The 47,926-nt window shown below is 63.8% G+C and carries 57 protein-coding genes and 1 pseudogene (1 of these 58 cut by a window edge); 32 read left to right on the top strand and 26 right to left on the bottom strand.

Going from position 1 to position 47,926, the window contains the following annotated elements; genetic code table 11:
* On the bottom strand, positions 1-509 hold a 509-nt coding region (locus IVB12_RS07520), incomplete at its 3' end, for a transposase (RefSeq protein ID WP_247297289.1).
* 855 nt (positions 510-1,364) lie between these two features.
* On the opposite strand from IVB12_RS07520, the gene IVB12_RS07515 reads away from it, so the two are divergent.
* A complete protein-coding gene (locus IVB12_RS07515) occupies positions 1,365-1,658 on the top strand; it encodes a hypothetical protein (protein ID WP_247297287.1) in 294 nt (97 codons plus the stop codon).
* 620 nt (positions 1,659-2,278) lie between these two features.
* On the opposite strand, the gene IVB12_RS07510 is transcribed toward IVB12_RS07515, so the two are convergent.
* Together IVB12_RS07510 and IVB12_RS07505 are read right to left on the bottom strand one after the other, a co-directional pair.
* Positions 2,279-2,968: a hypothetical protein gene (locus tag IVB12_RS07510; protein ID WP_247297285.1), complete on the bottom strand. Its 690-nt coding sequence runs from the start codon at positions 2,966-2,968 to the stop codon at positions 2,279-2,281.
* A gap of 644 nt (positions 2,969-3,612) precedes the next feature.
* Positions 3,613-4,209 (bottom strand): phasin family protein, encoded by a 597-nt coding sequence (locus tag IVB12_RS07505; protein WP_247297280.1) that lies wholly within the window; start codon positions 4,207-4,209, stop codon positions 3,613-3,615.
* A gap of 239 nt (positions 4,210-4,448) precedes the next feature.
* Between IVB12_RS07505 and IVB12_RS07500 the strand changes: the two genes are divergently transcribed.
* Positions 4,449-5,390, top strand: coding sequence for an alpha/beta hydrolase (locus IVB12_RS07500; protein ID WP_247297279.1), 942 nt, complete (start codon positions 4,449-4,451; stop codon positions 5,388-5,390).
* A 171-nt stretch (positions 5,391-5,561) separates the two neighbouring features.
* On the opposite strand, the gene IVB12_RS07495 is transcribed toward IVB12_RS07500, so the two are convergent.
* Complete coding sequence (locus tag IVB12_RS07495; RefSeq protein ID WP_247297278.1) at positions 5,562-6,080, bottom strand: DUF992 domain-containing protein; 519 nt, start codon at positions 6,078-6,080, stop codon at positions 5,562-5,564.
* Positions 6,081-6,460: 380 nt separating this feature from the next.
* Between IVB12_RS07495 and IVB12_RS07490 the strand changes: the two genes are divergently transcribed.
* Complete coding sequence (locus IVB12_RS07490) at positions 6,461-8,083, top strand: ABC-F family ATP-binding cassette domain-containing protein (protein ID WP_247297277.1); 1,623 nt, start codon at positions 6,461-6,463, stop codon at positions 8,081-8,083.
* Here IVB12_RS07490 and IVB12_RS07485 read toward each other — a convergent pair.
* A pseudogene (locus tag IVB12_RS07485) lies at positions 8,080-9,061 on the bottom strand (glycerophosphodiester phosphodiesterase family protein). The gene IVB12_RS07490 and the pseudogene IVB12_RS07485 sit on opposite strands and share 4 nt — an antisense overlap.
* Positions 9,062-9,203: 142 nt before the next feature.
* On the opposite strand from IVB12_RS07485, the gene IVB12_RS07480 reads away from it, so the two are divergent.
* Positions 9,204-10,079, top strand: coding sequence for an MBL fold metallo-hydrolase (locus IVB12_RS07480; protein WP_247297276.1), 876 nt, complete (start codon positions 9,204-9,206; stop codon positions 10,077-10,079).
* A gap of 42 nt (positions 10,080-10,121) precedes the next feature.
* Here IVB12_RS07480 and IVB12_RS07475 read toward each other — a convergent pair whose 3' ends face one another.
* Entirely contained in the window at positions 10,122-10,370 is a 249-nt protein-coding gene (locus IVB12_RS07475; RefSeq protein WP_247277308.1) for a hypothetical protein, read from the bottom strand.
* Between the two features lie 200 nt (positions 10,371-10,570).
* Here IVB12_RS07475 and IVB12_RS07470 point away from each other — a divergent pair, with 200 nt between their 5' ends.
* Positions 10,571-11,035, top strand: coding sequence for a cupin domain-containing protein (locus tag IVB12_RS07470; protein ID WP_247297274.1), 465 nt, complete (start codon positions 10,571-10,573; stop codon positions 11,033-11,035).
* Positions 11,036-11,040: 5 nt separating this feature from the next.
* Here IVB12_RS07470 and IVB12_RS07465 read toward each other — a convergent pair whose 3' ends face one another.
* Entirely contained in the window at positions 11,041-12,003 is a 963-nt protein-coding gene (locus tag IVB12_RS07465; protein WP_247297268.1) for an alpha/beta hydrolase, read from the bottom strand.
* Between IVB12_RS07465 and IVB12_RS07460 the strand changes: the two genes are divergently transcribed.
* From IVB12_RS07460 to IVB12_RS07450, 3 genes are all read left to right on the top strand, one after another.
* Positions 12,002-12,244, top strand: a complete 243-nt coding sequence (locus IVB12_RS07460) for a hypothetical protein (protein ID WP_247297266.1) — start codon at positions 12,002-12,004, stop codon at positions 12,242-12,244. The two genes, IVB12_RS07465 and IVB12_RS07460, sit on opposite strands and share 2 nt — an antisense overlap.
* Positions 12,245-12,422: 178 nt before the next feature.
* Positions 12,423-12,581, top strand: a complete 159-nt coding sequence (locus IVB12_RS07455; protein WP_247297264.1) for a hypothetical protein — start codon at positions 12,423-12,425, stop codon at positions 12,579-12,581.
* Positions 12,582-12,688: 107 nt separating this feature from the next.
* Positions 12,689-13,279 (top strand): NAD(P)H-dependent oxidoreductase, encoded by a 591-nt coding sequence (locus IVB12_RS07450; protein ID WP_247297262.1) that lies wholly within the window; start codon positions 12,689-12,691, stop codon positions 13,277-13,279.
* 6 nt (positions 13,280-13,285) lie between these two features.
* On the opposite strand, the gene IVB12_RS07445 is transcribed toward IVB12_RS07450, so the two are convergent.
* Entirely contained in the window at positions 13,286-15,367 is a 2,082-nt protein-coding gene (locus tag IVB12_RS07445) for a methyl-accepting chemotaxis protein (RefSeq protein WP_247297260.1), read from the bottom strand.
* A gap of 93 nt (positions 15,368-15,460) precedes the next feature.
* Entirely contained in the window at positions 15,461-15,904 is a 444-nt protein-coding gene (locus tag IVB12_RS07440; RefSeq protein WP_247297258.1) for a DUF1810 domain-containing protein, read from the bottom strand.
* Positions 15,905-16,116: 212 nt separating this feature from the next.
* Between IVB12_RS07440 and IVB12_RS07435 the strand changes: the two genes are divergently transcribed.
* From IVB12_RS07435 to IVB12_RS07425, 3 genes are all read left to right on the top strand, one after another.
* Complete coding sequence (locus tag IVB12_RS07435) at positions 16,117-17,070, top strand: DUF2778 domain-containing protein (RefSeq protein ID WP_247297300.1); 954 nt, start codon at positions 16,117-16,119, stop codon at positions 17,068-17,070.
* Between the two features lie 66 nt (positions 17,071-17,136).
* On the top strand, positions 17,137-17,394 hold the full coding sequence (locus IVB12_RS07430; protein ID WP_247277300.1) for a hypothetical protein: 258 nt from the start codon (positions 17,137-17,139) through the stop codon (positions 17,392-17,394).
* 105 nt (positions 17,395-17,499) lie between these two features.
* Positions 17,500-18,591, top strand: coding sequence for a substrate-binding domain-containing protein (locus tag IVB12_RS07425; protein WP_247297256.1), 1,092 nt, complete (start codon positions 17,500-17,502; stop codon positions 18,589-18,591).
* A 59-nt stretch (positions 18,592-18,650) separates the two neighbouring features.
* Here the strand turns inward: IVB12_RS07425 and IVB12_RS07420 are convergent, their stop codons facing one another.
* The 6 genes from IVB12_RS07420 to IVB12_RS07395 form a co-directional block, all read right to left on the bottom strand.
* A complete protein-coding gene (locus IVB12_RS07420) occupies positions 18,651-19,433 on the bottom strand; it encodes an ABC transporter ATP-binding protein (RefSeq protein WP_247297253.1) in 783 nt (260 codons plus the stop codon).
* Positions 19,421-20,476 (bottom strand): dihydrodipicolinate synthase family protein, encoded by a 1,056-nt coding sequence (locus tag IVB12_RS07415; protein ID WP_247297251.1) that lies wholly within the window; start codon positions 20,474-20,476, stop codon positions 19,421-19,423. Before IVB12_RS07415 ends, IVB12_RS07420 begins: the two co-directional genes overlap by 13 nt.
* 6 nt (positions 20,477-20,482) lie before the next feature.
* The gene (locus tag IVB12_RS07410; RefSeq protein WP_247297249.1) at positions 20,483-21,304 is read right to left on the bottom strand and encodes a GNAT family N-acetyltransferase; all 822 of its coding nucleotides are present in this window, start codon (positions 21,302-21,304) and stop codon (positions 20,483-20,485) included.
* The gene (locus tag IVB12_RS07405; protein WP_247297247.1) at positions 21,291-22,328 is read right to left on the bottom strand and encodes an NAD(P)-dependent oxidoreductase; all 1,038 of its coding nucleotides are present in this window, start codon (positions 22,326-22,328) and stop codon (positions 21,291-21,293) included. Before IVB12_RS07405 ends, IVB12_RS07410 begins: the two co-directional genes overlap by 14 nt.
* A gap of 26 nt (positions 22,329-22,354) precedes the next feature.
* A complete protein-coding gene (locus tag IVB12_RS07400) occupies positions 22,355-23,125 on the bottom strand; it encodes an ABC transporter permease (protein WP_247297245.1) in 771 nt (256 codons plus the stop codon).
* Positions 23,126-23,206: 81 nt separating this feature from the next.
* A complete protein-coding gene (locus IVB12_RS07395) occupies positions 23,207-23,854 on the bottom strand; it encodes a TetR/AcrR family transcriptional regulator (protein WP_249797067.1) in 648 nt (215 codons plus the stop codon).
* Between the two features lie 100 nt (positions 23,855-23,954).
* On the opposite strand from IVB12_RS07395, the gene IVB12_RS07390 reads away from it, so the two are divergent.
* The 5 genes from IVB12_RS07390 (at position 23,955) to IVB12_RS07370 (ending at position 27,407) form a co-directional block, all read left to right on the top strand.
* Positions 23,955-24,971, top strand: a complete 1,017-nt coding sequence (locus IVB12_RS07390) for an ABC transporter substrate-binding protein (RefSeq protein ID WP_247297234.1) — start codon at positions 23,955-23,957, stop codon at positions 24,969-24,971.
* 264 nt (positions 24,972-25,235) lie between these two features.
* Entirely contained in the window at positions 25,236-25,934 is a 699-nt protein-coding gene (gene minC, locus IVB12_RS07385) for a septum site-determining protein MinC (RefSeq protein WP_247297233.1), read from the top strand.
* Between the two features lie 18 nt (positions 25,935-25,952).
* Positions 25,953-26,768, top strand: a complete 816-nt coding sequence (gene minD / locus IVB12_RS07380; RefSeq protein ID WP_247297223.1) for a septum site-determining protein MinD — start codon at positions 25,953-25,955, stop codon at positions 26,766-26,768.
* Positions 26,765-27,049, top strand: a complete 285-nt coding sequence (gene minE / locus IVB12_RS07375; RefSeq protein WP_247297221.1) for a cell division topological specificity factor MinE — start codon at positions 26,765-26,767, stop codon at positions 27,047-27,049. The genes minD and minE overlap by 4 nt, the downstream gene beginning before the upstream one ends.
* Positions 27,050-27,221: 172 nt before the next feature.
* Positions 27,222-27,407 carry a hypothetical protein gene (locus tag IVB12_RS07370; RefSeq protein WP_247277288.1) on the top strand — a complete coding sequence of 62 codons (186 nt, stop codon included), beginning with the start codon at positions 27,222-27,224 and terminating at the stop codon, positions 27,405-27,407.
* A 20-nt stretch (positions 27,408-27,427) separates the two neighbouring features.
* Here the strand turns inward: IVB12_RS07370 and IVB12_RS07365 are convergent, their stop codons facing one another.
* Together IVB12_RS07365 and IVB12_RS07360 are read right to left on the bottom strand one after the other, a co-directional pair.
* Entirely contained in the window at positions 27,428-27,676 is a 249-nt protein-coding gene (locus IVB12_RS07365; protein WP_247297219.1) for a hypothetical protein, read from the bottom strand.
* Between the two features lie 113 nt (positions 27,677-27,789).
* Positions 27,790-28,182 (bottom strand): hypothetical protein, encoded by a 393-nt coding sequence (locus tag IVB12_RS07360; protein ID WP_247297217.1) that lies wholly within the window; start codon positions 28,180-28,182, stop codon positions 27,790-27,792.
* 127 nt (positions 28,183-28,309) lie between these two features.
* Here IVB12_RS07360 and IVB12_RS07355 point away from each other — a divergent pair, with 127 nt between their 5' ends.
* A complete protein-coding gene (locus IVB12_RS07355; protein ID WP_247297216.1) occupies positions 28,310-29,095 on the top strand; it encodes an SDR family oxidoreductase in 786 nt (261 codons plus the stop codon).
* Here the strand turns inward: IVB12_RS07355 and IVB12_RS07350 are convergent, their stop codons facing one another.
* Together IVB12_RS07350 and IVB12_RS07345 are read right to left on the bottom strand one after the other, a co-directional pair.
* On the bottom strand, positions 29,096-29,326 hold the full coding sequence (locus IVB12_RS07350; protein WP_247277284.1) for a hypothetical protein: 231 nt from the start codon (positions 29,324-29,326) through the stop codon (positions 29,096-29,098). It lies immediately after the preceding gene.
* A 377-nt stretch (positions 29,327-29,703) separates the two neighbouring features.
* Positions 29,704-30,708: a hypothetical protein gene (locus IVB12_RS07345; protein WP_247297213.1), complete on the bottom strand. Its 1,005-nt coding sequence runs from the start codon at positions 30,706-30,708 to the stop codon at positions 29,704-29,706.
* Between the two features lie 287 nt (positions 30,709-30,995).
* On the opposite strand from IVB12_RS07345, the gene IVB12_RS07340 reads away from it, so the two are divergent.
* Positions 30,996-31,649, top strand: a complete 654-nt coding sequence (locus IVB12_RS07340; RefSeq protein WP_247297211.1) for a L,D-transpeptidase — start codon at positions 30,996-30,998, stop codon at positions 31,647-31,649.
* A gap of 82 nt (positions 31,650-31,731) precedes the next feature.
* Here IVB12_RS07340 and IVB12_RS07335 read toward each other — a convergent pair whose 3' ends face one another.
* Together IVB12_RS07335 and IVB12_RS07330 are read right to left on the bottom strand one after the other, a co-directional pair.
* The gene (locus IVB12_RS07335) at positions 31,732-32,163 is read right to left on the bottom strand and encodes a hypothetical protein (RefSeq protein ID WP_247297209.1); all 432 of its coding nucleotides are present in this window, start codon (positions 32,161-32,163) and stop codon (positions 31,732-31,734) included.
* Positions 32,164-32,281: 118 nt separating this feature from the next.
* Positions 32,282-32,746, bottom strand: coding sequence for a MarR family transcriptional regulator (locus IVB12_RS07330; protein WP_247297207.1), 465 nt, complete (start codon positions 32,744-32,746; stop codon positions 32,282-32,284).
* Positions 32,747-32,845: 99 nt separating this feature from the next.
* Here IVB12_RS07330 and IVB12_RS07325 point away from each other — a divergent pair, with 99 nt between their 5' ends.
* The 5 genes from IVB12_RS07325 to IVB12_RS07305 all read left to right on the top strand — a co-directional run bounded on the left by IVB12_RS07325 (position 32,846) and on the right by IVB12_RS07305 (position 37,196).
* On the top strand, positions 32,846-34,768 hold the full coding sequence (locus tag IVB12_RS07325) for an FAD-binding monooxygenase (protein ID WP_247297205.1): 1,923 nt from the start codon (positions 32,846-32,848) through the stop codon (positions 34,766-34,768).
* A 154-nt stretch (positions 34,769-34,922) separates the two neighbouring features.
* Positions 34,923-35,888: an SH3 domain-containing protein gene (locus IVB12_RS07320; RefSeq protein ID WP_247297203.1), complete on the top strand. Its 966-nt coding sequence runs from the start codon at positions 34,923-34,925 to the stop codon at positions 35,886-35,888.
* A 169-nt stretch (positions 35,889-36,057) separates the two neighbouring features.
* Positions 36,058-36,336 carry a hypothetical protein gene (locus IVB12_RS07315; RefSeq protein WP_247277277.1) on the top strand — a complete coding sequence of 93 codons (279 nt, stop codon included), beginning with the start codon at positions 36,058-36,060 and terminating at the stop codon, positions 36,334-36,336.
* 262 nt (positions 36,337-36,598) lie between these two features.
* On the top strand, positions 36,599-36,805 hold the full coding sequence (locus IVB12_RS07310; RefSeq protein ID WP_346657683.1) for a hypothetical protein: 207 nt from the start codon (positions 36,599-36,601) through the stop codon (positions 36,803-36,805).
* Between the two features lie 22 nt (positions 36,806-36,827).
* Positions 36,828-37,196: a hypothetical protein gene (locus IVB12_RS07305; RefSeq protein ID WP_247297198.1), complete on the top strand. Its 369-nt coding sequence runs from the start codon at positions 36,828-36,830 to the stop codon at positions 37,194-37,196.
* Between the two features lie 20 nt (positions 37,197-37,216).
* Here IVB12_RS07305 and IVB12_RS07300 read toward each other — a convergent pair whose 3' ends face one another.
* Positions 37,217-37,561: a multidrug efflux SMR transporter gene (locus IVB12_RS07300; protein ID WP_247297195.1), complete on the bottom strand. Its 345-nt coding sequence runs from the start codon at positions 37,559-37,561 to the stop codon at positions 37,217-37,219.
* 203 nt (positions 37,562-37,764) lie between these two features.
* Positions 37,765-38,430 (bottom strand): class I SAM-dependent methyltransferase, encoded by a 666-nt coding sequence (locus IVB12_RS07295; protein ID WP_247297194.1) that lies wholly within the window; start codon positions 38,428-38,430, stop codon positions 37,765-37,767.
* A gap of 97 nt (positions 38,431-38,527) precedes the next feature.
* Here IVB12_RS07295 and IVB12_RS07290 point away from each other — a divergent pair, with 97 nt between their 5' ends.
* Both IVB12_RS07290 and pdxY read left to right on the top strand, forming a co-directional pair.
* Complete coding sequence (locus IVB12_RS07290) at positions 38,528-39,160, top strand: TetR family transcriptional regulator (protein WP_247297191.1); 633 nt, start codon at positions 38,528-38,530, stop codon at positions 39,158-39,160.
* A 111-nt stretch (positions 39,161-39,271) separates the two neighbouring features.
* The gene (gene pdxY, locus IVB12_RS07285; protein WP_247297186.1) at positions 39,272-40,090 is read left to right on the top strand and encodes a pyridoxal kinase; all 819 of its coding nucleotides are present in this window, start codon (positions 39,272-39,274) and stop codon (positions 40,088-40,090) included.
* A 2-nt stretch (positions 40,091-40,092) separates the two neighbouring features.
* Here pdxY and IVB12_RS07280 read toward each other — a convergent pair whose 3' ends face one another.
* The gene (locus tag IVB12_RS07280; protein WP_247297185.1) at positions 40,093-41,394 is read right to left on the bottom strand and encodes a hypothetical protein; all 1,302 of its coding nucleotides are present in this window, start codon (positions 41,392-41,394) and stop codon (positions 40,093-40,095) included.
* Positions 41,395-41,737: 343 nt separating this feature from the next.
* Between IVB12_RS07280 and IVB12_RS07275 the strand changes: the two genes are divergently transcribed.
* The 3 genes from IVB12_RS07275 to IVB12_RS07265 all read left to right on the top strand — a co-directional run bounded on the left by IVB12_RS07275 (position 41,738) and on the right by IVB12_RS07265 (position 42,631).
* Entirely contained in the window at positions 41,738-41,908 is a 171-nt protein-coding gene (locus IVB12_RS07275) for a Flp family type IVb pilin (protein ID WP_247297184.1), read from the top strand.
* 88 nt (positions 41,909-41,996) lie between these two features.
* Positions 41,997-42,203, top strand: a complete 207-nt coding sequence (locus tag IVB12_RS07270) for a hypothetical protein (protein ID WP_247297183.1) — start codon at positions 41,997-41,999, stop codon at positions 42,201-42,203.
* Between the two features lie 170 nt (positions 42,204-42,373).
* Positions 42,374-42,631, top strand: coding sequence for a hypothetical protein (locus IVB12_RS07265; protein ID WP_247297182.1), 258 nt, complete (start codon positions 42,374-42,376; stop codon positions 42,629-42,631).
* Here IVB12_RS07265 and IVB12_RS07260 read toward each other — a convergent pair.
* Complete coding sequence (locus IVB12_RS07260) at positions 42,565-42,825, bottom strand: hypothetical protein (protein ID WP_247297299.1); 261 nt, start codon at positions 42,823-42,825, stop codon at positions 42,565-42,567. The genes IVB12_RS07265 and IVB12_RS07260 overlap by 67 nt on opposite strands.
* Before the next feature lie 302 nt (positions 42,826-43,127).
* On the opposite strand from IVB12_RS07260, the gene IVB12_RS07255 reads away from it, so the two are divergent.
* The 4 genes from IVB12_RS07255 (at position 43,128) to IVB12_RS07240 (ending at position 47,248) form a co-directional block, all read left to right on the top strand.
* Complete coding sequence (locus IVB12_RS07255) at positions 43,128-44,534, top strand: adenylate/guanylate cyclase domain-containing protein (protein WP_247297180.1); 1,407 nt, start codon at positions 43,128-43,130, stop codon at positions 44,532-44,534.
* A gap of 113 nt (positions 44,535-44,647) precedes the next feature.
* The gene (locus IVB12_RS07250) at positions 44,648-45,049 is read left to right on the top strand and encodes a VOC family protein (protein ID WP_247297178.1); all 402 of its coding nucleotides are present in this window, start codon (positions 44,648-44,650) and stop codon (positions 45,047-45,049) included.
* A gap of 256 nt (positions 45,050-45,305) precedes the next feature.
* A complete protein-coding gene (locus tag IVB12_RS07245) occupies positions 45,306-45,941 on the top strand; it encodes a cell envelope biogenesis protein TolA (RefSeq protein WP_247297177.1) in 636 nt (211 codons plus the stop codon).
* Positions 45,942-46,741: 800 nt separating this feature from the next.
* Positions 46,742-47,248, top strand: a complete 507-nt coding sequence (locus IVB12_RS07240; RefSeq protein WP_247297175.1) for a hypothetical protein — start codon at positions 46,742-46,744, stop codon at positions 47,246-47,248.
* Between the two features lie 144 nt (positions 47,249-47,392).
* Here IVB12_RS07240 and IVB12_RS07235 read toward each other — a convergent pair whose 3' ends face one another.
* Positions 47,393-47,926: the 3' portion of a transglycosylase SLT domain-containing protein gene (locus IVB12_RS07235; RefSeq protein WP_247297173.1), read on the bottom strand. Its footprint extends 264 nt past the window's final position; the window shows 534 of its 798 coding nt (coding positions 265-798); the start codon falls outside the window, past its right edge; its stop codon occupies positions 47,393-47,395.

Below are 47,926 nucleotides of genomic sequence, written 5' to 3'. Positions count from 1 at the left end.
GCCTCCGGCGGAAGTCCCTTATCGCCTTCGATCCCCTTCTGCCGATTGGCATCGGCCTTGATTAGGCTCGCATCGACTGCAAATCCCTCACCGCCGACCAGTCGTTCCTCGATGCAGCGGCGCAGCACGCTCTCGAACACGCGACGGAAGAGGTCGCTCTGCCGGAAGCGGCCGTGCCTGTTCTTGGAAAACGTCGAGTGATCCGGCACCGTCCCATCCAGACCGAGCCGGCAGAACCACCGGTAGGCCAGATTGAGGTGAACCTCATCGCACAGGCGCCGCTCCGATCGAATGCCGAAGCAGTAACCGATCAAGAGCATCCGGATCATCAGCTCGGGATCGATCGAAGGCCGACCGATGCTGCTGTAGAAAGGCGCCAGGTCCCGCCGGACCTGTTCAAGATCGACAAACCTGTCAATCAACCGCAGCAAGTGATCAGTCGGGATATGTCTTTCGAGCGAGAACTCATAGAACAACGCGGTCTGTTCGACTTGCCGATGCCCCATCATGATCTTCAGTCCTGCCAATTAGACAGACTGAATCACTGATATCTCTGCGTCGCAACAGCTGCTTTTTTCAACAGAATCGGCCCTCAGTTGAACAACGAAAGGGCCGCCCCATGTCGGCTGTCTGCGGGAAACCGGACGTTGTACGATGGTTGCGTTGACGGGTGCTTCTGACCCATTGCGGACTTTGGGAGATCGGTACTAGAGAGCCTATGGTTGCGGATTCCGGGGAGCGGAGCTTGAAGAACATTCAGATCATAGATCGCGCGGTGAACGCGACGTTCAGCTTGTTTCAAGCGACTGATGATGAGTTCGCTGCCATCTTTTCCGGCGCGGGCCAAGACATAGAGTTGGTCGAGGACTTTACCGAACGCGTAGGGGAAGAGCAGGCTTTGCGAATATTGTCGCCCGTATGGGAGCGCCCTATTTTGAAGCGAAGCGCAAGGTATCCACGGAACGCTGTACTACGAGTACGCGGACCGGAAGCGATATCTTCCGGCATCCAAGAGAGAGGTCGACTGGCCCGATTCCTACGTAAATCTCGCGCAGCGCAAGCTCTTTGCCAGCAAACGTTAAGCGTCTGCATTTGGCCCGAGGCTGACGTTCGGCAACGAGAGCTGAATGTCGGGTACCGGAGGGACGACAGACCATTGCCGGGCGGTGATCCCACGGCAGAGGTTGGCCAAAGCGGCGCGTCAAGAAGTCTACACACGGCTTGTTTCATAGTTCGCCAGCTATAGCAATCCGACGCGCCTGACGTTTTTCTCGATCGCTTTAGGGTTGTGGCAATTAATTCACGCTATAGGCTCAGCCTATGGTCTTCAAAGATGCCCACGGTTGGCGTTGAGGACATGTCTGATGTACTTCCTCACTGCCTGTCTGGTCGTGGTAGTCGTGAGTGCCGCGGTATCGCTTCGTCGGTCCAGAAATCTATCACAGCCTCAGTGGGCTAGCCCGGCCCAGCGGCTCGCAGCACGGCGGCGGGCGTTTTGGCCGACAATCTGCGCGGGGTTTTGTCTGCTGGGGCTGCTCGGATTTCATCATTTTCAACACGAGCCAGAACTTGCTCCCACCGCGACGACCTATCTCATGATGCTTGTTGCCTCTTTCTTCGGCGGTTCGTTTCTTGGCGTCATTGGCGGGATGGATTGAGGTAGCGGGGATCAATGCAAGGCTAAAACGCGCCGGACTATGACAACGACAAGCTGTCATGTCTTTGACATCGTCCTGTTGGTGTCCGGGCCCTTAGCTCAGAGCGCCGCGAGGTCTGCTTCCTGAAGGTGACCCGAACAGGGTCATGCAAGCTGGCCAAGGCCGTCTTTGACCGTTTGCGGACATATCGAAATCAAAACAGACCAAAACGGCCGAGACGAGAAGCACTGCGGCTCAGCTAGGGAAGTCCTTTCGTCATCGTAAGGGATTGAACCCACATCCCGCGAGGGCAGCCCACGAAGCTGCGCCAAGATGTGACAATCGGAAATAATGTCGTGGCTTGGTCGGGTCGGTGTCCAACACGAACCCCGTCGGTAACGCGCGGACAGTCGTCGCATAGAACCCACCATCGGGCGACCTCTGGGATTCGATGATAGCGATCAACGATTCTGCCCTCTCAGTCCTGCCGAGCAATTTCATCAAGAGAGCCATTTGGCCCGTCCCTTCGGTCCACACACCGTCCCGGTCTTCACCGTAAGAGAAGCCTCCGCCAACACTCATTCGCTGTTCGGCGGTAGTTATTGCCGATGCAAATTTCCCGGCCGCTCCGTGAAGCGCTGTTAAAGGCCAGATCTGGGCATCCAGAGCCAAAATCGGATTATGCGTGACACCGTCTTCAGCAGTCCTGCGGCGAAACAGGCGCACCCCGGATCCCACATCGTATTTACGAAGTACTCAGCAACCATCGCCTTATCGCGCCAGCGCGAATCGCCTGTACGGATGGCAAGAAGGCCAAACGCGGCAGCGAGGTCAGTATTATGTTCAGTCGATTTCCATGTCCGCACTTCCGGCGTCGGCTCGTGCCCAAACGTACCGCCCGTGAAACCGCCAGTACCGCGCGTATCGGCCCATTGCGCGACCCAGGCGCCAAGCCGTGCGGCACCATCGCGGAATCGAGAGCCGGTGTTCACATCAATCGACAGCAACGCCAACATGGCCCATGCCATGTTACCAACATCGCTGCCCACCTGATATCGATCCTCTAGCCATTTGTTCTGAGTATTGTCCCACCAACCTGGAAGTTTTACGGGCCCATTCGCCACCAAACCCCCGGCGTAAGCGTTCCTGAGCCGTCCATCATGCCAGGTGCGGTCGTTATCGATGGCCCAGAGAATCGCCGAGCCAATCCGATACGCTTTGTCTTGCTCACCGCAACCGACCAATGCGATGGCGGCTACCGCATTGTCATAGAGGTAGGCGGCGCCATGCAGAGGCCCCGTTTCGACGGTCGGATAGCTGGGCAGGAACAACGGCCCTGATGGCGGTGCCTTATCAATTAGACCAGTGAGGTATCCGCACGCTGAGGTTCTTGGTGCTGTTGAAGCCTGCAGTGGAGCGGAGGCCATCATGATTGCGAAAGTCGCGACGACCCAAGTGTGAAGGCAGAGCCCGCGACAACGGTAGAAGCAATAAGTGATGGGTGCTGGTAGCATTTCGCTGCCCCTCGTGCCTTTCAACCAAGATAGACTTTAGGACATCGGGAAGAAAGCCGGTCAGGATCGAGTCAATGTGCCTTCGGCTTCAATGGCAGCTTACGGCCCCAAGCCGAACTACACTGAGGCTATTGCGATATCGGCTGTTGACGGTCAACGGGATGCGGGCTGCGGTGCCTGGACAGCGGCGCGTGCTCCCAAATCGGACATCCTCCTAGACTACGGCTCACAAGTCCGCGGCAAAGTGCTAGGAGCGACGTGGTTCGTCTGGCCGCTCGGAGGCAGTTTGACCGAGCAACGGATTCAAAGGCGACTAGCGGCGATTTAGCCGCTGACGTGGTCGTCTACTCCGCGCTGATGCAGTGCGTTGAGGAATCTGGAGCGGTGAGGCCGCAGTTCCAGCAAGGCACATGAGCGGCTGAGGTTCAGCCGCGCACGTGCGCCATGATTATGCCGGCGTGCTAGGCAGCCTGCCGCATGCGTTCGATAGTCTGGGTTATATGGTTTCCGGCGTCGTCAGCCACCTTCAGAGACATGTCCGCCATCCGGCGGCTGGTATCCAAGGCGCTACTGATCGTGTCGCGCATCAGATCAGTCTGCACGGCCGCCAAGTCGTGAGGAGTTCGGCAGCGCCAGAGGTCATTCATGCGGTCCATAGTCCTTTCGATCTGCTGTCGGACGAAATCAAAGTACTCGCGTGAGACGCCATTCATTCCTTTGGCGACTGCGGTCGTCGAGTACATGATTGCTTCGGCGTTGCGGACCGAGCGTTCCGTTGCCCGCTGCGCTTCATTGCCCGTCAAACCGAACGTGCGACCAAGCTGATCAGTCGAACGGCCCATCATCGCGGTGGCCATGTCGACGCCGAAGCGCCAAGTGTTTTGCAGCATCTCGGCATTTTGTCGCAGCAGGTGGCTGCTGGCTTGGGCCACCTCCTCGCCGGCCTCAGCGGTAGCTAAGCCGATCCGTCTGGTCTGCTCCGCGGTCCTCTCGGCGGCGCGGCGGATTGTGTCCTCGGGGCTTTGGGTAGACTTTTCCTCCTGGCGTGGATTGGCCATTTGTTGCTCCATCGTTGTTGTTGGTGAGGTCGGATCCTATGCTCTCCGTCACAGGTGCGATCCTACGCGAGCAAACGTGGGCATTTCTGGACCGTTCCGGGGCGAGCAAGTTTTAATCAATCCTCCGCCGTTGCGCGCAGGAACGAGCGCTTCAACTTCCAATTATTTGATGGATTGGTTGATCTGCTCGGCACTGCGGGTCTCGTGTTCTGACCCATCGATCAAATCAAGGCTCTATAATGACCACCGCCGAAACCGTATGGCTCATCGTCGCCTTGTTATTAGCACTTCTCATCATCGGCAACGTCGGCTTCTCCAAACTGGCCGCGTGGAGGAATCCACCAATCGGCAAGTTCCTCGAGTGCGACGGCGTGGTACTCCACTATATCGATCGGGGCGATCCCGCGGCTCCTTGTGTTGTGCTGCTCCATGGCAACGGATCCATGATTCAGGACTTCACGATCAGTGGCCTGGTCGATCTTCTTGCTCGCAGCAATCGCGTGGTGTGCTTCGACCGTCCGGGCTTTGGTTATAGTCAGCGGCCGCGGCTCCGAATATGGACCGCAGCAGCTCAAGCAGCTCTATTGGTGAAGGCGCTCAATCAACTCGGGATCCGTGATCCTGTGGTGCTGGGCCATTCTTGGGGCGCCTTTGTCGCTATCGCTCTCGGCGTGCGGAAGGATTATCCGATCCGGGGTCTTGTGCTTGCGTCCGGGTATTACTTCCCGACCGTCCGGTTGGACGTGTGGCTGATGTCCGGTCCAGCCATACCGGTCCTGGGCGACTTGGTCAGTTACACTGTCGCGCCGATCATTTCGTGGGCCGTCTTGCCGGGAGCTCTCCGTAAGATCTTCGCGCCCCGTTCTGTCCCGCAGACGTTCAAGAATGAATTTCCAGCGTCTCTCGTTCTCAGACCCACACAGTTGAGGGCGGCTGCGGAGGAAAGTGCACTCCTCATTCCAACTGCGACACAATTCCAATCCTATTATTCGACCATGGCCCATCAAGTGCAAATATTCCATGGAACAGAGGACCAGGTGATCGAACACAAACAAGCGCAAGATTTACATCAGGCGCTGCTTCGGTCCGATCTTCACCTCATTCCGAATGCCGGGCATATGGTCACGTACGCAGATCCCGCCACCATTGTGCAAGCCGTCAATTCAATGGCAAATTCCTAAGCTGGTGGCTTGTGGGACCTCGCCGGAAGGAGAGCACTCTGCTTGCGCGAAGCGAACTTTCCGGCATCTTTGCGATGAGCCAGCAGTGACGTCCTGAGAGCACCGGTGGCCATGGCAGACCCGGACTCACCGATAAGGCGCCACTGCTGCTTCAACTCGCCTGCGACGGCGTCACTGCACCCTGCGGCGCACTGGCGCAGCGGCCGGCCGCAATTCCATTCGCGATATGCCTGCCGCGATGTTCACACCTGTTTGCGCCTGAACGGATACCGGTTGCAAGGCGATCGTGCGATCCGACCCGCCCACAAGGAGGTTGGCACCAACTCCGGCGCCAACAGTGCCGCCGGCGGTCGCGCCCGCATAGGTTCCGGCCAACGCGGCGTGGCGAACCGCGGTCGGTGCATAAACGGCCCAAACGAGCTGACCGCCGGACGTGGCCCCTATATCGAGACCAAGCGTGCTGACGGTGCCTTCATAAGCCTCGCGCGCCCTGCCTCTCGCCGATGCATAGATGCAGCTCAACTGCCGTTGTCCGGCAACAATCATGCCGACTCCGGGCGATATGTTGCACGTGAGTGTGCCGACTCTCGGTCGTCCGGCCTCCTGCGCCGTTGCCGGAACCGTGGCGAGCACGAGGGCCAGGGCCGCGCACGCTGTCGCCAAATTGGTCAGCCTTGTTTCGTTCAGCATTGTCCCAATCATGAGGGCCTCCGTCGAGCGTATTCTGATGGTCCTTCAATACGCGCCGGCCCTGCGATGTTCCTGGTGTCGGGAAAGCGAATCTCAATATCACAGGACAAAATCACAGGACAAATCTCTGATCTGTCGAACCAGCGCCGGACGCGACGTGTGGCTCCGTTCTGACGCTCATGCGACCAGCACCGAGGACGATTATTTCGGGTGCCGAGGTGTCTCCAAGGTGGACACAAAATCGCCAAGTGATTTGCAGCGGCGGCGAATGAGATGGACGCGCCTTAGCCGACGCGCCAGGATTCGAGCCCCGCCGGGCTTCCCCTGGCGGCCGGCATGGCCTATGACGCTGCAACGCAAAAATTCCCCCAAAGACAAGCATGATCCGCCTCGACAACGTCAGCAAGCAAGCCGGCCACCAGATCCTGTTCATCGAAGCCTCCGCCGCTCTCAACAAAGGCGAGAAGATCGGCCTCGTCGGTCCGAACGGCGCCGGTAAGACCACCTTGTTCCGCATGATTGCCGGCGAGGAACTGCCCGATGAGGGCCAGGTCTCGACCGATCGCGGCATTACCATCGGCTATTTCAGCCAGGATGTCGGCGAGATGAGCGGCCGCAGCGCCGTGGCCGAAGTCATGAATGGCGCAGGTCCCGTCAGCGAGGTCGCGGCCGAGCTGCGCGAGCTCGAGGCTGCGATGGCCGATCCTGACAAGGCCGACGCGATGGACGAGATCATCGCCCGCTATGGCGAGGTGCAGCACCGCTTCGAGGAGCTCGACGGCTATGCGCTCGACGGTCGCGCCCGCGAGGCGCTCTCCGGCCTCGGCTTCAGCCAGGAGATGATGGATGGTGACGTCGGCAAGCTCTCCGGTGGCTGGAAGATGCGCGTGGCGCTGGCGCGCATCCTTTTGATGCGTCCCGACGTGATGCTGCTCGACGAGCCGAGCAACCATCTCGATCTGGAAAGCCTGATCTGGCTGGAAACATTCCTGCACGATTACGAAGGCACGCTGCTGATGACCTCGCATGACCGCGAGTTCATCAACCGCGTGATCTCCAAGGTGATCGAGATCGATTCCGGCTTGCTCACCACCTACGCCGGCGATTACGAATTCTACGAGCAACAGCGGGCGCAGAACGAGAAGCAGCAGCAGGCGCAGTTCGAACGCCAGCAGGCCATGCTCGCCAAGGAGATCAAGTTCATCGAGCGCTTCAAGGCGCGCGCCTCGCATGCCGCCCAGGTGCAGAGCCGGGTCAAGAAGCTCGACAAGATCGAACGCGTCGAGCCGCCGCGCCGCCGCCAGAGCGTTGCGTTCGACTTCCCGCCGGCGCCGCGCTCGGGCGAGGACGTCGTTGCGCTCAAGAACGTGCACAAGGGCTATGGCAACAAGCGCATCTATGATGGTCTCGATTTCATGATCCGCCGCCGCGAGCGGTGGTGCGTGATGGGCGTCAACGGCGCCGGCAAGTCGACGCTGCTCAAGCTGGTTGCCGGCGCGAGCGAGCCGGACAAAGGCACGGTGGCGCTCGGGGGCAGCGTCAAGATGGGCTATTTCGCCCAGCATGCGATGGATTTGCTCGACGGCGAGCGCACCGTGTTCCAGTCGCTGGAGGACGCGTTTCCAACCGCGGGGCAGGGCTCCTTGCGCGCGCTCGCCGGCTGCTTCGGCTTCTCCGGCGATGACGTCGAGAAGCGCTGCCGGGTGTTGTCCGGCGGCGAGAAGGCGCGCCTGGTGATGGCCAAGATGCTGTTCGATCCGCCGAACTTTTTGGTGCTGGACGAGCCGACCAACCATCTCGACCTCGCCACTAAGGAGATGCTGATCACGGCGCTGTCGGATTTCGAAGGCACCATGCTGTTCGTTTCGCACGACCGGCATTTTTTGGCGACGCTATCCAACCGCGTGCTGGAGCTGACGCCGGAGGGCATCCACCAATATGGCGGTGGCTACACGGAATACGTCGCACGCACCGGGCAGGAGGCCCCGGGATTGCGGAGCTAATCTTTGCTCTTGCCCGCGAGCTTGGCGATTGTCTCGATCTCGTTGGTCCAGATGCCGCCGGAATAGCCTTGCGGCAGCCGCGCGAACTTTCCGGCGTATCGATGCCGGTGGAGAACTCGCCGCTGCTGTAGGGACCGAGCACGAATACCGCGCTGTTGACCTCGTTCATCCGTGCAAGGAAGCGATCGGGCCAGCCCCATAGCCAAGGTGCAGCGTTGATCGGCACCAGCACCATGGCGTTGCGGCAAGCCGCAGGCACCAGGCCGGTCCAGCCATAACCGATATAGCGGATCAGACAGGTTCGGATGGCGGCGCGTGAAATCGTGCGGACGTCGGGGCTGAGGCGCCGGATCGCGTCGATCGGCTCGTCGCCGCCATAGACCATGATCGTTCGGCGGCGCTCGGCCGGCAGCGCGTTCAGTACGGTGGCAAGTTTCTCGCCTTCACTTGCGTCGCGGCTCTTCACGTTGATGAGGAACTGCCGGTCGGGGAAGGCGGCAAACACATCGTAGAGCGTTGGCATCATTCCGACGCCTTGCCGCGAAACGGGAATGTCTTGCCGCCGTCGGCGGTGTAGCCGTAGCCGACATCGAGCGTTTTCAGCCTCGCCATGCTCTGCTCGCGCGTGACGCCGTGGCCATCGGTGCGGCAGTCGAGCGTCCAATCATGGAATACGGCGAATTCGCCGTCGGTGGTCGGGTGCACGTCGAGTTCGACGACATCGGCACCGGCCTCGAAGCTCGCGCGCATCGAGCGCAGCGTGTTTTCCAGATAGTCGTGCGTCGTCCGCAACATTCGCGCGGCGGTGCAGGTGTCGCTCTTCAGGTCGCGCTCGTCGAAGCGTTGCGCCATGCCACGATGGGCAAGCAATACCGGCTTGCCGTCGCGATGGGGCGCCAGAAGACTGGTGTTGTTGATGTAGAGGCTAGCAGCGACGGCAATCATGGCCGCCGTCGCGAATTTCAGTTTCCTGCCCACGAGGTATTCCTATTCCGTGATCATGATCCGCGGGGTTTGGGGTTGATTTGCGGCGATCCAGGCATGGGAGACCTATGCGCAGCCGGGTTGAAGGCATCGAGTCCGTGCGTTACGCTTTCTCAAAAAGGGGAGCGAAACAACCATGAAGCAACTCCGGATCGGCGACATCACCATCGATGCGGTGATCGAGCGGGAAGGGCCGTGGCGGCGGCCGCAGGACTTTTTCCCGGCTTATGACGAGGGCGTGTTCAAGCGCCATCTGCCGACCATGGAGCCCGAAGTGTTCGACGCCGAGCGCGGCATGATGGTGATCACCTACCAGACGTTCGTGGTGCGCACGCCGCGCTACACCATTCTGGTCGACACCTGCACCGGCGAGGACAAGGGCCATCCGCCGCCGTTCGATTTTCCGGGCAAGGAGCGCTGGCGCAACGAACTGTTCGCGCTCGGCATCGGCTTCGAGCAGATCGACTACGTCTTCTGCACGCATCTGCACATCGACCACACCGGCTGGAATACGACCTTGCGCGACGGGCGCTGGGTGCCGACCTTTCCGAACGCGAAATACGTCTTTCACAAGGGCGAGTATGCGGCCTGGGAGGCCGAGCATGCCAAGGGCAGCAACCCGCCCGGCACCGTGTTTCGCGACAATTGCCTGCCGATCGTCGAGGCCGGGCAGGCGCTGCTGGTGGATGATGACTACGCGCTCGATGACACTGTGACGCTGACGCCGACGCCTGGGCATTCGCCCTGCCATTGCTGCGTGAACATTGTCTCCAAGGGCCAGCGCGCGGTGGTCGCGGGCGACCTCATGCATCACCAGATCCAGTGCCGCGAGCCGGAATGGTCGGCGAAGCCGGACTGGGATCCGAAGCAGTCGGCAGTGTCGCGGCGAAAATTCTTCGCGTCGGTTGCGGACACCGACACGCTGATTCTGCCGGTGCATTTTCCGGCGCCGACGGCGGGATGGATCAAGCCGCTGGACGGCGCGTTTGATTATCGCTTCAAGCGGGGGTGAAGCTCTGATTCAGAGGGGCGAAGGAGGAGAGGCAGCGCGCGGTTACGCGCCGACCTCGCACTTCTTCATAAAACTGTTCTTGGCGGCACCGGCGAGCGGCTTGCCGTCGGAGCCGACGGCCTTGGGTGCACAGGCGTCGGCCTTGCACTTTTTCAGGAACGAGGTCTTGGCGGCGCCGGCCAGCGGTTTGCCGTCCTTGCCGACCGCCTTGCTCTCGCAGGTGTCCTCGGCGAAGGCCGAACCCGCTGCAAAGGTGGCAACGACCGCTGCGAGCAAAATCCGCTTCATCATGGGTGTCTCCCTAAACCAGAATGGCGGGAAGATTGGAGCCGGGAATCATGGCGCAATCAAGCAGGATGAGCGGGCGCCGTCCGGTCGGCCTGCCAATTTTTCGGGCGCGATCGGCAAACGCCCCCACTTGTTGCACTGCTCGCTGACCGGGCGGGGCGATCCTGCTAGCTTCGAACAGTTGAGAGAGAGGGAGCATCGTGATGGACGCCGTGAGCCCCGAAGACCAGGCAGCCGCGGATCGGCATTCTCATCTGGTTCGTCCCCAAGACATGGATTGGCAAAAGACACGCTTTCCGGGCTGCGAAGCCAAGACGCTGCTGTTCGACCGCAGCAGCGGTCTGATGACCGCCTTGATGCGCTTTGCCCCGGGATCGGTGCTGCCCGATCATGAGCATGTCGGCATCGAGCAGAGCTACGTCATCGAAGGCGCGCTCGTCGACAAGGAGGGGCCGGCCAAGGGGATCGCCTGCAAAGCCGGCGAATTCATCTGGCGCGAGGCAGGCAGCCGGCACGCCGCCTGGTGCCCGGAGGGCGCCCTGATCCTGGCGATCTTCCAGGTGCCGAACAAGTTCTTCGAAGCCGACGGCCGCGTCGTCGACGCTGCCGGCCAGGATTGGGACGAAACCTGGGGGCACACTGGCGAGCAGCGGGCGCGGAGCATCTAGCGCTGTCAGACGCCGCGCATGAGCAGGGCCTTGAAGTCGGCGCGTGCACGCTGCGCCTCGGCGCGCGCGACGTCCGAGGCATCGCCCATGCCGAAATAGCCATGGATCAGGCCGGGACCCTCATGGTGCTTGACGCGGACGCCGGCCGCCTCCAGTGCCCGCGCATAGGCCGCGCCCTCGTCGCGCAGGGGATCGAACCAGGCGGTGGTCACGACCGCGGGTGCGACACCGGCGAGAGATGCCGCGCGCAGGGGTGAGACCCTCCAGTCCGAAGCAAGGCGGGGATCGGCGAGATAATGGCCGCAAAACCATTCCATCGTGGCACGCGTCAGGAAATAACCATCGGCATTCTCGGCGCGCGAGGGATAGCGCGCGTTCTCGCGCGCATCGGCATAAGCACCGAGGACGTCGGTTACGGGATAGACCAACAATTGCGCGGCAAGCTTGATGCCGGCATCGCGGCAAGCGATCGCGGTGGTCGCCGCGAGATTGCCGCCGGCGCTGTCGCCGGCCACGCCGACGCGCTTCGCATCGCCGCCAAATTCCGCGACGCGGTTGAAGATGTCACTGACGGCGGCGAAGGCATCCTCGAAGGCGCCGGGAAAGCGCGTCTCGGGCGGACGGCGATAGTCGACGGAGACGACGACCGCGCCGGTCTCGATCGCGAGGTTGCGCGCCTGCCGGTCGTGGGTTTCGAGATCGCCCGCAACCCAGCCGCCGCCATGGAAGAACACCACCGTGGGTGCAGGTGTCGAGCCGATCCGATAGACGCGTGCGTCGAGCGGGCCAGCGCCGCCTTTCACCTTGATATCCCGCACGCTATCAACGCGCGGTGGCGGGATGGCCGCACGCGAGGCAGCCAGTGCGCGCAAGGAGTCGCGGGCGCTCTGTGGCGTCATCGTGGCGGGATCGCGCATCGGCATGAGCGGAATGATCTGGGCGATGACGGGATCTAGCGGCGCGGCCATGGCGTATCTCCTCGCGGGGTTCTTGGTCTTGCTTGCGGGTCAGCATAGATTTTGCGCGCCGCATCGGCAACCGGCGCTCTGCCGCAACACCGGTCGAACGGGCAGGGAGATTCCGGAGGACGAGGTGATCATGACCTGCGTTGCGCTGAGCTATCCCGACGACAGCTTTGCCGCGAATGCAGTTCGCTCGGACCGCGAACATAACGACGAGTTCGTGCGCTACGTGGGTTTTGCCGAATAGCACGACGTGAAGGAGATTATTCTCCGGCGGAATTTTTTTGGCGCGGAGTCGTTAGCGGCCTCTTGCAATCTCGAAGGTGCGGGAGGAACAATATGCAGACTAAGAGGTTTGTTGCTGGCGCGAGGGAATTGACATGCGGCGGCTGGCTAGCCTGGTTCGACGTTTATTTGGTCCGCGAATGCGGCGCCCGATCGATGACGATCCAAGTCTTCCTTTCACACCCGAGGAGCTCGGCCGGCTGATCCGCAGTGGCAAGCACGAGGACATGAAGCTGCTGGCCGACGGCCTGGCCTGCCGGTCCATTCCGCACCGCGCCAGATATCGCGCGACGCACTGAAGCGCCGCGACGCTCGAGCATCGCGACGCTCAAGTATCGCGACACTCAAGCGCCGCGACAAAGAGAATCGCTCCGCGCCTCAGCGACATGCTAGGATGCGGCCCATCATGAGCAATCGCATCCTCGTCCTCTACGGTTCCTATCGTTCCGACCGCATGGGCATCCGCCTTGCGAACTTCGTCATCAATCGTCTGCGCGGTCGCGGCCAGGAGGTCGAATTCATCGACGCCAAGACGATCGGCCTGCCGATGCTGGACCGCATGTACAAGGAATATCCCAAAGGCACCGCGCCGGAGGCGCTGGAAAGGCTGGCCGGACAGATCCGCGGCGCCGACGGTTTTGTCTTTGTCACCGGCGAATACAATTGGGGCATCCAGCCCGGCCTGAAAAACCTCACCGACCATTTCCTCGAAGAATGGTTCTGGCGTCCGGCTGCGATCGCGAGCTACTCGGCCGGCCGGCTCTCGGGCGCGCGCGCCGCGACCGCCTGGCACGGCACGCTGTCGGAGATGGGCATGGTGGTGGTGTCGAGCACGATCGGCGTCGGCCCGATCGCGCAGACGCTGTCGGACGACGGAGAGCCGATCGGCGACGGCGGCAAGGCGCTGGAACGCTCGTTCCCGCGCTTTGCCGACGATCTTGCGTGGTGGATCGAGGCGGCCAAGGCGCAGCGGGCGCGCAAGGCGCCGCCTTATTGAGACGTCTTACGCCGCCCTGACCTCGCCAAGGAAGCGGTCGAACTGTCCGGCGAGATCGCGCGACTGGGTCGAGAGCTGCTCGGCGGCGCCTAGCACCTCCCGGGCGGCGGCTCCCGAGTCATCCGCGGCGCGTTGCACGCCGGAGATGTTGCTGTTGACTTCCTGGGTGCCGCGGGCGGCCTCCTGGACGCTGCGGGCGATCTCCTTGGTGGCCGAGCCCTGCTCCTCGATCGCGGCGGCAATCGCAGCGCCAATCTGGTCGATCTCGGCGATGACGTCGGCGACGTTGCGGATCGCGGCAACGGTCTCGTCGCTCGCGCTCTGGATCGCGGTGATCTGCTCGGAGATTTCGGTGGTGGCCTTGGCAGTCTGGCCGGCCAGCGACTTCACTTCGGAAGCAACCACCGCAAAGCCGCGGCCGGCATCGCCGGCGCGGGCGGCCTCGATGGTCGCGTTCAGCGCCAGCAGGTTGGTCTGCTCGGCGATGCTCTGGATCAGCGTGACGACGTCGCCGATCTTCTGCGCGCCCTCGGCGAGCGTGCGCGCGGTATCGTCGGTGCGGCGGGCATTGTCGACGGCGCGGGCGGCGATCTCGGTGGATTGCGCGACCTGACGGCCGATCTCAGCGATCGACGAGGTCAGCTCCTCGGTGGCGCTGGCAACCGTCTGCACGTTGGTCGAGGTCTGTTCGGAGGCGGCGGCGACGATTGCGGCCTGGCTGTTGGTCTGGGCCGCGGTCGAGGTCATCGACTGTGCCGTGCTTTCCATCGTCGCGGAGGCCCGGGACAGGCCGCCGACCAGCTCGGTGACCTTGGCCTCGAAGGCGCGGGTGAGGTCGTCAAGCGCCTGGGCACGGCGCATCTTGCCGTCGTTCTCGGCCTGCTTCTCGGCGGCGAGCCGGTCGGCCCGGATCATGTTGTCCTTGAACACCTGAACCGCCGCGGCCATCGCGCCGATCTCGTCGGAGCGCTCGGCACCGGGGATGCCGTCGGCAACCTCGCCATCGGCAAGCCGCGACATCCGCCTCGTCAGGCTGACGATCGGGGCGCAGACGCGGCGGCGAACCACCACAATGAGGCCGACGCTGGCGACCAGCACGGCAAGGAGGCCGACGAGGGCGAAGGTGAAGCTGGTGCGTGCGGCCGAGGAGGCGCCGGCAAGGATCTGCTCGGCGTTATCATAGAAGGCGTCGCGAACGTCGATGATGGTGCCGAGGCCGCGCTGCGTGGCGGCGTAATAGGTGTCCACGTCGTGTTCGTACTTGCCGCTGACCGCGCCGTCCTTCACCAGCTTGAGCTCGCGGCCGAACTCCTCGACATAGACCGCGTTGAACTTCTCCAGCGCAGCGGCGACGTTCCTTGGAGTCGCCGGATTGCCGCGCAGTTCCTGTAGCGTCATCACGATCTGATCGTTGCGGCCCTGCGAGCGGCTGATCTCGGCCTTCTCGGCGTCGGTCGCCGGTTTCTTGCCGCCGACGAGATTCTTGTGCAGGCTGGAATTGAAGCCGCCGATGTCACGCAGCGTCATCGCGATGTTGGCGTAGCTGGCCTGCCGGTAGGCGTCGCCGTTGAGAATCGCCATGCGGCGGACCTGCTCGTTGAGCAGCGCGGTCACGCCGCTGTTGAGCACGGCATTGTCGGCGACGATCTTCTTGGCCGCGTCCTTGCGGGCCTCTGCCGGCCCTGCGAGCGCCTTATCGATGGCCTCGCGCAGCGCCGTGAATTTCGCATTGATGCCGTCGATGTTGCTGCCGATGGTGCTGCCGTCCTCGAAGGAGCCGGGCAGCTCTTTGCGCAGCGCGTTCATCCTGTCGCGAGCACCGTCGGTCTGCTTGCGCAGCTTGTCCTGTTCGGCAAGCAGCGCAGGGTCGATCGTGGCGGGGCCGTAGAGAATGTTGGTGGAAAAGCCGCGCTCCGGGTTGAGATAGCGCGGGATGTCGCTGGCCGCTCGGACGATCGCCAGGCGGCCTTGCGCCTCGCCGATCCGCTCCATCATCTGGTATTTGGTCACGGCGACGTAGACGGCGAGGCCGCCGCCGACGGTCGAGAGCGAGACGATGGCGGTGGTCAGGAGCGTACCGATTTTCATGATCTGTCCGGCAATTGGCGCGGGGAGAATTATTTTGCTCGGAAGATAGGCAGCCGGTATTAATCTCGGGTTTACGCTGCCGCTCGCGTCAACTCAGCCGGATGCCCGTCCGTCGAGCTTCGCCAGGATCTCCAGCGTGGCGCGATCGCGTTCGCCGGCGAAGTAGCGGGCGAGGGCCTCGCCGAAAATAGGCTCATTGGAAACCGCACCGAACAGCGTCATCGACGAGCGGAATTTCGTATCATCCGGCGCGCCCAGGATCGCGTTGATGGTCCGCCCCTGAACGGCGAGCACGAGCCTGGTACATTCGATCAGGCGCGCCCCGAGGACGGGATGGGCGAGATAGGCCTGGGCCTCCGCGCGGGAGCCGATCGCGTAGCGCTGCGACATGGCGCTGACGCCGAGGCCGGCGACCTGCGGGAAGATGAACCACATCCAGTGAGTCTGCTTCCGGCCCCGGGCCAGCTCGCCCTGCACGTCGCGATAGACCGGGTCCTGGGCCCGGATAAAGCGCTCGAGATCGAAAGGATCGGTCATTGGATACCTTGGGAAAGCCTTGCCGGACCCGTTGCCAGCCCTTGCCGGCCGCGATTATGCCTAACTTTTGGCTCCCAATGTGGTAGCTGGTATAGAGTCTCCGGGTGGGGGTTGGGCACCCCCGGGGTCGATTTGGGGATCTGATGGTTTCCGACGCAGCACATGCCGGGAGGCTGTTGTCGCGCCGCCGTGTCGGGCGAGCCGAAGCGATTTTGCTGTCTCTGGCAGCGATCGCGCTGGCGCTTGGCGCCGCCGCGTGGGTCGCGGATATGGGCGATTCGTCCCCACTGGTCTCCGCCGCGTTGCCGCCGGCCAATGCCCCTTCATTCGAGGATCGTTTCGCTTCGGCCTCCGGCAATCCGCCGGCCCGCGAACTCGGCCTCCGGACGCTGGAGCGCTCCGCCCTGAACGCGGTCCAGCTCAAGCTTCGCGATGCCAAGGCCATGCTGGCTGAGAGGCTCCAGGGCGACGACTGGCGCTCGATCCTGACCGAAGAAGACGATCGGCCTGCGGCCGAGGAGGCGAGGCCCTCGCAGCGCGCCGACACCATCCCGATGCCGCGCTCGCGTCCGGTCCAGGCCGATCTCGCCTCCCAGATCGCATCCAGCCAAGCGTATGCCGACACTGGTTCACGGGTCGATAACCGCAATTTCTTCGAAAAATTCACCGACAAGATCAAGCTGGCCTCGCTGACGCCCGACAGCGGCCTGTTCGGCAAGGCGCCCGATCTTGCGGCCCTCGGCTACGATTCGCGGACGGCGGTCTATGACATCTCGGCCAAGGCGGTTTACCTGCCAAGCGGCGTGGCGCTCGAGGCCCATTCCGGCTTAGGCCCGCTGATGGACAACCCCGACCATGTCGATCGGCGCATGGTCGGCGCGACGCCGCCGGCGACCTACGAGCTGAAGCCGCGCGAAAAGCCGTTCCATGGCGTCCGCGCGCTGCGCATGACGCCGGTCGAAGGCACCAACGCGCTCGGGCGCGTCGGCCTGCTCACCCACAATTACATGCTCGGACCGCGCGGCGATTCCAACGGTTGCGTCTCGATCAAGGACTATGACCGTTTCATCAAGGCCTACGACAATGGCGAGTTCAACCGTCTGGTCGTGGTGCCGAGCCTGCGCGGCTCTGCGACCGCTTCGCAGCGCGCGAGCACTGATTCCTGAGACTTGCCTGCCGCGGCGGGGCTGCCGTTTCCCCTTCGTTAAGTCGTCCTCGTCCAGAAGCAGCCCATGAGTGATCCATCAAACTCCGAGACCCCGCTGCGGACGACGTTCAAGATCAAGCTGAACGGTGACACGCTGGCGATTGCGACCGTCGGCCAGGCCTATCAGTTCCTGACCAATTTCAAGTCTGTGGAATGGATGGAATTCCGCTCCCTGCATGAGGATGCTGTCGAGGCGCTGGAGGGCGCTGCCGGTAACGCCATGTTGGCAGTGCAGGCAACCAACGCCGTGCGCGCGCTGTTCGTCAGTGCGAAGCTGCTCTGACGGGCTCACAGTCCCGCAGGCCCGATGGACCCCAGCGCAATTCGAGGACGGACATCGTGGCCGAACGCCGATATGCTTGAGATTTACTATTAGGGAGAGACCCCAATGAAACGCCGTACATTTCTCAAGGGCGGCGCGGTCGCCGGCGCGACGACGCTGGTTGCGGCCCCTGCGCTCGCGCAAGGCGCGCCCGAGATCAAATGGCGCCTAACCTCGAGCTTCCCGAAGTCGCTCGACACCATCTACGGTACGGCGCAGACGTTCGCGAAATACGTCGCGGAAGCGACCGACAACAAATTCCAGATCCAGACCTTCGCCGCCGGCGAGCTCGTGCCCGGCCTGCAGGCGCTCGATGCCGTCAGCACCGCCTCGGTGGAGATGGCGCAGACGCCGCTCTATTTCTACATCGGCAAGGAGCCGGCGCTGGCCTATGCCACCGGCGCGCCGTTCGGCATGAACCATCGCCACCAGGAATCATGGTGGCACTTCGGCGGCGGCGCCGATCTCACCAACGAAGCGCTCAAACCCTTCAAGGCCCACGCCATCCTCTGCGGCAATTCCGGCACCCAGATGGGCGGCTGGTTCCGCAAGGAGATCAAGACGGTCGACGACCTCAAAGGACTCAAATTCCGCATCGCGGGCATGGGTGGCCATGTGCTGGCGCGGCTCGGCGTCGTCCCGCAACAGATCGCCGGCGGCGATGTCTATCCGGCCCTCGAGAAGGGCACGATCGATGCCGCCGAATTCGTCGGTCCCTATGACGACGAGAAGCTCGGTTTCCAGAAGGTCGCCAAATACTATTATTTCCCGGGCTGGTGGGAAGGCGGCGCCATGCTGCACATGATCGTCAACGATGAGAAATGGGCCTCGCTGCCCAAGCAATATCAGGCGATCGTCAACCAGGCGGGATCTGCGGCCGGCGCCTGGATGCTCGAGAAATACGACAGCGTGAATCCGGCGGCGCTGAAACGGCTGATCGCCAATGGCGCGGAGCTGAGGGCCTTCCCGCAGCCGGTGCTGGAGGCCTGCTACAACGCGACCCAGGATCATCTGAACGAGCTCGCCGCCAAGAGCGATCTGTTCAGGCGGACGAAGGACAGCCACGACGCCTATATGAAGGAGCTGCTGTTCTACACGCAGATCGCGGAGAACTTCTACGACAATTATCTGCTCAGCAAGACACGCAACAAGAGCTGAGCGCGCAGCTCTCGTAGCAACCATCTTAATGGTTGCTACGAGAATTTTCGTACGGCGAGCTACGTCGCGCCTAGTCCCAGCTTCGCATAGATCCTTCGCGCATAGACGCCGAACGCATCCGTGGTCTTCAGCGGAAGGTCGCGCGGGAAGGGCAGGTCGATCGGGAAATAATCGGCCATCTTCGCCGGACCCGCCGTCAGCACGGCGCAGTGCGAGGACAGGAAGACGGCTTCCTGGATCGAGTGCGTGACGAAGATGATTGTCTTGCCGCTCTCACGCCAGATCCGCAGCATCTCGAGATTCATCTGCTCGCGCGTCAGCGCATCCAGCGCACCGAACGGCTCGTCCATCAGGATCAGCTTTGGATCGTGAATGAATGCGCGCGCGATCGCGGTGCGCTGCTGCATACCGCCGGAGAGCTGCTGCGGATATTTGTGCTCGTAACCGGCAAGCCCGACCAGATTGAGCAGATCGTGCGCCCGCGCACGCGCGGCCTTCATCGGCAGGCCGACGATCTCGGCCGGCAGCAGCACGTTGTCCAGAATGGTGCGCCACTTCAAGAGCAGTGCCTGCTGGAACACCATGCCGATGTCGCGGGTCGGATCGAACGGGCTCTTGGCATTGCCGATTGTCACTGTGCCGCCGTCAGCGCCGTGCAGCCCAGCCAGGATCTTCATTACCGTGGTCTTGCCGCAGCCGGAGGGGCCGACCAGCGAGACCAGCTCACCTTCCTGCACGTCCATGGTGACGTCGGAGACTGCCAGGAATTCGGCGCCGCCGCTGCGGTAGACTTTCCGGACGCCGCGCAGGCTGATGAAGGGCTCGGAGCTCATGCCAGCCATTTGTTCAGATGGGCGGCGACGAAGGCATCGTCGCTGAGATCGGCGTGCTCGCGACAGACGCGGTCGATCTCCTGCTTCTGGCCGGGGCTGAGGCCCTCGTTCGGATCGAGGCACCACAGGCCCTGCATCAGGCCCTGACGCCGCAGCACCTCGTGGCAGCCGGCGATGCAGCCGTGAAAGTTGTTGGCGACGTCGAAGAACGCGCTGTTGCAGTCGGTGACGCGGGCGTCGAGCGCGAGTAGGTCGGCCGGAACGCTGTCCTTGTGCCGCGCGGCCTTGCAGCGCTCGAAGAGTTGTATGGCGCTTGCGGTCCACACCGACCAATGGCCGAGCAGGCCGCCCTTGAAGTAGGTTCGCGTGGTGATGCCCTTGTCGCGCAGGTCGAACGGCAGGGTGAGGTCGAGCAGGATGTGGTCGTCATTGCCGGTGTAGAGCGCGACGCGGTCGAGTGCGGCTGCGGCGGCAACACCGCGGAGCACGTCGAGAGTCCTGTAGCGGTTAAACGGCGCGATCTTGATCGCGATGACATTGTCGATCGAGGCGAAGCGCTGCCAGAACTGGCTGGAGAGGATGACGCCGCCCACGGCCGGCTGGAGGTAGAAGCCGACCAGCGGGATCTCCGCGGCCACCGCCGTGCAATGCGCGATGATCTCATCCTCGGAGGCGCTCTTCATCGCGGCGAGGCTGAGCAGGCCGGCGTGATAGCCGACGTCGCGTGCGGTGCGGGCCTCAGCGATTGCCTGGCTGGTTGGGCCGGCAAGGCCTGCGACCATCGCCAATGGACGCTTGGTCCAGCTCGCGGCTGTCTCGGCGGCGAGCTCGAGCACGGGACGGTAGAGGCCGACGTCGCGAATCGCGAACTGCGTCGTGTGCACGCCGACGGCAAGGCCGCCTGCGCCGGCATCGACGTAATAGCGCGTCAGCGCGCGCTGATGCGTCTTGTCGAGCTGGCGCTCGGCGGTGAGGGCGAGGGGATGCGCCGGCAGCACGGTGCCCTCGGCGATCAGCTTGCGGATGTCGCTGTTGATCTGGCTGTGGTGCATGATGTCCTATCCGAATTCGGGGCCGGCGACGGCGAATGGCGTTTCTTCGGCCGCGGCGGTTGGAGGGCCGAACCGCATGCGCTGAAACGGCCGCTCGATGGTCCAGCCCGAGGCGGTCAATCCGTCGAGGAACGCGGGTTGCGAGGCGACAGCGTCGAGCAGGAGCGGGCCATTCTCGGATCCCGCAATCACGCGAACCAGAGCCAGCGCTTCGACGGCATGATCCGCGAACAAGGGGCCGATATGGCGCGCGGTTCTGTCATCCCGGACGAGCGTAATGCTGCTATTGGCTGCGACGATACGCGACCCGGCGCGCTGTGCGAGGGCGGTCAGCAGAGCGGTCCGTTCGAAACCTGTGGCGCGCTGGTCGCGGGCACAAAGCGCCTCGAGCGTTGCGGACGACGGCGCCGCCGCAGATGCCGGCGTAGGTTTCATCAGCTTCAGCCGCCGCAATTGCAGAGTCGGTGTGAAGCCGAGGCGCCCGTAGACGGCGGCGCCGTCGGGCGTCGCATCGAGCCAGCTCGTGAGACCGTTCTTGCGCGCCGCTTCCAGGCAGGCATCGACGAGGCGTGTCGCCAGACCACGGCGGCGATGCCTTGCCGACACCAGCACCATGCTGATCCAGGCGTTGTTGCCGGAATACGGCAGCAGTGCTGCGGTCGCCACCAGTCGCGCGCCCTCGCGGATGCCGAACACGACACCATCGCGCAGGAAAACGCGCCAATCCTGTTCGGTCTGGTTCCAGCGCGCTTCCGTCGACAGCGCCAGCCCGGCGTTCGCATCGGCGACGCCGAGCTTGATGACGGGCGGACCGTCAGTAGCGTCCATCGCGCACCTCGTATTTGGTGGGCTTGCCAAGCGTCGGCATGGCGCGGGAGACCCAGTCCGCGGTCCAGGCGATCAACTGCTCGGTGTCGACGACCGGCAAACCGAACAGTTCGACCGCTTTCGACGTGTCGGTCAGCCATGCCGTCGGCTCTTCCTTGCCTGTCAGCACCGGTGCGCGGCCGAACCTCGCACCGAACTTCTGCGCGAGATCGCGCACCGCGAGGATCTCGTGGCCGCTGACATTGATCGGGGAGGTCGGTGTCGTGCAATGGGCGAGGCAGCGCAGCGCCTGGGCGGACGCATCGCCCTGCCAGATGAAGTTGACGTGACCGAGGCTGACGTCGATTGGCGTGCCCGTCAGCACTTTCGTGGCGATGTCGTGCAACACGCCATAGCGCATGTCGATCGCGTAGTTGAGGCGGAACAGGCGGCCCGGTGTTCCGAATTTGCGCGAAAAATATTCGAACATCCGCTCGCGTCCGACGCAGGACTGGGCATACTCGCCGGGCGGGTTCGGCGCCATGTCCTCGGTCGAGCCCTTACCGTCGACGGGGACAAAGGGATAGATGCAGCCGGTCGAGAACGCCACGATCCGGGACGCGGGGAAGGCCTGCGCGACCAGGGCCGGCACATGCGCGTTCATCGCCCAGGTCAGCGACAGATCGCCCTCCGCGCCGAACTTGCGGCCGGCCATGAAGATGATGTTGGGCGCCTTCGGCAGCGCGTGAATGGCGCTTTCGTCCATCAAATCGCAATTGATCGTCTCGATGGCGCGCGCGTGCAGCCAGTCCTTGACACTGGCGTCGCTGAAGCGCGCGACACCGATGACGCGGCGGTCCGGCGCGGCAGCTTTTGCGAGCCCCGCCAGCGTCGGGCCCATCTTGCCGGCGACGCCAAGGATCATGATGTCGCCCTCGACGTTCCTGAGGTCATCGATCAGTGCCTGCGTCGGCCGGCACAGGAGCTCGTCGAGCGCAGCGACGTCAGGGATGGTCTTGGGCAGGGTCTGGCGGGTGAGCAACATGGATTTGGTCCTTAGTTCTGCCGTTGTCAGGTCTGTCTCGCGTCGCCAACCACGAACATGCGTTCGAGGGCGAGCACCAGGCCGTAGAGGGCGACCCCCAGCAGCGTTAGCAGCACGACGGCCATCACCATCGCGGGCGTGTCGAGCGACGACTGCACCTGGATCATGAGGTAGCCCAGCCCGCGCTCGGAGGCGATGAACTCGCCGACGATGGCACCGGCCACCGCGAGGATGGCGCCGACCTTCATGCCGGAGAAGATGTAAGGCAGCGATCCCGGTAGCTGGATCTTTCGGAAAAGCGTCCAGCGCGAGCCGCGCAGCGATTTGACGAGATCGAGCAGATCGGGCTCGACCTCGCGCAGGCCCCGCGCGGTGGTGAGCAGGATCGGAAAGAAGCAGATGCTGAAGGCGATCAAAATGTTCGGCACGATGCCGTAGGAGAACCAGACGATGAAGAGCGGGCCGAGCGCGACCTTCGGAATCATGTTCAGCGTCACGAACAGCGGCAGCAGCGCGAGGCTGAGCAGCGGCGCCCAGCTGAAGATCACGGCCAGCGCAACGCCGACGAAGGCGCCAAGCGCGAAGCCGCCGAGGATCTCGATCGCCGTCACCAGCGTGTTGGCACCCCAGGCATAGCCTGTGGTTGCCAGCGTCTGCACGGTGGCGAGCGGCGAGGGCAGGATGAATTTCGGCACGTGGAAAGCATCGACCGCGACCTGCCAGAGCACGAGCACAGCAAGATGCACGATCAGGATGATCGCAAAGCTGCGCGAGGTGCGGGCCGCGTCTCCTGTCACCGATTGCTCCCTGTTGCGACGGTCACTTGCCGCTACGACGAGCCTAACCGGTTTTGAGCGAAGTTTCAACCAGTTGGTTGATTAGGGTCGCAGCGACTGCAGCACCAAATCGGCGACGTGCCTGCGGCGGGCGCGGCGCTGGGTGCGGCTCGACAGGTCCTTACCGAAGATCGCCGACAGCGTCGGCGTGTTGGAGAAGAAGAAATAGCTGAGGCCCGCAATCGAGATATAGAGCTGAACGGGATCGATCCCCTTGCGGAACACGCCGGCGCGTACCCCCTCGTTGAGGATGTGGGAGACGCTTCTCACCAGCGGGGAATGCATCGCCTCCAGCCGCGTCGAGCCGCGGACGTGGCGAGCGCCGCCGCGGTTCTCGTCGTTCAGAAGCACGATGAAATCGGGGTTTGCCGCCAGATGGTCGAATGAGGCTTCGATCAGCCTGCGGATGGCCTTTTCCGGCGGCAGGCCTTCGAGCTTGAGCTTGCGCTCCTGCTCGCGGATGTCCTCATAGACCCATTCGAGCACGGCGAGGTAGAGCGCGTCCTTGTCGCCGAAATAGTGATAGACGAGCTGCTTGTTTACGCCGGCACGCTCGGCGATCTCGTCGACGCGGGCCCCCGCAAAGCCGTGCCGGGCGAATTCCAGCCGCGCCGCGGTGAGCAGCTTGTTGCGGGTGGCGACGGGATCACGGCGCTGCGGCACGGTGTCGCCAGATCGTTTTGCAGGCATTTCCAACCAAACAGTTGACAAGTTGAGGGCGGGCTTGTTGCATTGGTATCCTCACATGGCGAGAGCGACAAGCCGGGTCGCGGCAATGAGGAGAGGTGCGATGAAGCATTTGCAGGCGGCGGGCTCTGCCCTGGTATTGGCGCTGACGCTCGGTGTGTCGGCGATGCCTGCGCGCGCGGGCGAGGCGGTCAATCTGATCCTGAACTGGACGCCGACGGCCGATCACTCGCCGTATTATTACGCCAAGGCTCAAGGCTGGTACGAGAAGGCGGGCATCGACCTGACGATCGAGACCGGCAAAGGCTCCGGCGTCTCCGCCGCCAAGGTCGGCTCCGGCGGCTCGCCTTTCGGCGTCGCCGATCTCGCCACCATGCTGGTGGCCAAGAGCAAGGGCGCCGACACGGTTGCGGTGATGAGCGTCTATGCCAATACCGGCCAGACCTTCTACTGGCTGAAGAGCTACGGCGTGAACGGTGTGAAGGACTTTGCCGGGCACAAGATCGGCAACCCGCCTGGGGATGCCTCGCGCGTGATGTGGCCGGCCTTCGCCAAGGCCGCAGGTCTGGCGCCCGATTCTGTCGGCTTCGTCAATGTCGGGCCGACCGCGAAGATCGCGGCGCTGAAGAGCCACACCGTCGACATCATCAGCGACTTCTACAACGAGCACGATCTGAAAGTGATCGAGTTCGGACCCGATCTCGGCTACATCAACTGGAAGGACATCGGGCTCAATCCCTATGGCAATTCGCTGATCGTCAACGGCGCTTATCTGCAGAAGAATCCCAAGGTGGTCGAGGAGTTCGTGCGCGTCACGCAGAAGGCCTTTGCGGCTTGCGTCGCCGACGTCACGCCATGCCTGAAGGCGCTGCTCGATCAGGTCTCCGGTCTCGACAGGGAGAACCAGGAGCGCCAGTGGGAACGCATCAAGTCCCTGATGACCGACGAATTCACGACGACGAAGTCGCTCGGCTGGATCGACGGCGAGCGGATGAAGAAGGACTACGAGCTGGTCCAAACCTATCTCGGTATGGAGAAGCCGTTCGACGTGTCGACGGCGTTCACGACCAAGATGCTCGATCCCTCCATCAAGATGGATGCCAGCAAGGTGAAGAAGTAAGGGCTCTCCCGACATGCCGCGGGCATGCCCCCGTGAAGGCGGGGCGTCCAATACGCCGCGGCCTATCCAGCATCCACAACCATCTCAAGTACTGGATCACCTGCCGTCGCGGGTGATGACAGCGGTGTGCTGGACGAGAGCGCCCGCGCGACGCGCGGCCGCTAGCCCAACGGATTCCACGTGACCCCGCGGGGAAATTAACCGGCCATTAACCATATCCGCCGCATCGTTAACCATTCAATAATTGGGAACGAGTCGGCCGATATGGAGGCTGCAGTAAAAACTCAACGCCAAATGGTGCGCCTGCGGGGGCGCTCCTATGTGGCCTTCGTGTTCGTGCCGACCGTTCCGATCCTGGACTGGCTCCAGGAGATCGATGCGACGATCGCCCGCTCGCCGGGCTTCTTTGCCGGCCGGCCCGTGGTGATCGACCTGTCCTCGGTCGATCTGAGCCAAGCCGGCATCGGCCATCTCTTGACCAGCCTGCAGGACCGCAACATCCGCGTGCTCGGCGTTGAAGGCGTGGAAGAGGCAAGGCTGACCCCGACGATGCCACCGCTGCTCTCGGGCGGACGCAGCTGTGTGGTCGAGCCGAACGCGCCCAAGAAGACCGAGACGAAGGCCGAGACCAAGCCGACCTCGCTGCTGCTCGAGGCTCCCGTGCGCTCGGGCCAGACCGTGATCTTCCCCGAAGGCGACATCACCATTCTCGGCTCCGTCGGCTCCGGCGCCGAGGTCGTCGCCGGCGGCTCCATTCACATTTACGGCGCGTTGCGCGGCCGCGCCATGGCCGGGGTCAACGGTCACACCAGCGCGCGCATCTACTGCCAGAAGATCGAAGCCGAACTGCTTGCAATCGATGGGTTTTATCAGACTGCCGACGACATCGACGCCGCCCTGCGCGGCCAGCCTGCCCAAGCCTTTCTGCAAGGCAACACCATGCGAATTACCGCGCTGAACTGACCAGAGGAGATTTTTGAAATGGCTAAGGTACTGGTCGTGACATCAGGCAAGGGCGGGGTCGGCAAGACCACGACCACTGCCGCACTGGGGGCCGCGCTCGCGCAGCGCGGCGACAAGGTCGTCGTCGTCGATTTCGACGTCGGCCTGCGCAATCTCGACCTCGTAATGGGCGCCGAACGCCGCGTGGTGTTCGACCTCATCAACGTAGTGCAGGGCGTAGCCAAGCTGCCCCAGGCGCTAATCAAAGACAAGCGGCTGGAGAATCTCTGGCTGCTGCCGGCCTCGCAAACCCGCGACAAGGATGCGCTGACGGAGGAGGGCGTGGGCAAGGTCATCGCCGATCTGCGCAGCCGGTTCGACTGGGTGATCTGCGATAGCCCGGCCGGCATCGAGCGCGGCGCCTCGATGGCCATGCGCTTTGCCGACGAGGCCGTGATCGTCACCAATCCGGAAGTCTCCTCGGTACGCGATTCCGATCGCATCATCGGCATGCTCGATTCCAAGACGGTGCGGGCCGAGAAGGGCGAGCGCGTCGAGAAGCACGTTCTCATCACCCGCTACGATCCCTCCCGCGCCGCGCGCGGCGAGATGCTGACCATCGACGACATTCTCGAGATCCTCGCCACGCCTTTGCTCGGCATCATCCCCGAGAGCCAGGACGTGTTGCGCGCCTCGAACGTCGGTACCCCCGTGACGCTGTCGAACGCGGACGGCGCACCGGCGCGGGCCTATAGCGACGCGGCGCGGCGGCTGTGCGGCGATACCGTGCCGATGCAGGTTCCGACCGAGCGCAAGGGCTTCATGGATCGTCTGCTGCGACGGAGGGCTGCATGAGCATGGGTCTGCTCCGGCTTCTGCGCGGCAACAAGGCCTCGTCTGCTCCCGTCGCTCGCGAACGGTTGCAGATCCTGCTCGCGCATGAACGAGGGATGCGTGGCCAGCCCGATCTGCTCGGGGTGCTGCGTGAGGAAATACTCGCCGTCGTGTCCAAGCACGTCAAGCTGGACCCGACCAAGGTCATCGTCCGGCTCGAGCGCGGCGACGATGTGTCGACCCTAGAGGTCGATATCGAGGTGCCCAACGATTTCGAGCGCAAGCGCGTGGCGGTCGCGTAGGGGACGCGGCAAGCGACTTTCATTGGGGTGGGTGAGAAGGCGGTCCGCCGGGCATGGCGGGCCGCCTTTGTCGCGAGGTAAGCGGAACGGGTCGCATGGCGAGATCGTTGTGGGAGACCCGCGGAGCGCCGCCGAGCCGGGCGCCGCGGTTTCCTTCAAACGGAGAGCGCCCATGATGTCCGAGCTCCAGGTCCACACCGTCGCGCGGCAGATGCTGGAACAGCATGGATTCGCTGCGATTGCGAAGGCCGCCGAGCAGGCGCAGGCCTGCGAGGGCCGCGGCGAGGCCGAAGAGGCCAAAGAATGGCGTCACATCGCCGATGCCATGAAGATCATGCGCGGTCCGCACCAGAGCTGACGACTTAAGCGCGGGCGTACTCAACGCTCGCCGCGATCGGTGGCTTGCGTCGAACGTCGATTCTGCGTCTGGGGCTGCGCCCGCTCGCCTGTGGCTTTGCAGGGAAGGGGTTCCCACGAGCCGTCCGGCGCCTGCTGATAGGCAGTACAGGGCGACGAAGTGGATTTTTCCTCGCTTCTCTGGGCGTCGGAATTCTTCGCCAGCACGGGCGCAGTCAGCACCGTGGCGGCCGCAATCGCGCCGGCGAAAACGAAATGGATATTCCGCATCAGGGCTCTCCGGTTCGAATTCGAAGAGGCCGCATGCTGTGGAGAATTGTGACGATTTTTGGTCGGGAGCGTCGGCTGTTGGCAGCGTGCTTAACGCTGCAACAGCCGCCTCGTTAGCCGCCCTTGCTGCGGATCAATCCGGCGAGGTTGGTCTTCTGGGCCTCGCACCAGCCGGGCATGCCGAGGCGGCGCTGGTCCATGTCGGTCGCCTGGGTGGCGACTGCGACCTCCGCCATCAAATCGTCGTCCTGCTTCTCGCCCATCTTGCCGCCGGTGTGCATCCAGGCGATCGCCTTGCGCACCTTCTCGGTGGTGCCGTCAGGCAGGTGCATCTGCTGCGCCTTCTGCACGAGGTCCTGATAAACGAGATCCGTGTTGGGGCACTCGACCTTGGCGGCGAAGGCCTGCAACACCATCGTCACATAGGTCGACCGCGGCGGCGCGTCGGCCGCCTGCGCCGGCGCGGCCAGCAGCAACAAGCCCGTCATCAGAAAACCGGTGCGCATCCTTGGTCTCTCCTCCGTTTTTTTGAGAGGCTAGCGTCCGCCGCGCTGCTCCGCAATGGTGCCGGGAGGCCATTGTCGTTCCTCGGCGCGGCGCGCTAGATTGTGTCCGCCGGCCCCGGAACGCAACATGAGCCTGTTCAGCACGCCATTCGACCCCGCACGCGACACCGCGCTCGTCACCGGCGCCGGCAACGGCATCGGCCGCGCGATCGCGCAGGCTCTGGTCGGCGAGGGCGTCCGGACCGTGTTTGCCGATATCAATGCCGAGCGGGTGAGGGTCGCGATCAGCGCGAGCAAGAGACCCGAACTGGCGGTGCCCTGGATCGGCGATCTCGCCAGGCTCGAGGCATGCGATGAGCTGCTGGCCGCCGCGCAGACAGCGCTCGGGGACATCACGCATTTCGTCCACAGCGCGTCTCCGCCCCGGCGAGAGGCGGACCATGCGCTCGCGGTCGATCGCCAAACCTGGCAGCAGATGCATGCCGTCAATCTCGATGCCGGCTTCCATCTGGCGCGCGAGATCGCGACACGGCTGATCGCGGCGAAGCGGCCGGGCTCGTTCCTGTTTCTCACCTCGCTGCATGCCGGCACGCCGCGCAACCTGCCGCACTATTCGACGGCGAAGGCGGCAATGGCGATGCTGGTGAAGGAGCTCGCCAAGACGTTTGGCCGCCACGACATCCGTGTCAACGCACTGGTGCCCGGCGCGATCGCAGCCGGCGGATTCGTCGCGGATGCCGCGCTGGCGCGGCACATTCCGCTCGGGCGCCTCGGCGAGGCCGATGACCTCGCCCCGATGGCGCTGACCGTCTTGTCGAACAAGCTGTCCGGTTACGTCACTGGCGCAGCCTTCGTCGTCGACGGCGGATTGTCGCTGACGAACTGGTTCGAAGCGCCAGTGGTTGACGTATAGCTAGCGCTGCCACGCAGGGACGGGATCGAGCGGCGTGCGATAGACCTCGTTGTGATCGCGGTCCGTGACGCGCACCGAGCAACCCTTCTGCTGGAGCTCCGGCTTCACCTGGGACAGCTCGGTCGCCAATTGATCGGCCCGATCGGAGGCGACCTCGATGTCTTCGAGGATGATTCCACCCTGGTTCTTGAACTCTTCACCAACCACAAGATCGAAGGAGTAGTAAGGCATCCGAATTCCCCGGTGTGACGACCCAAGTTTGAAAAACGAGTCTTCAACGGAAAGTCTCGACACACCCGGCATGGTACCACTGAGTCGATCGTTTCGAATGAACCGGCCGCGCAATCTCTGTGCTTATGGCGCAGAAATGATGTGCAGCAAGCGGGCCCGTTAAGAATTTATTAAATATGCGGCGTGATCATAAAGCATGGAATTGCAACAGAACCGGGCTCCGGGAACCGGCAGTTGCAAGAGAAGGCCGCCGGCATAGATCCCGACGGCCTTTTCTCTTCGGAAGACACGCAAAGCATCGCTTCCCGTAATCGTCCGGACCCAACGCATTACATCGACTCGGACAGCGTAGGCGACGTTGCGACGCTGGTGTCGCGCTAGCGCAGCGGCATTGGCGGACGCACGACAGGTCCATCGTCATCGGCTACGGCTTGCGACGTCGCAACCGGCGGCGGGACCGCCGCAGCCTGCGATGGCGGCGGAGGTGCAAGCGGTGCTGGCGTATAGGCCGGCATGTAGGTCTGGCTTACGGCCGGCTTGGGCTTGCGAACTGGCGGCATCGCAGGCCGCGGCGGCAGCGCAGAGGTGCGCGCGCGCGGATCGGCCGGCTTGGTCTCAACAGCCACCGGCCTGGGCGCAGGCGGCTTCGCCATCTCGCGCGCCATCTGCTCCTGTCCGGCCTTCAGCTCGGCGATGTTGGCCTTGAGCTGCTCGATCTGCTGCGCCATCGCGGCGAGATCGTTCGTCATCGACTGCATCGATTGCGCGGTATCGGGCTGCGCTGTCGCGGGCGCGGCGGCAAGCTGGGTTGCAGGCGGCGTTGCAGATTGCTCCGCCGTTTGTTCGGCTGCCGCTGGTGCTGCGGGCGGGGCGGCTTGCGCCGCGGCGACGGGCGTCGTCTGCGACGTCGAAGACATCAGCGACGTCGAAGGCATCAGCGACGCCAATACCGGCGTCCATTCGGCGAACATTTGCTTTGCTGTGTCGCCATGCTTCTCCCAGCCAATCGCGGCAGCCGCGCAGCCGCCGGCGAACAGGAACGTGACGAACGCACCGCGCAGCCACTTGCCAACCGCGGATCGCTTCCGATGGCCGGCACCATCGCTGGCCGTCACGCGAACCGCCGTGTCGACCGAAGGTGCCGCGGCGGGTTTTCCGTAGACGACGTTGATGGTGGGCTCCGGCGCACGCGCCGGACTCGGAGCGAACTTCGGCTCCGGACGGGGCGCGGTCTCCGGCGCCAGCGCCGGTGCCGCGCTCCCCGGGCGCGAGGCCAGCACGATCTCGGGAGAAATCTGAACCGAGTCGTGCGGATCGTTGTCCTTGACCGTGTCCTTCACGATCTCATCGACGATTTGCTTGCTGTTCAGCGTCGCCAGCATCGCAGCTCCTTTGAAGCCCAGATGTTTAAAGCCTTGGTCGTCCGCATTGGCGCGAGCCGATCATCTGTTGTGGTGGGCCCATCCCAAGTCCCGGGGAGCACGAGTCCAGCCGGGTTTGACCAAAGCAAGGCAAGGAGATGGAGATGATGCGACCCTCTCCTGCCGTTTGTGGTGATGGAACCCGCCTTGTCGAACACGTGTAATTGTTCCGCGCTTGCCTTGTTTTTTGCACGATTTTGACAGCATGTAGTGGCGCTGGGGGTGCTATCCGCTATCGGGGGCCGGCGGTGCCAAGATCTTTAATCATTCTATTCGTTGCTGCTCTGCTGCCGCTCGGCGGTTGCATGCAGACGACTCTCTCTCCGTCGACCGACGCGAGCATGACACCGCGCGACCGGCAGCTGCTCGCGCATGCGCCTTACGCGAGGGCGAACGTGCCCGAGCAATATTTGCGCCACATCGTCGATTACCATCGCAAGGAGCAACCAGGGACCATCCTGGTCGATACCGATGCGCGCTATTTGTATTTCGTGCTGCCCGAGGGCAAGGCGATCCGCTACGGCGTCGCGGTCGGCGAGGAAGCCATGGCGTTCTCAGGCGTCGCCCGCGTCGGCCGCCTGGCAGAATGGCCGGACTGGGTTCCGACGGCGGACATCCAGGCCCGGCTCGGGCCATATCCGGCGCGCGTTCCCGGTGGCCCGGCCAATCCGCTGGGGGCCCGGGGAATCTACCTCTATGTCGGCAACAAGGACACGCTCTACCGCATCCACGGTACCAATCAGCCCGAATATATCGGGCAGGCGATCTCTTCAGGTTGCATCCGGATGCGCAACGAGGACGTCATCGATCTCTATGACCGGGTGAAGCTCAATTCGACGGTCGTGGTGCTGCCGCCGGGGCAGAACGCGCAGGCCGAGACGGGCACGCGCTGGCGCAGCTGAGGGCTGAGCGATCGGCCGCTTCTGTCGCTCATGATCATTGATCATTGCCAGCAATCGGCGACATGGGTCGTCCCGCGCCGTCTTATTCCGGCCTGGCGATCCGCCATTGCAGCGTCGTGGCATTGCCGTTGGCATCGCCCGGCGCCTTGTCGGCGGGCGAGGTGTAGAGCGGGCGATAACGGTAGGCCCACATCTTGCTGCCGTCGTTGCGGTTGATCACGGTGAAATCGCCGACAGCCTTGGCGTCGGCGGTCGCGGCGAGCGGGACCCAGCTCTCGGTGCACTTGCCGTTGCAGTTCGATGTCTTTCCGGTGGTGTCGCGCTCGTAATAGTAGAGCGTCATGCCTTTGAGATCGACCAGCTTGGGACCCTGCTTGGTCAGGACCACCTTCGCCGGCGCGATCGTCGCCTCAGGTTTCGGCGGAGGCGGAGATTCGCCGCCGCCATGGCCGTTTGCGAGCGCATGACCTGCCGAGAGCGCGATCGCCGCGGCCGCAACAACGAACCTGAACATCCGAAACCCCCGAGCCGCAAAGTTAACCGCGCGTTAAACGCCGAACGGGCCGACCGTAGCAGCCGAACGTTAGTTCCAGGTTTCGCGGCGCTGCGACAATGCGTACAAAACGACGGGCCTATGCCGGCACTTCGCGCAGCGGCGCGCGACTGAGCTCGTTGCCGGCGGCAATCGCCTTGCGCAAGAGCCGCATCAGCTCCTCGCCTTCCTTCGCGCTGAGGCCGCGCAGCATGATGCGCTGCGCAGACTCGACGGCGGGCGTGATCTTGCGCAGCGTGCGCCGGCCTTCGTCGGTGATCTCGAGCTCGCGCGCGCGGCGGTCGCGGCTGGAGGGGCGGCGCTCGGCAAGGCCCTTCTGCACCAGGCGATCGATTACGCCGGTGATGGTGGTGCGGTCATAGGCGATCAATCCCGCGAGCGTCACCTGATCGAGCCCCGGATTGGCCTTGATGGTCGCGAGCGCGGCATATTGCACCGGCGTGAGATCGAAACCGGCATCTGCGACTTCAGCCAGGAATACCGCGACCGCGATCTGCTGGAACCGGCGCGCCAGATGCCCGGGCATGTCGTTGTTGTCTTTCACTGAATTCTCCGTTTGGGCAGGGACGGGCCGGTCGTTGACAAGTATACTGATAGTCAGCATACTGAGCAATATCCAAAGAAGTTGGCGGGAGAGGTGCTCATGCAATTCCATCTGAATGGATTTCAGCCGGGCGATCCCGAGATTGCCGATCCCGCCGACCGCGTTCAAGCCTCGGGTGCAGCGGGCGCGGTGCCTGAAGAGGTCGATGTCCTCATCGTCGGCTGCGGACCCGCCGGCCTCACGCTCGCCGCCCAGCTCGCGCAATTCCCTGATATCAAGACCTGCATCGTCGAGCAGAAAGCAGGCCGCCTGCTGGTCGGCCAGGCCGACGGCATCGCCTGTCGCACCATGGAGATGTTTCACGCCTTTGGTTTCAGCGCGCGCGTGCTGAAGGAGGCCTATTGGGTCAACGAGACGACGTTCTGGAAGCCAGACGAGCGGCAGCCCAAGACGATCGTCCGCAGCGGTCGGGTCCAGGACGTCGAGGACGGGCTGTCGGAATTCCCGCACGTCATCCTCAACCAGGCCCGCATCCATGATGGCTTTCTCGACGTCATGCGGAAATCGCCGGCCAAGCTCGAGCCGTATTACAGCCGGCGCGTGCTCGATCTCGATGTCGATCCGACCGCTGCTGCCGCCAATCATGCCGTGACGGTGCGGCTCGCCCGCGTCGATGCCGGAAGCGAGGGCAAGATCGAAACGATCAAGGCGCGCTATGTCGTCGGCTGCGATGGCGCGCGCAGCACGGTACGAAAGTCGATCGGCCGGGAGCTGCACGGCGATTCCGCCAATCACGCTTGGGGCGTGATGGACGTGCTGGCGGTGACAGATTTCCCGGATATCCGTTTCAAGTCGCTGATCCAGTCGGCGAAGGACGGCAGCTTGCTGATCATCCCGCGTGAAGGCGGTTACATGGTCCGCCTCTATGTCGAGCTCGCCAAGCTCGAGATCGGCGAGCGCGTCGCCAATCGCAACATCAGTGCCGACGACGTCATCGCCAAGGCGCAGCGGATCTTGAGGCCGCATACGCTCGAGGTGAAGGAGATCGCCTGGTGGTCGGTCTACGAGATCGGCCAGCGCCTCACCGACAAGTTCGATGACGTGCCGGACGCCGAGATCGAAACCCGCCAGCCGCGTATCTTCATCGCCGGCGATGCCTGCCATACCCACAGCCCGAAAGCGGGGCAGGGCATGAACGTCTCGATGCAGGACGCCTTCAATCTCGGCTGGAAGCTCGCCGCCGTCCTGCGCGGGCAGTGCGCCCCAGGCCTGCTGCATTCCTATTCGGCCGAGCGCCAGGCGGTTGCCAAGGAGCTGATCGACTTCGATCGTGAATGGGCAGGGATTCTCGCCTCCGCCGCGAAGGCCGGCGGTGCCGATGCGGCGAGGACGCAGGACTATTTCGTCCGGCACGGCCGTTACACGGCCGGGACCGCGACGCATTACCGTCCCTCGCTTCTCACCGGCACGGCAGCACATCAGCATCTCGCGGCAGGTCTCGTGATCGGCAAGCGCTTCCACTCCGCGCCGGTGATCCGGCTGGCGGACGCCAAGCCGGTGCATCTCGGTCATGCGGCGCGGGCCGACGGCCGCTTCCGCATCTACGCGTTTTCGCCTGCGGAAGATCCCGCCGCAGCGGGATCGGCCATTCGCGCCCTGTGCAAGTTCCTCGCCGAAGCAAGGGAGTCGCCGATCAGGCGATACACGCGGGTCGGCGCCGACATCGACAGCGTGATCGACCTGCGCGCTATCTTCCAGCAAGGTCATCGCGAGCTTGCCGTCGAGGCGATGCCGCCGCTGTTGCTCCCGCGCAAAGGCCGCTACGGCTTGATCGACTACGAGAAGATGTTCTGTCCCGACCTCAAGAGCGGCAACGACGTCTTCGCCATGCGCGGCATCGACCGGAAAGCCGGCTGCATGGTCGTGGTGCGGCCGGACCAGTACGTCGCGAATGTGCTGCCGCTCGACGGCTTTGCTGCGCTCGCGTCGTACTTCGACGCCGTCATGTTGCCAGCGAATTGACGGTCCGGCTGCGCGCCCGGGTGCTTTGGCGATGAACGGCGAGTGAATATTGAACCGCGCGCGGTGTGCATTTCGATCTTTCGACGCGTGCGACCACCGTACGCGGAACGCCCGTTCCGCTTGCGCGTTCCGACTGGCAGAGGAGGAACACGCCATGAGACTCAAAAGCGTTTTGCTTGCCGCATTGCTGCTTGCCCCGACGGCCGCGCTGGCCGCGCCGGGCATCGTCACCGTCTCGACCGGCCTGCGTGCCGGACCGGGCACGGGCTTTCCCCTGGTCGACCGCATCCCCGGTGGTGCCCGCGTCAACATCCATGGCTGCCTGCGCGGCAATGCCTGGTGCGACGTGAGCTTCTCCGACGATCGCGGCTGGGTATCGTCGCAATATCTCGAATACCTCTATCGCAACCACTACGTCTATCTCCCCGATTATGTCGAGGAGATCGACGTGCCCGTCGTCCCCTTCGTGTTGACCTCGTATTGGTCGAACTACTATGCGGGACGTCCCTGGTATCGCCGCCACGCCTATTGGAATAATTACTGGACTTCGCATCAGCGTTTCGCGACGCGGATGACGCTTGATCCACGTGCGGCTCGTATCGGCCGCGCGGCAACGCGCGATGCGGCGGTCGCACTCGAGCGCAGCGGCGTGCACGCCAGGGGCAATGTCGCGGCCACCGCACGGGATGCCGTGGTCGGGCGGCCCAATGCGCTCGCCAAGCGCGACGCCGCGGTTACGATCGACCGAACCCGCGCCGCGCGGAATGAGCGCATCGCGAATGAGCGAACCGCCGTGCAGGGCCGCAGTCCGCGCGACGCGCAGGCGCGCATGATGCACGACCATGCTGCGAGCCGTGCTGCCGTGCGCGCGCAGCCGATGACGCGCGCCCATGAAGTGCCGCGCGTGTCGGCCGCGCCTGCAGCCCCGCCGGCGATGCCGCACGTCGCCCAGCCGAACGTCGGCCATGGCACGCCGATGAATGCCCGAGCGCAGATGCCGGCGCCGCGCGCGGCGGCACCCGCGATGCCGCACCCCGGCGGCGGCGCTCCGCACATCAATGCGGCGCCGCGTGGTGGCCCCCAAGCGGGCGGCCCCGGTGGCGGCCATCAGAAGCACTGACGTTGCTTAGGAAAGCCCGGCCCTTGCGCCGGGCTTTCTGCTTGTCGGACCCAGGTTCTCTGCGCATACAATTTAAGGAAGTTTTTCGCGAGCAGATTTCATCGATCGTAATATGTGTACTCAAAGCTGTAAGCATCCACTCGGGGCAGCGGGGCACGGGAGGATGACGATGAGACAGAGTCAGGCGGAGACGCGCCGCCAAAATGTCGCGAAGCGGTCGATGACCAAGGAGGCCAAGCAGCTGTCCAGCCTGATTGCCGGACTGCGCAAATCCCTCGAAGCGATCCACAAGGAACGGGCGAGCGCAAAGCTCACCGGCGCCGAGATGGGCATGCTCGACGAGCGCCGCAACAATCTGCAGCTCACGATCGCAGCCCTCGACGATCGCCTGTCGGCGGTGCAGGGGCTGATCAATCTCGGCCGGCCGCACATCATCAGGGTGCACTAGCGACGCTCGCGCAGGCGCTATCGGTTCCGTAGCAGTCGTGACGGCGCCGGGGGCCGATTCGGCACCATGTGACGACGCGCCTGCGGCGCTGCACGCTTGGCGGCAAGCAAACCCGCACAGCAGAGGCGCGTCCCTGATGCGGCGCGCGCTCATCCGGTTACCGGGCTGTGAGCGCGCCGGCGCCGTACTGCCCGCGGATGGCACCAAATTGCCACGCTCCTGGCGAATTGCCGCCAAAGCCCGCTGCCACGAGAGGGGCGGGGTGCGGGGCAACGCCAGGGGATATGCATTGGCCTACAAAATGGTCGCAGAACGCGACAACGAGAAGTATAGCTTCGCCCGCGAGAGCCGGCTGCTCATCGTGGCCAAGGCCAGGGTGTGGGCCAGCGAGGGGTGGCAGGTCGTCATCACCGATCAGGACGGCAAGGCCTATGCGCCGCCCGAATTCGATCAGCTGTCGGCGGCGTGACCGCAAGGCGGTCCAAGGGACAATGTTGATTTCGCTGTTTCGACCGGGGCGCGGCTTGATCGCGCCCTTGATTACTCTTGCCGCGGGCGCCGTCCTGACGGCGACGGTTGCAGCCGCGCAGAACCTTGACGCCGGCAAGTCGCCCGCAAGGCTCTTTGCCGACGGTTGCGCCAGTTGTCACCGCACCCCACGGGGCCTTGCCAAGGGACGCTTCAGCCTGACGCTGTCCTGGTTCTTGAAAGACCACTACGCAACCAGTTCCGATTCCGCCAAGGCGCTCGCCGCCTATCTGGAGTCGGTCGATGGGCCGCCACCCCGTAGTGCGGCCAAGCCTGGCGCAAAACCGCCGCGATCCGCGCAGCGTCCGCCCAAACCGGTGCGGGGCCAGTAGCGCGCACCGGGACTGCCGCGTCAATGCACCGTCGTCTCCGAGAACAGGTTGATCACCACGACCCCGGACACGATCAAGGCGATGCCGACGAAGGCGGCGCCGTCGAGCATCTGGCGGAATAGCACGAAGGAGACCGTGGCGGTCAGGATGATGCCGACGCCGCCCCAGATCGCATAGGCGATGCTCAGGGGGATGATGCGGATTGCCGCCGACAGCGCATAGAACGAGGCGACATAGAACAGCACCATCGCCAAGGTCGGCCAGGGCCGCGTGAACTGAGCGGATTGCTGCAGGAAGGCGGACGCCGTGACTTCGAACACGATGGCAAGTGCGAGCGCCGCGTAAGCATTGAAGGCGGAGGTCATGAGCCTCTCGGCGTAAGAAGATTCTGCGCGGTATACGTCGAGCCCCTGGAACGGGCTTTTGCCGTGAGCAGGTAACACGTGTGAGTGACGAACCTGCGACACCGATTGGAATGCGGACACGACGGTGACGCCGCCGAGGCAACGAAGCCGCCGCGCGTTCCATCGCGTGGCGGCTCGAGATGCCGCGGTGCGTCGACACCGCGTCAGTTGATCCGCACCGACAGTTCGACGTCTTCGACAAAGGCCGTGGACATGTAGCCGTTTCCCGGCTTGCGCATACGCGCCAGATAGTCGGGGCTGTCGTCGGCGTTATCGGCGACGATGATCGCGCCCGGCCTGAGATGGCGTTCGAGCAGATCCAGAATATCCGAGTAGAGCGCCTTGGCACCATCGAGCAGCACGAGGTCGATCGTATCGGGCAGATCGGCACTGAGGGTCTTCAGCGCATCGCCTTCGCGGATTTCCACGAGGTCGATCACACCGCCGGCCGACAGGTTGTCCCGCGCCCGCGCTGCCTTAGACGGCTCGAACTCACTGGTGATGAGGCGGCCGCCGCCATTGTCACGCAGAGCTGCAGCAAGATGCAGGGTCGAGATGCCGAACGAGGTGCCGAACTCGACGATCGCCTTGGCGCGGGAGCTGCGGGCCAGCATGTAGAGCAGGCTGCCGGTCTCGCGCGAGACCGCGAGCGGAGCGTCCCTCAGGCGTCCATAGAGATCGCGGTAAGCGGTCTTGCTGCGCATCATCCGTGCCCGGTCGGCATCGGACAAGTCGGCGATAGCGGCCAGCGTTGCGCTGCTTGCAGCTTCGGCCTCGTCGAACAGTCGATCCAGCAGCGGCGTAAGCGATGTGATGGTTGGGGTGGTCATTTGGCGTCTCCAGGGTTCGCAGCGAAGCGCGTGCTTGCGCGGAGACTGAAATACGACTAATTCGTCGCATTTCCTATTCGCATTGCTCGCAGGCATCATGGCCGACCGTCGAAGCCGTTCAATTTCCTCGCGAAAACAGCCGCAACAGGCCCGCTCCACCGGGCTGGTGGCGGCCATCCTGGATGCCGCTGTTCAGGTCTTGGCGAAGGAGGGGGCGCAGCGTTTCACGACGGCGAGGGTGGCGGACCGGGCCGGGGTGAGCGTTGGATCGCTCTACCAATATTTTCCGAACAAGGCGGCGATCCTGTTCCGCCTCCAGAGCGACGAGTGGCGGCGCACCAGCGAGCTCCTGCGCGGCATCCTGGCGAACCGGGCGACGCCCCCGCTGGCGCGGCTGCGCGCATTGGTCCATGCCTTCATCCGCTCCGAATGCGAGGAGGCTGCGATTCGCGTCGCGCTCAGCGATGCCGCACCGCTCTATCGCGACGCGCCGGAGGCGCAGGATGCGCGGGCGGCCGGCGAGGGCATCGTCGCCGCCTTCATGCGGGAGGCGCTGCCCAAAGCCTCGGATGCGACGCGCACCCTCGCCGGCGAGCTGATCACGACGACGCTCAGCGAGGTCGGCAAAAGTTTTTCGGAAGAGACACGGAGCGAGGCGGAGATCGCAGCCTATGCTGATGCCATGGCCGACATGTTCTGCGCCTATCTTAGAAGGCTGGCGCGGCGCTGAGGCATTGCCCGCACGTGCTGCCGCAATCCTGTAGCTAGGATGGAGGTGCGCTCTATTTCGGCTATGATTGCTGCACTTGCCTCGCGTAGCATTTGCCCCTACGGACCTCTGATGCTCGTCATCTCCATTCAAAGTCAGGTGGTCCACGGCCACGTCGGCAACAGCGCGGCTGCCTACGCCGTGCAGGCGGAGGGTGTGAATGTCGCGGCGGTGCCGACGACGCTGCTGTCGAACCATCCACGCTATCCGAGCCTGCGCGGGCGGGTGCTGGAGACCGAGCTGGTGGCCGATCTTCTCAGGGGCGTAGAAGAGCGCGATCTCGTCGACGAGGCGGCCGTGGTCGTCACTGGCTATCTCGGCTCGCCCGGTAATGCCGCCGTCGTTGCCGAGTTCGTCGAGCGGGCCTTGGTGCGCAATTCGAAGCTCGTCTATCTCTGTGATCCCGTGATCGGAGACGATGGTCGCGTCTATGTCGCCGATGGAATTCTGGACGTGCTCCGGCGCCGGCTGCTGCCGGCCGCGAACCTGACCACGCCAAACCGGTTCGAGCTCGAGCTGCTTGCGGGCATCACGATTGCCGATGCGCAGGACCTGCGCGCGGCCTGCGCGGCACTCGCGGGGCAGGCCCGCCTCGACGTCGTCGCTACCGGCTGCACGCTCGCGGACACGCCCGAAGGACAGTTGGAGACGATCCTCTGCGCCGACGGCCATTTGTCGCGCTTTGCCACGCTGCGTCTGCCGATCCGGCCCTATGGCACGGGCGACCTTCTCACCGGCCTGATCGCGGCGCATCTCGCCAAGGGTTTGGCGAGGGAGGTCGCAGTGCGGCTGGCGGTCGAAACCATCTTTGCGGTGCTGGTGCGCACGCAGGAGGCCGGCACAGCCGAGATGCGTCTCGTGCCGCTGCCGACGCCGGCCCGCAAGCCGTAGCTTCAGGTCGCGCGTTTGCCGGCCGATTGCGCCGCCCTCTGCGACTTTGCCGGGCTCTTCTGCTCACGCATGGCCTGTGATTTGGGCGGCTTTGCGTGGGCCGCAGCGCGCACCTTTCTCGGCTTGGCGTTGGCAGCTTCCTTGCGCTCCGCCGTGCCCCGGCGCGAGATGTATTCCTGGCCGTCGATCGGGCCGACATGCGGCGGATCGCGGCCGAGATAGGGCCGGCCGATGCCGAATGCCTTGCCGTTGGCGTCGACCCACTTCCACAGGATTTCAGTCGAGACCCAGCGTTGCGCGCGATTGCTACCCTGGGTGCTGACGATGTCGGCGGCCATGCCGTGCCCATAACCGCCACGCGTGCTGCCGCCGTGATAGGAGCGGTCGGAGGCGGCCTTCAGGCCGCTCGCGATCGACTGGCGATAATCGTCACGGAACGCGCTGGTGATGCCCGGCGAGAGGCCGGCGGCTTCGGCGGCGAGCAGCGTGCGAAACAGCTTTCGCTTGAAGCTCTTGTCCATGCCGCCGATGACGTAGTCCATCATCGACATGCCGGCATGCTCAGCCGCCTTGGGATCCTTCCAGCCGAAATCCTCGTCGACCAGCTTGGTGAAGCTGCGCATCACGGTCACCGTCTTGCCCTTGCGCTTGACGGTGACGGCGCGGCGTTCCTGCACCTTGATTGAATCCTCCTTAGGCGTGCGCTGGTAGAGCGCCCAGAGATAGCGATCGATGCAGGCGTCCACGACGAAGCATTCGTCGAGCACGGCGACGGTGTCTGCGGGTGGCGACGTCTTGCTTGCAACGGGGGCGGATCCGCTCGCGATCGTGGCGGGGGACAGTGCGTCCGTGGCCACGATCTCGGTGGGATCGGCGGATGCGAGTTTGAAGGGCTCTGGCGCTGGCGCAGGCGGAGCCTCGCTGACGCTCGGTGCTGGTTCGGGCGAAATCTGAGGCGCGGGCGGCTCCGGCGACAATATCAACGCGGGATCGGCCGACGCGAGCTGGACGGCGGGGGCAGGTACCTCCGCCTCCGGCGCGGCTGCCGCTTCGACAGTTACGAGGCTCGCCGCAGCCGCCGCAATGTCGGCGGTCAAGGCGACACCGTCCTCGATGGTCGCAGCGCGTGGGACGTCGGCAAGGTCGAGGCGACCGAGATCCTTCGCGCGCGAGACGGCAGCCGCATTGGCGCCGCTGTTCTCGATAAGGGCTGGCGCGTAGGCCGACAGGGAGAGCAGCAGCCAGGCAGCGAGAACGGCCGAGGGGCATGAGACCGCCACAAGAAGAGACTGCCGATCATTCATGATCCCTGCCTCCAAACGTTCTGTTCGAACCAGTCTTGTTCGAACAGTCATGATGCAAACAGACTTGATGCAAACAGTCTTGCACGGAAAGGCACGCAGCGCGTCAATTGTTCGGAAGAGGGTGTGGCGGCGCAATGGCGTAAATCAACGAAAACGGGCTTTTCGAAGAGGTGTTGCGAAGTTGCAACGCGGGTTCCATGGCGGCCCCATGTGCGGCTGCGCCGGAATGCCTGCAACCAGCCGGTTTGTCGTCAAATTGAGCGATCCGAATTTACTCAATCTTCGATTGCCACAACGCACTTTTCGCGCTCGCAATTTCTGGTAGAGACAGAAAGGCACGTCAGTGAAGTTGAAATGCAAATGGGCCGAATTCGTCGCCAATGAATCCGGCGCCACTGCGATCGAGTACTGTCTGATCGCGGCCGGCATCGCACTCGCGATTATCGAGATCATCTATGCGCTCGGCACCAATCTCGTCGCAAAACTGCAATCGCTCGCGATCGCGCTGAAATAGGCGGTGAGGGGCTTTCGCGATTGGCTGTTTGACAAGACGCCCTGACGCTTCGCGGCAACTTTGCGCACGGCCGTGCGTTGATCGGCCCATGAGCACGCATTCCTCGCTTCGTCCCATGGACGACTTCGATCCCACCGAGCCCGCCATCCTGCATGATCGTCTGTCCGACACGATCATCACCTGGACCGCCGAACAGGCCGATGACTACCGGAAGGCCAGCCGGCCACGTGAGGATGGAACCGTAGCTTGGAAGGCCTACCTCTTCGATGGTTGGGGCAACGTGCTCGGCGGCTGACCTCCGCCCGCAACGCGCGATGGCCCCGCCGGCGTGATTCGGCCAAGGCTTTGTACCGTGTTAAGCATATCGCCATGCACTGCGTGCGCTGTTGCAATGCAACAGCGGATGTCGCAATGCAGCACGACGCGCTTAAATGTGCTCCGAATCTTCCATCAGGAGCATTACCAATGAACAAGAAGAAGACTTTGACGATCGCCGCCACATTCCTGACGATCGCGGGCGCGACTTCGGCTTTCGCCGCTGAGCTGCCGACCTATGAGGCCAACGGATTTCCGGTTTCGCCCTTGCAGGTGCGCGTGGTCGGTGGGACGCATGTCGAGCAGCAGGTCGCGGCGCCCACGACGGTTGCTTCAGCGCATCAATTGAAGGTGCTCAGCCCCCGCAAGGTCAAGACCGCGGACGTCACGACGGGGGCCGCCCGCTGAGTTGAGATCGCATGAAGGGCAGGCGGGTCTCGCCGCGCGCGCGATCCGCCCCCTCGTGCGACCATGAACGACGCGGCCTGGAACGCGATCTCAGCCATAGTGTAATCACCGGCATCGAGCAAGCGCTTGGCGCGTTGCGCGCGCAGCGTCTTGGCAAGCTGTTGCGGCGTGGCGCCGACATGCCATTCGAACAGCCGCGCCAGATGGCCGCGACGCAGCGCGCATCGCGGCGCTGTTCACCGATGCCGCCGAATGGATCGCGCCGAAGGGCAACGCCACCGCGATCGCGCTCGGTCACATCGACCACTTAGTGGGCGCGCAAAGCGATAGCAGCGGGGATGGGGAAACAAAGAGAAATCCGGCCTTTGCCGGGACTCCGCAAACTCCCATCATCGTGACGCAGCAATTGACGGCTATGGCTTGCGCTCCTCCTTACCCGGCATAGGTAATCGGAAAGCGGATGTCCGCGTCACCCCCTTCCATATAACATCACGGCATGAGCGAGATCGAAACCCTGTTCGGTGTCCTGCGCCAGTCGGCCGACGCGCCCGTCGTCGACATGCTCGAGCGCATGGTGCGGGAGGGGCCGGACCATGCCCTGTGCAAGATCAATGCGCTGCATCTGGCAAGGATGGCCAATCTCGGCGAAGAGCAGGTGATCGCGGGGCTGCTGCATGCGGTCGGGCTCGGCATCCTCGAGATGACCTGGAGCGTGATGTGCCCGAGCTGCGCCGGCGTGCTCTCGGCCAACAAGAGCCTGAAGACCGTCAACAGCCCGCAATATCACTGCGCCTTCTGCGCCGCCGGCTATGAGACGACGCTCGATAATCTGGTCGAGGTGACCTTCGCGGTCAGCCCGCGCGTGCGCAGGATCGCCGCGCACAATGCCGAGGAGCTGCCGCTCGCCGAATATTACCGCCAGGTGTTCTGGAGCTCGGCGATCGAGCTTCCGCCCGACCTCGACGGCCTGCTTCGCGAGCTGACCCTGGAATCCGTCGACCTGCCGCCGGGCGAGCGCGCCATTCTCTCGCTGCAAGTACAGCCGGGCATGCTGATCGTGTTCGATCCGGTGACGCACACGGCGCAGTACATCGAGGTGAAGGGCGAGGAGACGGCCGAGCGCCAGGCCCTGTCGTTGATCTTGAACAGGACCGAGGTCCCGGTCGACGCCGTGAGCCTGCGCCCGGGACCGCTGCGGCTGACGCTCGAGAACCGCACCGACGGCCGCGTGCTGCCGGCGGTGTGGGTGATGAACCAGCGGCTCGACGATCTCCTGACCCGGCGCAAGCCGAGCCTCACCGCAAAGCGCCTCCTCACCAACCAGACCTTTCGCGATCTCTACCGCACCGATACGCTCGCGATCGGCCAGCGCCTCAAGATCCTCAGCCTGACCTTCCTGTTCTCGGACCTGAAGGACTCCACCGGGCTTTACGAGCATGTCGGCGACCTCGTCGCCTTCGATCTCGTCAACGAGCATTTCCGCCTGTTGCAGGAGATCATCGCCTCCGAGCAGGGCGCCGTGGTCAAGACCATTGGCGATGCCGTGATGGCGACCTTCGAGACGCCCGATCGCGCCATTGCGGCCGCGATCCGCATGCGCGAGGCCATGAGCGAGCTCGGCGCCCAGCGTCAGCACCAGGGCCTGCTGCTCAAGATGGGCATTCACGAGGGCTCGTGCCTCGCCGTCACCCTCAACGGCCAGCAGGATTATTTCGGCCAGACCGTGAACATCGCCTCCCGCGTCCAGAGCCTCGCCGCCTCGCGCGCGATCGTAGTGACGGAGGCGGTGGTCGACAACGCCGAGGCGCGGACGCTGCTGGAGGCCGGCGGCCTCAACCCGACACGTCGCAGCGTCGCGCTGGGCGGGATCGGGGACAAGGTGTCGGTGTACGAAATCCCTTAAGACCGTCGCCCGGCGCGCAAGCGAAATTCGGGATTGCACCTGCGGCACCATCCCGGATTGCGCGACGCTCCATTCGGGCTACGCTCGCTGCGCAACCGCGCAACGAGTTGATCATGGCCTTCCTCCTCAACATCGACGTCCCCGACGTCGCGCAAGCGACGACCTTCTACACCGAAGCATTCGGCCTGACGCTCGGCCGTTGCTTCGGCGGCGACTTCGTCGAGCTCTTGGGCTGGCCGGCGCCGGTGTATCTGCTCACCAAGCAGGCCGGCACAATCGGCGCCGGCGGCGATCGCCGCCGCTACGCGCGGCACTGGACGCCCGTGCATATCGACGTCGTCGTCGATGATGTCGATGCCGCCGTCGAACGCGCGCTGCGCGCCGGCGCGATCCTCGAGATTGCCGCAAGCGATGCGCCCTATGGGCGGATCGCGATGCTGGCCGATCCGTTCGGGCACGGCTTCTGTCTGCTGGCGTTCAGCGAGCGCGGATATGACGCGCTGCTCGGGGCGTAGATCGAGCGCGGGGCGGGGCCCGTCAAAGCAAAGTTGTGAAAACAACCCCATGCACAGTAGAAAACATGAGGGATTTCAGAGTTCTGCAAGTCCGAATATTTTTCCCGTCGGGCGAGCAGGGCACGGGGCGCCAATGCTCCGGGCCGACTTCGGCGATCCCGAATAGCGTTTGACTTGTCGGGCAAAACAGGGGCAAACTGGCATGATGGCGCCCGGTGCGACGGGAAGCTGATACGTCGCCAGGCCGTGGGGCGAGATGCCAAAAAAACTCAAAAGAAAACTGAAGACCTACCAGACTTCGCTCGGCTTCTACGACCAGGCGGTCGCCGCGCCATCGATGAAGGCAGCGCTGGAGGCGTGGGGCGCCAGCTCCAACCTGTTCCATCAAGGCGTGGCGAAAGAGACCGACGACCCCGACATCGTCGCCGCGACCATGGCAAGCCCCGGGGTTGTGCTCAGGCGTCCGGTCGGCTCGGACGGCCCGTTCACCGAAAGCGCCGAACTGCCGACCGATCTCGCCGACGGCGAGGCCAAGCCGAAACGTAAGCCCAAGCCAAGCAAGCGTCCGGCCAAGACGGCAAAGACATCGTCCCACAAGATTGACGATCGACAGGCGCGCGAGGCCGCCGCGGCGTTCGAGAAGGAGGAGCGGCAGCGCGAAGCCGAGCGCAGGAAAGAGGAGGCCGCCCGCGCCAAGGAGCGCGCGCGCCGCGACAAGGCGGTCGCGAGCGCGCAAGCCGCGCTGGACAAGGCGAGGCGCGAGCACGAGGCTCACACCGAAGAGATCGAAGCCGAGCGGGCTGCCCTCGATGAACGTGCGGAGGCGGAGCAGAGCCGGTGGGACAAGCAGAGGATGAAGCTGGAGGAGGCGGTGCGTCGGGCGCGGGAGTAGGCGGCTGCTGGCGGAGCGGCCGGAGTCGCCAAAGCCGGCAGGGGGCGTTCGAGCAAGTCGAAAACGAATTAGGCTTGCCTTGCTTTGCCTCCTTGAGCACTCTGGCGGGAAGGAGGCCAACGCATGAAGACAATGACCGCCGCGTGTGCGCTCGGAACGGCCCTGGTGCTGTGCAGCCTTGGAACGTCAGGTGCTGAAGCCCGGCCGCGGAAGGCGCAAGTCGTTCGTGAACCCCAGCAGAGACTTATCGTTACGGCGCCCGTGCTCAGGCCAACGCCGTGGGATTACTATATCGTTCCACGATATCGCTATCGTCCTGAAGACGACCGGGTCGATCCATACGGCCCGCCACTGGTTTCGTCGTGGGTCCGCTATGAGGGGTGGCGGTGGCCGTACTGGTGGTGAACACCCATCAGATTCTGCGGCATGTGGTGATCGGCCATCGACGGACGCTGAACTGACCGGCTTGCGGTCGGCGCAAAACGCCGGCCGATGATAGGCCGCGCGCCGAATGCGCGGGCACAACACCCGGATTTCGCCACGCGCGCCCCGGGCCACGCTTACTCGACCGCTCATTTCTCGCTCGAGAACTCGAGTCCTTGCGCACCTCCCATCTCCGCCAACCCGCGACCAGAACTGGTTGAGCGCGCCCAGGTTCAACATCGCTGCGTGCGACGTCAGCGATTAGGAAAATGGCAAACCTGAGACTGTCAAGGATTCATTGAGGTAGAACGACATTTATCCCCGTAATAAACCCAATGCTGTTAAGGGTTCGGGGTTGCGTATTGGGAGGATCAATCATGGCAAGTGTTGAACAATTGCGCAGACGGGACGGAGTGAATCTGGTCCAACTCGAAGCGGACATTGCGTCGGTACGCTCGGGAAGCTCTATTACTTCCATTGCTCTGCCTGATTACGTCGAGCACACCGCGGGCGTGTCGCGCGTCGGCGCGCTCAGTGCAGAGGCGGTCATTCGCGACTACGAGTCCGCTGCAAAAGAGATCGAGGCCATGGGCACCGAGTTGATCGACGCCGCGCACAAATGCGAGGCGCTGACAGCCCAGGTCCATGATGCGATCGCTTTCATGCGGGAGACGGCGGCGGGCTATCGTGAAGAGGGACGGAAGATCTTTAAGCGCATCGAAGAATGCGCGCTGTTCACCGAGGACGTCCGCAAGACTTGCGAACAGGTCAAGCGTAGAATGGCCGAAGTCTCGGTAGGCCCGTCTTCCGATGAGGAGCTTGCGCCACAAGAGCCCGAGTTGAGCGGGATCGCCGGACAGGTGACGATGAGCGAGATACGGTGAGGCGCGCGTAGAGCTTAGTTCGTAGGATGGGTCGAGCTGTTGCGAAACCCGTCGTCGCGCGCAGCGTCGTTAGTATCGCTTCCGCTCGTCGAGCTACGGCGGACAAGTCGCTCCGCCCATCCTACGGTCTGCGAAACGCATCATCTAATCGCCGTCACCAGCCGCAAGGCGCTGAAACTGCCGCTTCATCGCGTTGACCTTGGCGACGTAGCTTGCGACGAGGTGATCGCCGCAGCGCTCGCCGACCAGCATCTGAAACTTGCGGCGCGCATAGGCTGTGGCGGGACCTGCGCCGCAGAGATGGATGAAGGCGGCCAGATCCTGCTTCTGTTGCGCGCCTGACTTGATATCGCCCGCGAGGGTGAGGACCAAGGCCACTTGGCGGTCCAGATACACCGATGCCAGCTCGACGGCATGGCTCGGGATCGCGCGGATGTAGAAGCTGTTGAACCCGCAAGCCGTCTCCGTGACCGCGTTGCCGCGGACACAGAACCGGGCCGCTTCAGTGAAGGCGGGATCGGTCATCTGGTAGAGACCGACGGCGCTGGAGGCCGGTCGGTAGATCGCGAGCGGATTGAAGCTCCATCGCCAGCGCCAATAGGTGCGCGCGACGGGATTGCCGGAACTTTCGACCTGCGCCAGCGCGGCCAGCAATTCGGGCGTGATAACAGCGGTGGA

The sequence above is a fragment of the Bradyrhizobium sp. 179 genome (assembly GCF_023073535.1).
Lineage (GTDB): Bacteria > Pseudomonadota > Alphaproteobacteria > Rhizobiales > Xanthobacteraceae > Bradyrhizobium.
The sequence above is the reverse complement of the archived record's forward strand: the minus strand, read 5'-3'. Positions and strand labels throughout refer to the sequence as shown.

Coding starts and splice junctions, on each gene's coding strand:
- IVB12_RS07515 (WP_247297287.1), top strand. CDS start 1,365: ATGTACTTCCTCACTGCCTGTCTGGTCGTGGTAGTCGTGAGTGCCGCG.
- IVB12_RS07505 (WP_247297280.1), bottom strand. CDS start 4,209: ATGGCCAATCCACGCCAGGAGGAAAAGTCTACCCAAAGCCCCGAGGAC.
- IVB12_RS07500 (WP_247297279.1), top strand. CDS start 4,449: ATGACCACCGCCGAAACCGTATGGCTCATCGTCGCCTTGTTATTAGCA.
- IVB12_RS07495 (WP_247297278.1), bottom strand. CDS start 6,080: ATGCTGAACGAAACAAGGCTGACCAATTTGGCGACAGCGTGCGCGGCC.
- IVB12_RS07490 (WP_247297277.1), top strand. CDS start 6,461: ATGATCCGCCTCGACAACGTCAGCAAGCAAGCCGGCCACCAGATCCTG.
- IVB12_RS07480 (WP_247297276.1), top strand. CDS start 9,204: ATGAAGCAACTCCGGATCGGCGACATCACCATCGATGCGGTGATCGAG.
- IVB12_RS07475 (WP_247277308.1), bottom strand. CDS start 10,370: ATGATGAAGCGGATTTTGCTCGCAGCGGTCGTTGCCACCTTTGCAGCG.
- IVB12_RS07470 (WP_247297274.1), top strand. CDS start 10,571: ATGGACGCCGTGAGCCCCGAAGACCAGGCAGCCGCGGATCGGCATTCT.
- IVB12_RS07460 (WP_247297266.1), top strand. CDS start 12,002: ATGGCGTATCTCCTCGCGGGGTTCTTGGTCTTGCTTGCGGGTCAGCAT.
- IVB12_RS07465 (WP_247297268.1), bottom strand. CDS start 12,003: ATGGCCGCGCCGCTAGATCCCGTCATCGCCCAGATCATTCCGCTCATG.
- IVB12_RS07455 (WP_247297264.1), top strand. CDS start 12,423: ATGCGGCGCCCGATCGATGACGATCCAAGTCTTCCTTTCACACCCGAG.
- IVB12_RS07450 (WP_247297262.1), top strand. CDS start 12,689: ATGAGCAATCGCATCCTCGTCCTCTACGGTTCCTATCGTTCCGACCGC.
- IVB12_RS07445 (WP_247297260.1), bottom strand. CDS start 15,367: ATGAAAATCGGTACGCTCCTGACCACCGCCATCGTCTCGCTCTCGACC.
- IVB12_RS07440 (WP_247297258.1), bottom strand. CDS start 15,904: ATGACCGATCCTTTCGATCTCGAGCGCTTTATCCGGGCCCAGGACCCG.
- IVB12_RS07430 (WP_247277300.1), top strand. CDS start 17,137: ATGAGTGATCCATCAAACTCCGAGACCCCGCTGCGGACGACGTTCAAG.
- IVB12_RS07425 (WP_247297256.1), top strand. CDS start 17,500: ATGAAACGCCGTACATTTCTCAAGGGCGGCGCGGTCGCCGGCGCGACG.
- IVB12_RS07420 (WP_247297253.1), bottom strand. CDS start 19,433: ATGGCTGGCATGAGCTCCGAGCCCTTCATCAGCCTGCGCGGCGTCCGG.
- IVB12_RS07415 (WP_247297251.1), bottom strand. CDS start 20,476: ATGCACCACAGCCAGATCAACAGCGACATCCGCAAGCTGATCGCCGAG.
- IVB12_RS07410 (WP_247297249.1), bottom strand. CDS start 21,304: ATGGACGCTACTGACGGTCCGCCCGTCATCAAGCTCGGCGTCGCCGAT.
- IVB12_RS07405 (WP_247297247.1), bottom strand. CDS start 22,328: ATGTTGCTCACCCGCCAGACCCTGCCCAAGACCATCCCTGACGTCGCT.
- IVB12_RS07395 (WP_249797067.1), bottom strand. CDS start 23,854: ATGCCTGCAAAACGATCTGGCGACACCGTGCCGCAGCGCCGTGATCCC.
- IVB12_RS07390 (WP_247297234.1), top strand. CDS start 23,955: ATGAAGCATTTGCAGGCGGCGGGCTCTGCCCTGGTATTGGCGCTGACG.
- minC (WP_247297233.1), top strand. CDS start 25,236: ATGGAGGCTGCAGTAAAAACTCAACGCCAAATGGTGCGCCTGCGGGGG.
- minD (WP_247297223.1), top strand. CDS start 25,953: ATGGCTAAGGTACTGGTCGTGACATCAGGCAAGGGCGGGGTCGGCAAG.
- minE (WP_247297221.1), top strand. CDS start 26,765: ATGAGCATGGGTCTGCTCCGGCTTCTGCGCGGCAACAAGGCCTCGTCT.
- IVB12_RS07370 (WP_247277288.1), top strand. CDS start 27,222: ATGATGTCCGAGCTCCAGGTCCACACCGTCGCGCGGCAGATGCTGGAA.
- IVB12_RS07365 (WP_247297219.1), bottom strand. CDS start 27,676: ATGCGGAATATCCATTTCGTTTTCGCCGGCGCGATTGCGGCCGCCACG.
- IVB12_RS07360 (WP_247297217.1), bottom strand. CDS start 28,182: ATGCGCACCGGTTTTCTGATGACGGGCTTGTTGCTGCTGGCCGCGCCG.
- IVB12_RS07355 (WP_247297216.1), top strand. CDS start 28,310: ATGAGCCTGTTCAGCACGCCATTCGACCCCGCACGCGACACCGCGCTC.
- IVB12_RS07350 (WP_247277284.1), bottom strand. CDS start 29,326: ATGCCTTACTACTCCTTCGATCTTGTGGTTGGTGAAGAGTTCAAGAAC.
- IVB12_RS07345 (WP_247297213.1), bottom strand. CDS start 30,708: ATGCTGGCGACGCTGAACAGCAAGCAAATCGTCGATGAGATCGTGAAG.
- IVB12_RS07335 (WP_247297209.1), bottom strand. CDS start 32,163: ATGTTCAGGTTCGTTGTTGCGGCCGCGGCGATCGCGCTCTCGGCAGGT.
- IVB12_RS07325 (WP_247297205.1), top strand. CDS start 32,846: ATGCAATTCCATCTGAATGGATTTCAGCCGGGCGATCCCGAGATTGCC.
- IVB12_RS07320 (WP_247297203.1), top strand. CDS start 34,923: ATGAGACTCAAAAGCGTTTTGCTTGCCGCATTGCTGCTTGCCCCGACG.
- IVB12_RS07315 (WP_247277277.1), top strand. CDS start 36,058: ATGAGACAGAGTCAGGCGGAGACGCGCCGCCAAAATGTCGCGAAGCGG.
- IVB12_RS07305 (WP_247297198.1), top strand. CDS start 36,828: ATGTTGATTTCGCTGTTTCGACCGGGGCGCGGCTTGATCGCGCCCTTG.
- IVB12_RS07300 (WP_247297195.1), bottom strand. CDS start 37,561: ATGACCTCCGCCTTCAATGCTTACGCGGCGCTCGCACTTGCCATCGTG.
- IVB12_RS07295 (WP_247297194.1), bottom strand. CDS start 38,430: ATGACCACCCCAACCATCACATCGCTTACGCCGCTGCTGGATCGACTG.
- IVB12_RS07290 (WP_247297191.1), top strand. CDS start 38,528: ATGGCCGACCGTCGAAGCCGTTCAATTTCCTCGCGAAAACAGCCGCAA.
- pdxY (WP_247297186.1), top strand. CDS start 39,272: ATGCTCGTCATCTCCATTCAAAGTCAGGTGGTCCACGGCCACGTCGGC.
- IVB12_RS07280 (WP_247297185.1), bottom strand. CDS start 41,394: ATGAATGATCGGCAGTCTCTTCTTGTGGCGGTCTCATGCCCCTCGGCC.
- IVB12_RS07270 (WP_247297183.1), top strand. CDS start 41,997: ATGAGCACGCATTCCTCGCTTCGTCCCATGGACGACTTCGATCCCACC.
- IVB12_RS07265 (WP_247297182.1), top strand. CDS start 42,374: ATGAACAAGAAGAAGACTTTGACGATCGCCGCCACATTCCTGACGATC.
- IVB12_RS07255 (WP_247297180.1), top strand. CDS start 43,128: ATGAGCGAGATCGAAACCCTGTTCGGTGTCCTGCGCCAGTCGGCCGAC.
- IVB12_RS07250 (WP_247297178.1), top strand. CDS start 44,648: ATGGCCTTCCTCCTCAACATCGACGTCCCCGACGTCGCGCAAGCGACG.
- IVB12_RS07245 (WP_247297177.1), top strand. CDS start 45,306: ATGCCAAAAAAACTCAAAAGAAAACTGAAGACCTACCAGACTTCGCTC.
- IVB12_RS07240 (WP_247297175.1), top strand. CDS start 46,742: ATGGCAAGTGTTGAACAATTGCGCAGACGGGACGGAGTGAATCTGGTC.